44 protein-coding genes and 2 pseudogenes are annotated in these 57,127 nt (G+C 69.8%); 27 read left to right on the forward strand and 19 right to left on the reverse strand.

Annotated features, from left to right (window positions below; all coding sequences use genetic code 11):
* Positions 1-488: 488 nt before the first annotated feature.
* The 3 genes from ACWDZ7_RS36035 to ACWDZ7_RS36045 all read left to right on the forward strand — a co-directional run bounded on the left by ACWDZ7_RS36035 (position 489) and on the right by ACWDZ7_RS36045 (position 3,723).
* Positions 489-1,337, forward strand: coding sequence for a GNAT family N-acetyltransferase (locus tag ACWDZ7_RS36035; RefSeq protein ID WP_451802968.1), 849 nt, complete (start codon positions 489-491; stop codon positions 1,335-1,337).
* A 72-nt stretch (positions 1,338-1,409) separates the two neighbouring features.
* Positions 1,410-1,952, forward strand: coding sequence for a GNAT family N-acetyltransferase (locus ACWDZ7_RS36040; RefSeq protein ID WP_451802969.1), 543 nt, complete (start codon positions 1,410-1,412; stop codon positions 1,950-1,952).
* A 76-nt stretch (positions 1,953-2,028) separates the two neighbouring features.
* A complete protein-coding gene (locus tag ACWDZ7_RS36045; RefSeq protein ID WP_451802970.1) occupies positions 2,029-3,723 on the forward strand; it encodes a proline--tRNA ligase in 1,695 nt (564 codons plus the stop codon).
* Between the two features lie 83 nt (positions 3,724-3,806).
* Here the strand turns inward: ACWDZ7_RS36045 and ACWDZ7_RS36050 are convergent, their stop codons facing one another.
* The 3 genes from ACWDZ7_RS36050 to ACWDZ7_RS36060 are packed head-to-tail and all read right to left on the reverse strand — an operon-like array spanning position 3,807 to position 5,733.
* A complete protein-coding gene (locus ACWDZ7_RS36050) occupies positions 3,807-4,706 on the reverse strand; it encodes an aminoglycoside phosphotransferase family protein (protein ID WP_451802971.1) in 900 nt (299 codons plus the stop codon).
* A 35-nt stretch (positions 4,707-4,741) separates the two neighbouring features.
* On the reverse strand, positions 4,742-5,212 hold the full coding sequence (locus ACWDZ7_RS36055) for a ferritin-like domain-containing protein (RefSeq protein ID WP_451802972.1): 471 nt from the start codon (positions 5,210-5,212) through the stop codon (positions 4,742-4,744).
* Positions 5,209-5,733, reverse strand: coding sequence for a hypothetical protein (locus ACWDZ7_RS36060; RefSeq protein WP_451802973.1), 525 nt, complete (start codon positions 5,731-5,733; stop codon positions 5,209-5,211). The genes ACWDZ7_RS36055 and ACWDZ7_RS36060 overlap by 4 nt, the downstream gene beginning before the upstream one ends.
* A gap of 228 nt (positions 5,734-5,961) precedes the next feature.
* Here ACWDZ7_RS36060 and rimP point away from each other — a divergent pair, with 228 nt between their 5' ends.
* The 9 genes and pseudogenes from rimP (at position 5,962) to ACWDZ7_RS36105 (ending at position 17,218) form a co-directional block, all read left to right on the forward strand.
* Positions 5,962-6,480 carry a ribosome maturation factor RimP gene (gene rimP / locus ACWDZ7_RS36065; protein ID WP_451802974.1) on the forward strand — a complete coding sequence of 173 codons (519 nt, stop codon included), beginning with the start codon at positions 5,962-5,964 and terminating at the stop codon, positions 6,478-6,480.
* A gap of 2 nt (positions 6,481-6,482) precedes the next feature.
* Positions 6,483-7,472, forward strand: coding sequence for a transcription termination factor NusA (gene nusA, locus ACWDZ7_RS36070; RefSeq protein WP_451518674.1), 990 nt, complete (start codon positions 6,483-6,485; stop codon positions 7,470-7,472).
* 110 nt (positions 7,473-7,582) lie between these two features.
* Positions 7,583-7,873, forward strand: a complete 291-nt coding sequence (locus tag ACWDZ7_RS36075) for a YlxR family protein (protein ID WP_451518675.1) — start codon at positions 7,583-7,585, stop codon at positions 7,871-7,873.
* A gap of 146 nt (positions 7,874-8,019) precedes the next feature.
* Positions 8,020-11,187, forward strand: a complete 3,168-nt coding sequence (infB, locus tag ACWDZ7_RS36080; RefSeq protein ID WP_451802975.1) for a translation initiation factor IF-2 — start codon at positions 8,020-8,022, stop codon at positions 11,185-11,187.
* Positions 11,188-11,360: 173 nt separating this feature from the next.
* Positions 11,361-11,654 (forward strand): DUF503 domain-containing protein, encoded by a 294-nt coding sequence (locus tag ACWDZ7_RS36085; protein ID WP_451518677.1) that lies wholly within the window; start codon positions 11,361-11,363, stop codon positions 11,652-11,654.
* Between the two features lie 67 nt (positions 11,655-11,721).
* The gene (rbfA, locus tag ACWDZ7_RS36090) at positions 11,722-12,189 is read left to right on the forward strand and encodes a 30S ribosome-binding factor RbfA (protein ID WP_451802976.1); all 468 of its coding nucleotides are present in this window, start codon (positions 11,722-11,724) and stop codon (positions 12,187-12,189) included.
* Positions 12,186-13,094, forward strand: coding sequence for a tRNA pseudouridine(55) synthase TruB (gene truB, locus ACWDZ7_RS36095; RefSeq protein WP_451802977.1), 909 nt, complete (start codon positions 12,186-12,188; stop codon positions 13,092-13,094). The genes rbfA and truB overlap by 4 nt, the downstream gene beginning before the upstream one ends.
* 260 nt (positions 13,095-13,354) lie before the next feature.
* Positions 13,355-15,853: pseudogene (locus tag ACWDZ7_RS36100) on the forward strand (trypsin-like peptidase domain-containing protein); the annotation flags it as partial.
* A gap of 411 nt (positions 15,854-16,264) precedes the next feature.
* Positions 16,265-17,218 carry a bifunctional riboflavin kinase/FAD synthetase gene (locus ACWDZ7_RS36105; RefSeq protein ID WP_451802978.1) on the forward strand — a complete coding sequence of 318 codons (954 nt, stop codon included), beginning with the start codon at positions 16,265-16,267 and terminating at the stop codon, positions 17,216-17,218.
* 99 nt (positions 17,219-17,317) lie between these two features.
* On the opposite strand, the gene ACWDZ7_RS36110 is transcribed toward ACWDZ7_RS36105, so the two are convergent.
* From ACWDZ7_RS36110 to eccE, 9 genes and pseudogenes are all read right to left on the reverse strand, one after another.
* Complete coding sequence (locus ACWDZ7_RS36110; RefSeq protein WP_451802979.1) at positions 17,318-18,319, reverse strand: ABC transporter ATP-binding protein; 1,002 nt, start codon at positions 18,317-18,319, stop codon at positions 17,318-17,320.
* A 29-nt stretch (positions 18,320-18,348) separates the two neighbouring features.
* Entirely contained in the window at positions 18,349-19,383 is a 1,035-nt protein-coding gene (locus ACWDZ7_RS36115) for an ABC transporter ATP-binding protein (RefSeq protein ID WP_451802980.1), read from the reverse strand.
* Positions 19,380-20,363, reverse strand: a complete 984-nt coding sequence (locus ACWDZ7_RS36120) for an ABC transporter permease (protein ID WP_451802981.1) — start codon at positions 20,361-20,363, stop codon at positions 19,380-19,382. Before ACWDZ7_RS36120 ends, ACWDZ7_RS36115 begins: the two co-directional genes overlap by 4 nt.
* Entirely contained in the window at positions 20,360-21,454 is a 1,095-nt protein-coding gene (locus ACWDZ7_RS36125) for an ABC transporter permease (RefSeq protein WP_451802982.1), read from the reverse strand. Before ACWDZ7_RS36125 ends, ACWDZ7_RS36120 begins: the two co-directional genes overlap by 4 nt.
* Before the next feature lie 3 nt (positions 21,455-21,457).
* On the reverse strand, positions 21,458-23,356 hold the full coding sequence (locus ACWDZ7_RS36130) for an ABC transporter substrate-binding protein (protein WP_451802983.1): 1,899 nt from the start codon (positions 23,354-23,356) through the stop codon (positions 21,458-21,460).
* A 318-nt stretch (positions 23,357-23,674) separates the two neighbouring features.
* Positions 23,675-26,419 (reverse strand): nucleotide-binding protein, encoded by a 2,745-nt coding sequence (locus tag ACWDZ7_RS36135; protein ID WP_451803001.1) that lies wholly within the window; start codon positions 26,417-26,419, stop codon positions 23,675-23,677.
* 642 nt (positions 26,420-27,061) lie between these two features.
* Positions 27,062-27,370: pseudogene (locus ACWDZ7_RS36140) on the reverse strand (hypothetical protein); the annotation flags it as partial.
* A gap of 77 nt (positions 27,371-27,447) precedes the next feature.
* On the reverse strand, positions 27,448-28,176 hold the full coding sequence (locus ACWDZ7_RS36145) for a hypothetical protein (protein WP_451802984.1): 729 nt from the start codon (positions 28,174-28,176) through the stop codon (positions 27,448-27,450).
* Positions 28,176-29,435, reverse strand: a complete 1,260-nt coding sequence (eccE, locus tag ACWDZ7_RS36150) for a type VII secretion protein EccE (RefSeq protein WP_451802985.1) — start codon at positions 29,433-29,435, stop codon at positions 28,176-28,178. Before eccE ends, ACWDZ7_RS36145 begins: the two co-directional genes overlap by 1 nt.
* A gap of 207 nt (positions 29,436-29,642) precedes the next feature.
* On the opposite strand from eccE, the gene eccB reads away from it, so the two are divergent.
* Together eccB and mycP are read left to right on the forward strand one after the other, a co-directional pair.
* A complete protein-coding gene (eccB, locus tag ACWDZ7_RS36155) occupies positions 29,643-31,169 on the forward strand; it encodes a type VII secretion protein EccB (RefSeq protein ID WP_451802986.1) in 1,527 nt (508 codons plus the stop codon).
* 12 nt (positions 31,170-31,181) lie between these two features.
* Complete coding sequence (gene mycP / locus ACWDZ7_RS36160) at positions 31,182-32,423, forward strand: type VII secretion-associated serine protease mycosin (protein ID WP_451802987.1); 1,242 nt, start codon at positions 31,182-31,184, stop codon at positions 32,421-32,423.
* Positions 32,424-32,449: 26 nt separating this feature from the next.
* Here the strand turns inward: mycP and ACWDZ7_RS36165 are convergent, their stop codons facing one another.
* Genes ACWDZ7_RS36165 through ACWDZ7_RS36175 form a run of 3 tightly spaced genes read right to left on the reverse strand, consistent with a single transcriptional unit; the run spans position 32,450 to position 35,255 of the window.
* Positions 32,450-32,920, reverse strand: coding sequence for a hypothetical protein (locus ACWDZ7_RS36165; protein ID WP_451802988.1), 471 nt, complete (start codon positions 32,918-32,920; stop codon positions 32,450-32,452).
* Between the two features lie 58 nt (positions 32,921-32,978).
* Positions 32,979-34,760, reverse strand: coding sequence for an alpha/beta hydrolase (locus ACWDZ7_RS36170; protein ID WP_451802989.1), 1,782 nt, complete (start codon positions 34,758-34,760; stop codon positions 32,979-32,981).
* A gap of 9 nt (positions 34,761-34,769) precedes the next feature.
* Positions 34,770-35,255, reverse strand: coding sequence for a hypothetical protein (locus ACWDZ7_RS36175; protein WP_451802990.1), 486 nt, complete (start codon positions 35,253-35,255; stop codon positions 34,770-34,772).
* A gap of 480 nt (positions 35,256-35,735) precedes the next feature.
* On the opposite strand from ACWDZ7_RS36175, the gene ACWDZ7_RS36180 reads away from it, so the two are divergent.
* The 4 genes from ACWDZ7_RS36180 to ACWDZ7_RS36195 all read left to right on the forward strand — a co-directional run bounded on the left by ACWDZ7_RS36180 (position 35,736) and on the right by ACWDZ7_RS36195 (position 39,799).
* Entirely contained in the window at positions 35,736-36,137 is a 402-nt protein-coding gene (locus tag ACWDZ7_RS36180) for a hypothetical protein (protein WP_451802991.1), read from the forward strand.
* Between the two features lie 1,579 nt (positions 36,138-37,716).
* On the forward strand, positions 37,717-39,015 hold the full coding sequence (locus ACWDZ7_RS36185; protein ID WP_451802992.1) for a S8 family serine peptidase: 1,299 nt from the start codon (positions 37,717-37,719) through the stop codon (positions 39,013-39,015).
* 57 nt (positions 39,016-39,072) lie between these two features.
* Entirely contained in the window at positions 39,073-39,411 is a 339-nt protein-coding gene (locus tag ACWDZ7_RS36190) for a WXG100 family type VII secretion target (RefSeq protein ID WP_451802993.1), read from the forward strand.
* A gap of 85 nt (positions 39,412-39,496) precedes the next feature.
* Positions 39,497-39,799: a WXG100 family type VII secretion target gene (locus tag ACWDZ7_RS36195; protein ID WP_451518697.1), complete on the forward strand. Its 303-nt coding sequence runs from the start codon at positions 39,497-39,499 to the stop codon at positions 39,797-39,799.
* 122 nt (positions 39,800-39,921) lie between these two features.
* Here the strand turns inward: ACWDZ7_RS36195 and ACWDZ7_RS36200 are convergent, their stop codons facing one another.
* Together ACWDZ7_RS36200 and eccCa are read right to left on the reverse strand one after the other, a co-directional pair.
* Positions 39,922-40,224: a DUF397 domain-containing protein gene (locus ACWDZ7_RS36200; RefSeq protein ID WP_451802994.1), complete on the reverse strand. Its 303-nt coding sequence runs from the start codon at positions 40,222-40,224 to the stop codon at positions 39,922-39,924.
* A gap of 122 nt (positions 40,225-40,346) precedes the next feature.
* Positions 40,347-44,327 (reverse strand): type VII secretion protein EccCa, encoded by a 3,981-nt coding sequence (gene eccCa, locus ACWDZ7_RS36205; protein ID WP_451802995.1) that lies wholly within the window; start codon positions 44,325-44,327, stop codon positions 40,347-40,349.
* Positions 44,328-44,726: 399 nt separating this feature from the next.
* Here eccCa and eccD point away from each other — a divergent pair, with 399 nt between their 5' ends.
* From eccD to ACWDZ7_RS36235, 6 genes are all read left to right on the forward strand, one after another.
* Positions 44,727-46,232 carry a type VII secretion integral membrane protein EccD gene (gene eccD / locus ACWDZ7_RS36210; protein ID WP_451803002.1) on the forward strand — a complete coding sequence of 502 codons (1,506 nt, stop codon included), beginning with the start codon at positions 44,727-44,729 and terminating at the stop codon, positions 46,230-46,232.
* A 246-nt stretch (positions 46,233-46,478) separates the two neighbouring features.
* Entirely contained in the window at positions 46,479-46,766 is a 288-nt protein-coding gene (rpsO, locus tag ACWDZ7_RS36215) for a 30S ribosomal protein S15 (RefSeq protein WP_007385095.1), read from the forward strand.
* Between the two features lie 382 nt (positions 46,767-47,148).
* Positions 47,149-49,377 (forward strand): polyribonucleotide nucleotidyltransferase, encoded by a 2,229-nt coding sequence (locus tag ACWDZ7_RS36220; RefSeq protein WP_451802996.1) that lies wholly within the window; start codon positions 47,149-47,151, stop codon positions 49,375-49,377.
* A complete protein-coding gene (locus tag ACWDZ7_RS36225; RefSeq protein ID WP_451802997.1) occupies positions 49,374-50,753 on the forward strand; it encodes a M16 family metallopeptidase in 1,380 nt (459 codons plus the stop codon). Before ACWDZ7_RS36220 ends, ACWDZ7_RS36225 begins: the two co-directional genes overlap by 4 nt.
* Positions 50,754-50,801: 48 nt before the next feature.
* Positions 50,802-51,554, forward strand: a complete 753-nt coding sequence (dapB, locus tag ACWDZ7_RS36230) for a 4-hydroxy-tetrahydrodipicolinate reductase (RefSeq protein ID WP_451802998.1) — start codon at positions 50,802-50,804, stop codon at positions 51,552-51,554.
* A 17-nt stretch (positions 51,555-51,571) separates the two neighbouring features.
* Entirely contained in the window at positions 51,572-52,024 is a 453-nt protein-coding gene (locus ACWDZ7_RS36235) for a tetratricopeptide repeat protein (RefSeq protein ID WP_055531432.1), read from the forward strand.
* A gap of 19 nt (positions 52,025-52,043) precedes the next feature.
* Here the strand turns inward: ACWDZ7_RS36235 and ACWDZ7_RS36240 are convergent, their stop codons facing one another.
* Positions 52,044-52,625, reverse strand: a complete 582-nt coding sequence (locus ACWDZ7_RS36240) for a PH domain-containing protein (RefSeq protein WP_451518703.1) — start codon at positions 52,623-52,625, stop codon at positions 52,044-52,046.
* Between the two features lie 99 nt (positions 52,626-52,724).
* Complete coding sequence (locus tag ACWDZ7_RS36245; protein WP_451802999.1) at positions 52,725-52,964, reverse strand: hypothetical protein; 240 nt, start codon at positions 52,962-52,964, stop codon at positions 52,725-52,727.
* A 190-nt stretch (positions 52,965-53,154) separates the two neighbouring features.
* Between ACWDZ7_RS36245 and thyX the strand changes: the two genes are divergently transcribed.
* The 3 genes from thyX to ACWDZ7_RS36260 all read left to right on the forward strand — a co-directional run bounded on the left by thyX (position 53,155) and on the right by ACWDZ7_RS36260 (position 56,818).
* Positions 53,155-53,895, forward strand: a complete 741-nt coding sequence (gene thyX, locus ACWDZ7_RS36250) for an FAD-dependent thymidylate synthase (protein ID WP_451518705.1) — start codon at positions 53,155-53,157, stop codon at positions 53,893-53,895.
* A gap of 189 nt (positions 53,896-54,084) precedes the next feature.
* Positions 54,085-54,984 (forward strand): 4-hydroxy-tetrahydrodipicolinate synthase, encoded by a 900-nt coding sequence (gene dapA / locus ACWDZ7_RS36255; RefSeq protein WP_451803000.1) that lies wholly within the window; start codon positions 54,085-54,087, stop codon positions 54,982-54,984.
* 148 nt (positions 54,985-55,132) lie between these two features.
* Positions 55,133-56,818, forward strand: coding sequence for a ribonuclease J (locus ACWDZ7_RS36260; protein ID WP_451518707.1), 1,686 nt, complete (start codon positions 55,133-55,135; stop codon positions 56,816-56,818).
* Positions 56,819-57,127: the final 309 nt, after the last annotated feature.

Here is a 57,127-nt window from a genome sequence, read left to right on the forward strand (position 1 = left end):
GCCGCCGAGGTGACGCGCGTCGCCCGCGAGGTCGGCACCGAGGGCCAGTTGGGCGGCCGCGCCCAGGCGCGCGCCCACCCGTCTCGCGCACCAATCCCGCACCGCACAAACCCGGCCCTTACGGCACAGCCCTGCACGCGGCAAACCTGCCCTGCCGCTTCGCGGCGGGCGTTTCCCACCCACCCACCCGTCTCGCCGCACCAATCCCGCACCGCACAAACCCCGGCCCCGCCCCTACGGCACAGCCCCACGCGGGGCAAACGGGCGGGTGGGTGGGAAACCCGCCGCGCAGCGGCGAAAAGCCCCCACCGGGGAAGAGCCGCCCCCGAGTCCTCAGGTGGGAGACCCGCCGCGAAGCGGCCCAACCCCACCGGAGGGAAAGCCGCCCACGCCCCCACCCGGGACGGACAAAGGCGCCCCCCGCACAAGGCGCCCCCGCCAGGTACAGTGCGGAGATCAGCAGACCGCGTATGGTGAGGCCCCCGCACGTGTTGACTCAGACCACCACCCGGGTCCTCGAACCGAGTGACCTGGACGCCGCGCTCGCCGTGCTCGGCCGCGAGCCGGTCGCGAACGCCTTCGTGACCGCCCGCGTCCAGGTGGCCGGCCTCGACCCCTGGCGCCTCGGCGGCGAGATGTGGGGCTGGTACGAGGACGGCATGCTGGAGTCCCTCTGCTACGCGGGCGCCAACCTCGTCCCGATCTGCGCGACCCCGCGAGCCATCCGCGGCTTCGCCGACCGCGCCCGCAGGGCCGGCCGCCGCTGCTCCTCCATCGTCGGCCCCGCGGCCTCCACCGCCCAGCTGTGGCGGCTCCTCGAACCGTCCTGGGGCCCCGCCCGCGAGGTCCGCGCCCAGCAGCCTCTGATGGTCACCGACCGGCTCCCGGACGACATCGCCCCCGACCCGTACGTCCGCCGCGTCCGCAAGGACGAGATGGACACGATCATGCCGGCGTGCGTGGCGATGTTCACGGAGGAGGTCGGGGTATCGCCGATGGCCGGCGACGGCGGGCTCCTCTACCAGGCCCGCGTCGCGGAACTCGTCGGCTCGGGCCGCTCCTTCGCCCGCCTCGACCGGAACGGCAAGGTCGTCTTCAAGGCGGAGATCGGCGCCGCCACGACCCAGGCCTGCCAGGTCCAGGGCGTCTGGGTGGCGCCCGAGTACCGGGGCCGCGGCCTCGCCGCACCCGGCATGGCGGCCGTCCTGCGCTACGCCCTCGCGGACGTCGCCCCCGTGGTCAGCCTGTACGTCAACGACTACAACACCGCCGCCAGAGCGGCGTACCGACGCGTCGGCTTCAGCGAAGTCGGCGCGTTCATGAGCGTCCTGTTCTGACGCGCGGGACCGGCCCCCGCCCGCACCGAGCGCCCTGTTCAGAAGCGCGGCGGCGCGAAGTAGGGTCGCCCCATGACTGACGACGTCGTGATCGGCCCCCTCGACCTCGCCGCGCGGGTGGACGAAGCGCTGGACGTCCAGGCCCACGCCTTCGGGCTGAGCGACGACGAGGTCGCCGTGCGGCGCCAGATCGTCCTGCGCCACCTCACGTACCCGGGCGCCCGCTCGTTCGGCGCGACCACCCCCGACGACCGGCTCGTCGGCTTCGTCTACGGCATGCCCAACGACCGCCGCCACTGGTGGTCGACGGTCGTCGAGCCGTACCTGCGCGGCCGGGACCTGGACGACTGGCTCGACGGCTCCTTCGTCATCACCGAACTGCACGTGCACCCCGGCCACCAGAACCGCGGCATCGGCCGCACGCTGATCACCACCATCACGGAGGGCGTCCCGGAGCCCCGCTCGATCCTCTCCGCGATCGACGTCGAGAGCCCGGCCCGCGGTCTGTACCGCTCCCTCGGCTACACGGACCTGGCGCGCCGCGTCCTGTTCCCCAGCGCCCCCAAGCCGTACGCCGTGATGGGCGCCCCGCTGCCCCTGCCGCGCCGGACCTGAGCCGGAACCGATTTCCGCCCGCGCCCAAGCCCCGGCTAACCTCCTGCACACCACCCTTATCCAGCAGGAGTTCACCATGGCCCAGGTCCAGCGCATGTCCCGATTGATGGTCAAGACACTGCGCGACGACCCCGCGGACGCCGAGACGCTCAACCACAAGCTGCTCGTCCGGGCCGGTTACGTCCGCCGTACCGCCGCCGGCATCTGGACCTGGCTGCCGCTCGGCAAGAAGGTCTACGAGAACATCGCCCGCGTCGTCCGCGAGGAGATGGACGCCATCGGCGGCCAGGAGGTGCTCCTCCCGGCGCTCCTGCCCAAGGAGCCCTACGAGGCGTCCGGCCGCTACGAGGAGTACGGCGACCTGCTCTTCCGCCTCAAGGACCGCAAGGGCGCCGACTACCTCCTCGGCCCGACGCACGAGGAGATCTTCACCCAGCTCGTCAAGGACCAGTGCTCGTCCTACAAGGACCTGCCGGTGATCCTCTACCAGATCCAGACCAAGTACCGCGACGAGGCCCGCCCGCGCGCCGGTGTGCTGCGCGGCCGCGAGTTCCAGATGAAGGACTCGTACTCCTTCGACACCACGGACGAGGGCCTCGCCGAGTCGTACCGTCTGCACCGCGGCGCCTACCAGCGGATCTTCGGGCGCCTCGGCCTCGACTACCGCATCGTGTCCGCCGTCGCGGGCGCCATGGGCGGCTCCAAGTCCGAGGAGTTCCTGGCCCCGGCCCCGGCCGGCGAGGACACCTTCGTGGACTGCCCGGCGTGCGACTACGCCGCCAACACCGAGGCCGTCACCTTCGCGCTCGCCCCGGTCGACGGCTCGGCGCACGGCCCCGCCGAGGAGCTGGACACCCCCGACACCCCGACCATCGAGACCCTCGCCGAGCACCTCGGCGTCCCGGCGTCGGCGACCCTGAAGAACCTCCTGGTCAAGGTCGACGGCGAGATCGTGGCCGTCGGCGTCCCCGGCGACCGCGAGGTCGACCTCGGCAAGCTCGGCGAGCACCTGGCGCCGGCGGAGGTCGAGCTCGTCACCGCCGAGGACTTCGTCGGCCGCCCCGACCTCGTACGCGGCTACGTCGGCCCGCAGGGCCTGGAGAAGGTCCGCTACATCGCCGACCCGCGCGTCGCCCCGGGCACGGCCTGGATCACGGGCGCCAACAAGCAGGACAAGCACGCCAAGAACGTCGTCTGCGGCCGTGACTTCGAGGTCGACCAGTACCTGGACGTCGTGGTGGTCCAGGAGGGCGACCCGTGCCCGTCCTGCGGCACCGGCCTCAAGCTGGACCGCGCCATCGAGATCGGCCACATCTTCCAGCTCGGCCGCAAGTACGCCGACACCTTCCAGCTCGACGTCCTCGGCAACCAGGGCAAGCCGGTCCGCGTGACCATGGGCTCGTACGGCATCGGCGTCTCCCGCGCGGTGGCGGCGCTCGCCGAGCAGACCGCCGACGACAAGGGCCTGTGCTGGCCCAAGGAGGTGGCCCCCGCCGACGTCCACGTGGTCGCCGCGGGCAAGGCGCTCCAGACCGAGCTGGCCCTCGACGTCGCCGAGCAGCTGGGCGCCGCGGGCGCGCGCGTCCTGGTGGACGACCGGGCCGGGGTCTCCCCGGGCGTGAAGTTCACCGACGCCGAGCTGATCGGCGTCCCGCAGATCCTCGTCGCGGGCCGCCGCTCCGCCGAGGGCATCGTGGAACTGAAGGACCGCCGCACGGGCGAGCGCGAGGAACTCACGGTGGCGGAGGCGGTCACCCGCCTGACGGCCTAGCTACAGCGCCCTGAAGGGGCGCGGGGAACTGCGCGACCAGCCACATACGGTCCGCGGCCTCCGCGCCCACCGGGACCAAGGGGTCACAGCCACCCCGCGAACTCCAAAAGCAACTCCGCATCCTGAGGACGCCCCACCCGCAGAGCCCGCACCCCCGACTCCACGGCCCGGAACAGCGTCCACCCCCGCAGCCTCTCCTGATCCACCTCAAGAGACTCCGCCAGCTTCTTCACACGCCGCCGCGTGATCGCCGGACCGGACGGCGAGGCGATCAGATCCTCGACCCGGTCACGCACGAGCCGCGCCAGATCGAAGGAGGGCTCACCGACCACCGGGTCGGGCCCCACCGCCAGCCACGGCATCCGCTCCCCGGCAAGGACCTTGCTCTGCCGGAAGGTGCCGTGCAGCAGCCGAGGTGCCACCTCCGCGGCAAGCAGTTCCTCCCGGACGGCCAGCGCCGCGTCGACCAGCGGCACGACCTCCGCCTCCGTGGCGGCGGAACCCCGCATCGCCTCGGCCTGCCGCCCCGTCCGCTCGGCGACCGTCTCGAAGCGGTGCCCGGCGGGCGGCTCCACCCACAGACGCCGCAGCGTCCCCGCGGCTTCGAGCAGCGCCTTGGCCTCGGGCAGCGACCGCACGGACACGTCACGGTGCAGCCGCTCAAGCAGCAGCGCCCCGTCCGAGCGCTCGGGGTCGAGCAGCCGGGCGGCGCCGAGTCCGCCCCAGTGCGCGAGGGCGGCCCGCTCGCTCTCCGGCCGGGACCGGGGCGGCACGAGCTTGAGCACGGCGGGCGTGCCGTCGGCCCGCCGCACCAGCACGACGAGGCCGCTGCGCCCACCGGGGACATGGACCCGCTCGACGGTCAACTCGCGCGGCGCGACGGCCCGTTCCACCGCCTCGGGCAGCTTCTCCAGCCAGTCGTCGCCGTCCTGCGCCGTCTCACCGAGTGCGGTGACGAGGCGTCGCGGCGGTTCGAAAGCCATGCGCGAGTCGATCCCTTCCTGGATGGGGCGATGGGTTACGCCTTGGGCGTCGCCGGCGCCGATGAGCCGGGCGTGGTGGACCGCTCGGCGAGCCCAGGGAAGGCTACGCTCCCGCCGCGCCACCGCGCCGCCCGGACCGCCGCCTCGCGCAGCGCTCGGGCGGCGCTGCCCCGCCGGCTCCCCGAAGAGGCGCGTACGAGATCGGAGTAGACCCCGGCGACCCGGTCCTCCAGCTCGGCGGCGAGCCGCGCGGCGGCGGCGGCGTCCGGCACCGGGAAGGGCAGCGCGTAGGCGGCGTCCGCGGGCTGCGGCTCGCCGCCCAGGTCGCGCACGGCGCGCTGCAGTTCGTCGCGCCGGGCGCGGTGCGCGTCGTACGCGGTGCGCGCCTCCGCCCTGCGCTTCTCGCCGGTCCGGCCGCCGACGACCCCGTAGCCGTACACGGCGGCGTGCTCGGCGCCCAGGGCGGCCTGCACGGCCTTCAGCTCGTCGTCCTTGGACTCGCTCACTTGTCGCCCTTCGTCAGCAGATACGCGTGGGCCGCCCCGGCGGCGGCCACCGACGCGAGCAGTCTGGCCTGCTCGGCGGGGGCGTCGACCAGGGCCGCGCCCCGCCGGTCGGCGAGCTCGCGCTCGGCGCCGGCCAGTTCGCGCACCGCCTTCCTGGGATCGGACGCCACGGAGGGTTCCGGAGCGGCCGCGCCGCCGGAGGCCGACGGGGAAGCGGACGCCGGAGCGCGGCCGCCCGCGAACGCCTCGGCGTGCTTCTCCACCTCCGCGCGCAGCGGCCGGAGCCGAGCGGCGAGCGACGGGTGGGCGGCGAGCACGGCGTCGTACCGCGCGAGCAGCTCCCTGCTGTCCTCGGCCGCCTCGGCGCGCAGCCGGCGTACGGCGGACGGCTCGGCGCCGGGGCCGGCGGCGTCGGAACAGCCCGTGAGCAGCGCCGCGGACGTGACGCCGGCGGCCCCTGCGAGCAGGCTCCTTCGGCGTGGTCCCGGGCGGGACCGTGGTGCGGTGGGATACGACGGCACGGCAGACGTCCTCGGAAGGAAGGCCAAAAGGCGCGAGCGAGAAGGAAGGAAGTGGGCGCGGGCCCTGTGATCACCGTACCTTCGGACGGTCTCCGTACGGGTGAGCGGCTCGGGACCGGGGCGGGCACGGCCCCTCAGGTGGGCGGCAACACCCCTCGGGACCGGATACCCTTTGACCTGACACGCGACGATCCCCACAACAGCACACGCGGCCGAGGAGTCACCCGGATGAGCACCACCCAGAGCGAGAGGCTGCGGCAACTACTGGAACCGCTCGTCAGCTCCCAGGACCTGGATCTCGAAGAGATCGAAGTGGCCTCGGTCGGACGCAAGCGAGTGCTGAGAGTCGTCATCGACTCCGAGGACGGCGTGGATCTGGACCAGATCGCGGAGGTGAGCCGCCTGCTCTCCGCGAAGCTCGACGAGACCGACGCGATGGGCGAGGGGGAGTACGACCTGGAGGTCGGTTCCCCCGGCGCCGAGCGCGCGCTGACCGAGCGCCGTCACTACCGGCGCGCCGTCGACCGCCTGGTGAAGTTCCAGCTCACCGGGGGCGACGAGCTGATCGCCCGCATCCTCACCATGGACGACGAGGGACTCGACCTCGAAGTGCCCGGTGTGAAGGGCCGCAAGCCCTCCGCCCGGCGGCTCGCCTTCGACGAGATCGACAAGGCGCGTGTGCAGGTCGAGTTCAGCCGCAAGGACAGCAAGGACAAGAAGGACATGAAGGAAGAGGAGGAGGCGTAGCCGTGGACATCGACATGAGTGCCCTGCGGGGTCTGGTACGGGAGAAGGAGATCTCCTTCGACCTCCTCGTCGAGGCGATCGAGTCGGCCCTCCTCATCGCCTACCACCGCACCGAAGGCAGCTTCCGCCGCGCACGGGTGAAGCTGGACCGCGAGAGCGGCCATGTGACGGTGTGGGCGACGGAGGACCCGGCGGACCTCGAAGAGGGCCAGGAGGCCAAGGAGTTCGACGACACCCCGTCCGACTTCGGCCGCATCGCCGCGACGACCGCCAAGCAGGTCATCCTGCAGCGCCTGCGCGACGCCCAGGACGACGCGACGCTCGGTGAGTACGCCGGGCGCGAGGGCGACATCGTCACCGGCGTGGTCCAGCAGGGCCGCGACCCGAAGAACGTCCTGGTCGACATCGGCAAGCTCGAAGCCATCCTGCCGGTGCAGGAGCAGGTGCCGGGCGAGGAGTACCCCCACGGGATGCGCCTGCGCTCGTACGTCGTACGCGTGGCGAAGGGCGTCCGCGGCCCGTCCGTGACGCTGTCGCGCACCCACCCGAGCCTGGTGAAGAAGCTCTTCGCGCTCGAGGTGCCCGAGATCGCCGACGGTTCCGTCGAGATCTCGGCCATCGCCCGCGAGGCCGGCCACCGCACCAAGATCGCCGTCCGCTCGACCCGCTCCGGGCTCAACGCCAAGGGCGCCTGCATCGGCCCGATGGGCAGCCGCGTGCGCAATGTCATGGCCGAGCTGAACGGCGAGAAGATCGACATCGTCGACTGGTCGGACGACCCGGCGGACATGGTCGCCCACGCGCTCTCCCCGGCCCGCGTCAGCAAGGTCGAGATCGTCGACCTCGGCGCGCGCTCGGCCCGGGTCACCGTGCCGGACTACCAGCTGTCCCTCGCCATCGGCAAGGAGGGGCAGAACGCCCGCCTGGCCGCGCGGCTCACGGGCTGGCGCATCGACATCAGGCCCGACACGGAGCAGCCCGCCGACCAGTAGCGGGGAATAAATCCGGGCGATCACCGCTTGGATCACGACAGTATGTGGCGAGTAGCCGTTCGATTTCTGCCCCAAAGGGGTGAGGTCGGTGCGGGGAGGTAGACTTAAGCGTGTCTGGCCGGACGCATGCCCGCGCATGCCCTGAGCGCACCTGTGTGGGGTGCCGGGAGCGAGCGGCCAAGAGCGAGCTGCTGCGCATCGTGGCGATCGAGGGCGACTGCGTCCCCGACCGAAGCGGTACGCTGCCCGGCAGGGGTGCGTATGTACACCCCGCCCTGGTCTGTCTGGACCTGGCGGTCCGCCGCCGGGCGTTTCCAAGGGCCTTCCGCGGCCCTGGACCGTTCGGCACAGAGGCGTTGCGCCGCGCTGTCGAGACAGTTGCCGAGCAGGCAACACCGTAAGACGTGGTCGCACGGAACCCCGTGCGGCCTTGGTATTCCGCGAGTTGGAAGTAGGTCGAGATTGCGATGAGCACTCGATGAGCACGCGATGAGTACGCCCATGAAGTAGCGACGGTCCGGCGTAACCCGGACCTAAAAGGAGCGAAGTGGCTAAGGTCCGGGTATACGAACTCGCCAAGGAGTTCGGGGTAGAGAGCAAGGCCGTCATGGCCAAGCTCCAAGAACTCGGTGAATTCGTACGTTCGGCGTCCTCGACGATCGAGGCGCCCGTGGTACGCAAACTGACTGACGCATTCCAGCAGGGTGGCAACGGCAAGTCCGCCGCCAAGCCCGGCGCGCCGCGCAAGCAGGCCGCCCCCAAGCCGCCGGCCCCCTCGGGCTCGGCGTCCCCCTCTCCCGCGCAGGCCGCCCGTCCGGGTCCGGCCGCGCCCAAGCCGCCGGCCCCCAAGCCCGCGGCCGAGAAGCCCGCGGCTTCTCCGGCGGCCCCGGGCCCGCGCCCGACGCCGGGTCCGAAGCCTCCGGCCCCCAAGCCGGCCCCGGCCTCCCCGGCGCCGACCACCCCGGAGTTCACCGCTCCGCCGGCGGCTCCGGCTGCTCCGGCCGCCCCCGCGGCCTCGCAGGCTCCGCAGGTCCCTCAGGCCCCGCGTCCGGCCACCCGTCCCGGTGCCCCGAAGCCCGGTGGCCGTCCGGCCCCCGCTCAGGGTGGCCAGGGCCAGGGTGGTCGCGGCGAGCGTGGTGACCGCCCCGAGCGTGGCGACCGTGGCGACCGTCAGGGTGCTCCGCGCCCCGGCGGCCAGGGCGCCCCGCGTCCCGGCGGTGCCCGTCCCTCGGGTCCGCGTCCGGGCAACAACCCCTTCACCTCTGGTGGCTCCACCGGCATGGCGCGCCCGCAGGCGCCCCGTCCGGGCGGTGCCCCGCGTCCCGGCGGCCAGGGCGGCCCCGGCGGCGCCCCGCGCCCCCAGGGTCAGGCTGGCCCCGGTGGCGCTCCCCGTCCGCAGGGTCAGGGCGGCGCCCGTCCGACCCCGGGCGGAATGCCTCGCCCGCAGGGCGGCGCTCCGCGTCCCGGCGGCGGTCCCGCCGGTAACCGTCCGAACCCGGGCATGATGCCGCAGCGTCCCGCTGCCGGCCCGCGTCCCGGTGGTGGCCCCGGCGGTGGCCGTGGTCCCGGCGGCGGCGGTGGTCGTCCCGGCGGTGCCGGTGGCGGTCGTCCCGGTGGCGGCGGCTTCGCCGGCCGTCCGGCCGGTCCCGGTGGCGGTGGCGGCGGTTTCGCCGGTCGTCCCGGTGGTCCCGGTGGCGGCGGCGGTGCAGGTCGTCCCGGTGGTGGCGGCGGCTTCGGCGGTCGTCCCGGCTTCGGCGGTCGTCCCGGTGGTCCCGGTGCCCGTGGTGGCACGCAGGGTGCGTTCGGCCGTCCCGGTGGGCCCGCCCGCCGTGGCCGCAAGTCGAAGCGGCAGAGGCGCCAGGAGTACGAGGCCATGCAGGCCCCGTCGGTGGGCGGCGTCATGCTGCCTCGCGGCAACGGACAGACCGTCCGCCTGTCGCGCGGTGCCTCGCTGACCGACTTCGCCGAGAAGATCAACGCCAACCCGGCGTCGCTCGTCGGCGTGATGATGAACCTCGGCGAGATGGTCACCGCCACGCAGTCCGTCTCCGACGAGACGCTGAAGCTCCTCGCGGACGAGATGAACTTCGTCCTGGAGATCGTCAGCCCGGAGGAGGAGGACCGCGAGCTGCTCGAGTCGTTCTCCATCGAGTTCGGTGAGGACGAGGGCGGCGAGGAGATGCTCGTCTCCCGTCCGCCGGTCGTGACCGTCATGGGTCACGTCGACCACGGTAAGACCCGACTTCTGGACGCGATCCGCAAGACGAACGTCGTCGCGGGCGAGGCCGGCGGTATTACGCAGCACATCGGTGCGTACCAGGTCGCCACCGAGGTCAACGGCGAAGAGCGCGCCATCACCTTCATCGACACCCCCGGTCACGAGGCGTTCACCGCCATGCGTGCCCGTGGTGCGAAGTCCACCGACATCGCGATCCTCGTGGTCGCGGCGAACGACGGTGTGATGCCGCAGACGATCGAGGCGCTGAACCACGCCAAGGCGGCCGACGTGCCGATCGTGGTCGCGGTCAACAAGATCGACGTCGAGGGTGCCGACCCGGTCAAGGTGCGCGGTCAGCTCACCGAGTTCGGTCTGGTGGCCGAGGAGTACGGCGGCGACACGATGTTCGTCGACATCTCCGCGCGCCAGGGCCTCAACATCGAGCAGCTGCTCGAGGCCGTGGTCCTGACCGCGGACGCCTCGCTCGACCTGCGGGCCAACCCGGAGCAGGACGCGCAGGGTATTGCCATCGAGGCCCACCTCGACAAGGGCCGCGGCGCCGTCGCGACCGTCCTCGTCCAGCGCGGTACCCTCCGCGTCGGCGACACGATGGTCGCCGGTGACGCGTACGGCCGAGTCCGCGCGATGCTCGACGACAAGGGCGAGAACGTGGAAGAGGCGACTCCGTCGACTCCGGTCCTCGTTCTCGGTCTCACCAACGTCCCGGGCGCGGGCGACAACTTCCTGGTCGTCGACGAGGACCGTACGGCCCGTCAGATCGCCGAGAAGCGTGCCGCCCGTGAGCGCAACGCCGCGTTCGCCAAGCGCACCCGCCGCGTCTCCCTCGAGGACCTCGACCAGGTGCTCAAGGCCGGCCTGGTCCAGGACCTCAACATCATCATCAAGGGCGACGCGTCCGGTGCGGTCGAGGCTCTCGAGTCCTCGCTGCTCCAGCTCGACGTCGGTGAAGAGGTCGACATCCGCGTCCTGCACCGCGGTGTGGGTGCGGTCACGGAGTCGGACATCGACCTGGCGATGGGCTCCGACGCCATCGTCATCGGCTACAACGTCCGTGCGGCCGGCCGTGCCGCGCAGATGGCGGAGCGCGAGGGCGTCGACGTCCGCTACTACTCGGTGATCTACCAGGCCATCGAGGAGATCGAGGCGGCCCTCAAGGGCATGCTCAAGCCGGAGTACGAGGAGGTCGAGCTCGGCACCGCGGAGATCCGCGAGGTCTTCCGCTCGTCCAAGCTCGGCAACATCGCGGGTGTGCTCATCCGTTCCGGCGAGGTCAAGCGCAACACCAAGGCCCGGCTCATCCGCGACGGCAAGGTCGTCGCGGAGGACCTCAACATCCAGGGTCTGCGCCGCTTCAAGGACGACGTCACCGAGATCCGCGAAGGCTTCGAGGGCGGTATCAACCTCGGAAACTTCAACGACATCAAGATCGACGACGTCATCGCGACGTACGAGATGCGCGAGAAGCCGCGCGGCTGATCGACTGCCTCACAGCGGTCTGATCGAGTCTGATCTGCGCGGTCAGTGTCGGGGCCGGTCGGCGGGGAAACAATCCCGTCGATCGGCCCCGGCCGTTCCGTGTACGGTTCTTGTGTCCCTGCCAAGTGGTTGGCGGGGCGCCGAACCCGTACCGGCGGGACATCCGGACACACATGTATGTGGGGACTCTGTCCTTCGATCTGCTCCTCGGCGACGTACATTCGCTGAAGGAGAAACGCTCTGTCGTCCGCCCGATCGTCGCCGAGCTCCAGCGTAAATACGCGGTGAGCGCGGCGGAGACGGGCGACCAGAACCTGCACCGGAGGGCCGAGATCGGCCTGGCGGTGGTATCGGGCGACTGGGGCCATCTCACGGACGTACTGGACCGGTGCGAGCGCCTTGTCGCCGCCAGGCCCGAAGTGGAGCTGCTGTCGGTCCGGCGGCGGCTGCACGGCGACGACGACTGAACAACAGGACGACTGAACAACAGCAGGACAAGCCCAGGGAATGCCCGGGGATAAGGGAGACGGAGCAGTGGCCGACAACGCGCGGGCGAAAAGGCTGGCGGACCTCATCCGAGAGGTGGTTGCTCAGAAGCTGCAGCGAGGGATCAAGGACCCGCGGCTCGGGACGCACGTGACCATCACGGACACCCGGGTGACCGGTGACCTCCGGGAGGCCACGGTCTTCTACACGGTCTACGGCGACGACGAGGACCGCGCGGCCGCGGCAGCGGGCCTGGAGAGCGCCAAGGGCGTGCTCCGGTCGGCGGTCGGCCAGGCCGCGGGCGTGAAGTTCACGCCCAGCCTGTCCTTCGTCGCGGACGCCCTGCCGGACAACGCGCGGGCCATCGAGGACCTGCTCGACAAGGCACGGATGTCGGACGAGAAGGTGCGGGAGGTCTCCGCCGGTGCCGAGTTCGCGGGCGGGCCCGACCCGTACCGCAAGCCCGAGGACGAGGACGAAGACGCAGACCGGACGGACGGCGACGCCCCCGCATGAGCAAGAGCAGCACCACAACGCCGGACGGCCTTGTCATCGTCGACAAGCCGTCCGGCTTCACTTCGCACGACGTGGTGGCCAAGATGCGCGGGATCGCCAAGACCCGTCGCGTCGGCCACGCGGGCACCCTCGACCCCATGGCCACGGGCGTCCTCGTGCTCGGCGTGGAGCGCGCCACCAAGCTCCTCGGTCATCTGGCGCTGACCGAGAAGGAGTATCTCGGCACCATCCGCCTCGGCCAGAACACGATCACCGATGACGCCGAGGGCGAGATCACCTCGTCCGCCGACGCCTCCAAGATCACCCGTGAGGCGATAGGCGAGGGCATCGCCAAGCTCTCCGGCGACATCATGCAGGTGCCGTCGAAGGTCAGCGCCATCAAGATCGACGGCAAGCGGTCGTACGCGCGCGCCCGCAAGGGCGAGGAGTTCGAGATCCCGGCCCGGCCGGTGACGATCTCCGCCTTCACGGTGTACGACGTCCGCGACGCCGTCGCCGAGGACGGCACGCCCGTCCTCGACCTGGTCGTCTCGGTCGTCTGCTCCTCGGGGACGTACATCCGGGCGATCGCCCGCGATCTCGGCGCCGATCTCGGTGTCGGCGGCCATCTGACCGCGCTGCGGCGCACCCGCGTCGGCCCCTACAAGCTGGACGCGGCCAAGACCCTCGACCAGCTCCAGGAGGAGCTGACCGTGATGCCGGTGGCCGAGGCCGCGGGCCGGGCCTTCCCGCGCTGGGACGTGGACGACAAGCGCGGCCGGCTGCTGCTCAACGGCGTCCGGATCGACATGCCCGAGGAGTACGCGGGTGTGGGCGCCGTCGCCGTCTTCGACCCGGAGGGCCGCTTCCTGGTCCTCGCGGAGGAGTCGCGGGGCAAGGCCAAGAGCCTGGCCGTCTTCGCCTGAGGCGAGGCCCGCCGTGGAGCGGACGTGAGGTCCGCCGTGGAGCGGCGGACTCCGGTACGCCGCTCCACGGTCCCCCCACCCAATCCCCCCTCAATCCCCCACTCAAGGTGTATCCATCGAGCCGCCCCGATTCACCCCTTCGGGCAGGCGCTCGGAGTGAACCGGGGGAGCGGAAGGGGGCGCGTTCGCACCGCGTCCTGTCCGGCTGATCATCGCCGACCTACGGTCGGTCGTGGGACGGGCGGCCAGGAGGTTCGAGCATGGCGGGACGGGGCCCACGGGCCGGGGGCGCCGGGGACGTCGCGGGCGCGGGGGAGCGGGGTGGCCGCGCGGTGCTCGACCGGGCTCTGGTGCGGATCTGCGACCCGGCGGGGCGTCTGCGGGGCACGGGGTTCGCCGCCGACGAGCAGGGCATGGTCGTCACCAGTCACGAGGCCGTCGACGGCCTGGCCGGGATCGTCCTGCACGGTCCGGACCAGCGCACCTGCGTGGTGTCCGCCGACGCCGTGGCGGCGCTGCCCGAGGCCGATCTCGCGCTCGTACGCACCGAGGGGCTGGGCCTGCGGCCCCTTCCTCTGACCGTGCGGGACTCCGTGTCGACCGGCGCCTATGTGCGGATCGCCGCGCTCGGCTGGCGCGAGGCCCGGGTCCTCGGCTCCTCCGCCGTGACGTACAGGGCGACGGACCGCGCCCATCCGATGGACACCGCCCTGGAGCTGGCGATCGGCACGGACGGCGCCGACGCGCTGCGGCCGGGCGGCGGGGCGGCGGGCGGACCGGTCCTGGACGCCTCGTCCGGCGCGGTCATCGCCGTCCTGGGCACGGCGCTGCTGCCCCAGGAACCCGGGCCCGGCCCGTCGGCCCCGTACCGCCCCCCTGGCTTCGCGGTTCCGCTGTGGGCGGCGGCCGCCGCAGCCGATCCGGGCGGGCCGCTCGCCGCGCTCGTCGCACGCAACGCCGCGACCGTGCCCGCGTACGGCCGTGACCTCAATCTGGCGGGCGCGCTGCATCTGACGGCGACGTCGACGGGCTCCGACGGACCGCGCGAGCCGCACATCGAACCGGTCGAACGTCCGGAGGTGACAAGGGAGTCCGACTCCTTCACCACCGGCTCGGCGTATGTGCTCGGCCTGGTCGGGGACCCCGGCACGGGGCGTACGACGGAACTGGCGGCGCTCGCCGCCCGGCGGGCCGAAGGCGCCGAGCCCGCGCCCTCGCTGTGGCTGCGCGGCGCCGATCTGCGGGGCACGGACGCGTCCGTGGCCGACGCGGTGGAGCGGGCGCTCGACCGGGCGGCCCGGATCGTGGCGGCGTCGGAGGGCATGGGCCTGGGCATGGGCCTTGGCCTGGGTCAGGGGCTCGGGGACGTCTCGGCGGGCCGAGTGGCACGGCTCGTACGGGACGCGGGGCGGCCGCTGCTGTTGCTGCTGGACAGCCCTGAGGAGATGCCGCCCGCGCTGGCGCACCGCCTCGCCCGGTGGAGCGGCGGCACGGCCGAGTGGCTGCGGGACACGGGCACGCGCCTGGTCATCGCCTGCCGGGCGGAGTACTGGGGGCAGGCCGGGGCGCACTTCGACGCGGGTTCGCTGCACGGGGCGCCAGGGGAGTCCGCGGAGTCCCGGGTGACTTCCGGCGCCGCCGGGTTCCCCGCTTGCGTACGCCTTGACGACCTGCCGGAACCGCGGGCGCGGCGGGCCCGCGCGCGGTACGGCATCCCGGACGGCGCGCTCGCCGCAGCCGACGCGCGGCATCCGCTGGCGCTGCGGCTCCTCTCCGAGGTACGGGCCGCCCGCCCCGACGCGCCGCCGCCGGGCACGCCCGAGCGGGAGGAGATCTTCGCCGCGTACCTGGACCTGCTGTGCCTGCGGGTCGCCGTGCGGCTGGCGGCGGCGAACGGTCTTCGGGGCACCGCGGTACGACGCCTCGCGGCGAAGGTGGCGGGCCAGGTCCACGAGGCGGCGCGGCGCTGCCTCGGCCCCGGGGAGGGCGAGCTGGACCGCGCCTCCTTCGAGACGGTCTTCCCGTGGGCGGCGCTTCCTGCTGTCCCCGGCTGCACGGGCTGGGCGTCGGCCGTGCTGGCGGAGGGGCTGCTGGTGCCGGCGGGCACGGGCTACCGCTTCGCGCACGAGGAGGTGGCCGACTGGCTCCAGGGCACGCACCTGGACGTGGACGGCGCGCTGACGACCCTGGTCCACCACCACAGGCCCCACGCCTCCCCTCTCCCGACACCACGCCACCGCATCGGCCCGGTGATCCAGGCTCTGCTGTTGCTGGGGCGGCAGCAGGGGGTGTCGGAACTGGGGGCGAGGTTGGGGGCGTTGGCGGAAGCGCTGGCGGAGCCGGGGGACGGGGCGGCTGTCGCCGACGGCGGTGCCGCATCTGCTGAAGGCGACGGTCCGGCACCTTCTGAAGGCGATGGCGCGGCATCTGCGGAAGGCGACGGTCCGGCACCTTCTGAAGGCGACGGCGCGGCATCTGCGGAAGGCGACGGTCCGGCACCTTCTGAAGGCGACGGCGCGGCATCTGCCGGAGGCGTTGGTGCGGCATCCGGCATAGACGGTCGTGCCGCATTCGCCGGAGGGGCGCCGCTATCCGCCGGCAGCGCCCCTGTGAAAGCCGGGCCCCAGCATGTCCTCACGTCCGCCTCTGCGGCAGCCGCGCCGCAGCACCCCGTCACCCCCGCCCCTCCGGCCCCCGGGTCAGCGGTCAGCACGGCGCGGGCCGGTGTGGATGCCGGGGAGGAGGACCGGCGATGGTGGGCCGTGGAGTTGTTGCGGGGGGTGTTGTTGCGTGTGCCCGACGCGGTGCCTTACCTTCCCGTGCTGGAAGCGCTCGCCGAGCGCGTGGAATTCGGGGTCGCCTTCTGGCTGGGGCTGCCGCTGCGGGACGCGGAACGGTTCACGCTGCTGCGGCGGCTCGTCGCGCGTGACGGGCCACCCGGCGCCCCGGGCCGCTGCCTCGACGCCGTCGCCGAGCGTCTCCCGGACGATCGTGGACCTCGCCGAGAGCGTACGGGTGCCGGCCCAGCACCGAGTGACCCCCGCCACCCCCTCCGAGGAGACACCGATGCGAGCCGGGACCCGTCGGCATGGCAGTCTTAGACCTGCGCAATCGGCAATGGGAACGTACAGACGTACGTGACGTACACGGGTTCGGCGAGGAGCAAAGAAGTGCAGCGCTGGCGTGGCTTGGAGGACATCCCCCAGGACTGGGGGCGCAGCGTCGTCACCATCGGTTCCTACGACGGCGTGCACCGCGGTCACCAACTCATCATCGGCCGCGCCGTGGAGCGCGCCCGGGAGCTCGGCGTGCCCGCCGTGGTCGTCACCTTCGACCCGCACCCCAGCGAGGTCGTGCGCCCCGGCAGCCACCCGCCGCTGCTCGCCCCGCACCACCGGCGCGCCGAGCTGATGGCCGACCTCGGCGTGGACGCACTGCTGATCCTGCCCTTCACCACCGAGTTCTCGAAGCTGTCGCCCGCCGACTTCGTGGTGAAGGTCCTCGTCGACAAGCTGCACGCGCGCGTGGTCGTCGAGGGCCCCAACTTCCGCTTCGGCCACAAGGCCGCGGGCAACGTCGACTTCCTGGCCGAGCTCGGCCGGACGTACGACTACGAAGTCGACGTCATCGACCTGTACGTCACCGGTGACGCCGGCGACGGCCGGCCCTTCTCCTCCACGCTGACCCGGCGCCTGGTCGCCGAGGGCGATGTGACGGGCGCCGCGGAGATCCTCGGCCGCCCGCACCGCGTCGAGGGTGTCGTCGTGCGCGGCGCCCAGCGCGGGCGCGAGCTGGGCTTCCCCACCGCCAACGTGGAGACGCTGCCGCACACCGCCATCCCCGCCGACGGCGTCTACGCCGGGTGGCTGCACGTCGAGGGCGAGGCGATGCCGGCGGCGATCTCCGTCGGGACGAACCCGCAGTTCGACGGGACCGAGCGGACCGTCGAGGCGTACGCGATCGACCGCGTCGGCCTCGACCTCTACGGGCTGCACGTGGCCGTGGACTTCCTCGCCTTCGTGCGGGGCCAGGCGAAGTTCGACTCCATCGAGGCGCTGCTGGTCGCCATCGCGGACGACGTGAAGAAGTCCCGCGAGCTGATCGAGGAGGCGCAAGCCGCCTAGGCGCCGTGGGCGGCGCGTGTTCTCTTCGCGGCCGCGCGTACGTCGTGGTTGCTCGCGCAGTTCCCCGCGCCCCTTCAGGCGGCGCCTAGCCGTTCCCCTTCAGGGGCGCGGGGCCCGCTCCCGGGCCCAATGGCACGCCACCTGCGTCTCACCGCCCCCCGAGAGCACCGCCAGGTCCTCCCCGCGGCAGCGGTCCGCCACCCCCGTCCGTCCGGCCTCGCCCGAGGCAAGCACCTGGCACCGCGCATGGAACCGGCAGCCCCCCGGGATACGGGACGGATCCGGCGGCTCACCCGTGAGGACCACCGGCTCACCGGGGGCCTCCGGGAGGACCGACAACAGCGCCTGGGTGTAGGGGTGTCGAGGTGCGGTCAGCACCTCCTCCACCGTGCCCGTCTCGACGATGCGGCCCAGGTACATCACCGCGACGCGGTCCGCGATGTTCCACGCGAGGCCCAGATCGTGCGTCACCACGAGCGCCGAGAGACCGAGTTCGTCCCGCAGGCGCAGCAGCAGGGCGAGGATCTCCCCGCGTACGGAGGCGTCGAGGGAGGCCACCGGCTCGTCGGCCACGATGAGTTCGGGTTCGAGGACCAGCGCGCCCGCGATGACGACGCGCTGGCGCTGGCCGCCCGACAGCTCGTGCGGGTAGCGCAGGAAGAAGCGCTCCGGTGGGCGGAGCCCGGCCCGCGCGAGGGCCCCGGCGACCGCGGCCCGCTCGTCACCGGCGTACCCGTGGATGCGCAGTCCCTCGGCCACGGCCTCGTACACCGTGTGCCGGGGGTTGAGGGACCCGCTGGGGTCCTGCAGGACGAGCTGGACGCGCTTGCGGTACGCCTTGAGGGCGCGCCCGGAGTAGTTCAGCGGCTTCCCCGCGAACGTCACCTTGCCGGAGGTCGGCTGCACCAGGCCCAGCAGCGAACGGGCCAGCGTCGTCTTGCCGCAGCCCGACTCGCCGACCAGGGCGACGATCTCGCCGCCCAGGATGTCGAGGTCGACGCCGTCCACCGCCCGCGCGGTCGGCGCGCCCCGGCGGCCGGGGAAGGCGATGTGCAGATCGGCGGCGGACAGCAGAGGGCCGCCGGGCTCGGGAATGGTCATGCGCGGCTCCTCTTGCCGGGGTGCTTCGGTCACGGCGTGCGCTCCGCCGCCGGTGCCACCGGCGCCGCCGTGGGCCGCACGGGAAGCGGGGCGCCCGCGTGGACGCACGCGGCACGGTGGTGCGTACCCGCGTCCCGCAGTGCCTGGTCGTCCGTCGCGCAGGAGTCCAGGGCCACGGGGCAGCGCGGATGGAACGTACAGCCCGTGGGGAGCGCCGAGGGGTCGGGCGGGTCGCCCGGCAGGCCGCGCGGCGCGAACCGGGACGCCGCGTCGCCGATCCGCGGGAAGGCCGCCGACAGAGCCTTGCCGTAGGGGTGCCGGGCGTTCTCGTAGACCTGCGTGGCCGGGCCCTCTTCGACGACGCGGCCCGCGTACATCACCGCGAGCCGGTCGCAGGTGTCGGAGAGCACCGCCAGGTCGTGGCTGATCATCATCAGGCCGAGGTCCTGCTCGGTCACCAGCTGTTCGATCAGGCGCAGGATCTGGGCCTGGATCATCACGTCGAGCGCGGTGGTCGGCTCGTCCGCGATGATCAGGCGGGGATCGCAGGCCAGCGCCATGGCGATCATGACGCGCTGGCGCTGACCGCCGGACAGCTCGTGCGGATACGCCTCCGCACGGGCGGCGGGCAGCCCCACGTGTTCGAGGAGTTCGCCGACTTTCCTCTCCGCGCCCGCCTGCGTCGCCTTCTTGTGGAGCAGGATCGGCTCGGCGATCTGGTCGCCGACGCGGTGCACGGCGTTCAGCGAGTGCATCGCGCCCTGGAAGACGATCGAGGCGCCCGCCCAGCGCACCGCCCGGACCCGGCCCCACTTCATGGCGAGGACGTCCTCACCGTCGAGCAGGATCTCGCCGGACACCTTCGTGCCCGCGGGAAGCAGCCGCAGCAGGGCCAGCGCGAGCGTCGACTTGCCGCAGCCCGACTCGCCGGCGACGCCGAGCTTGTGGCCCGCGTCGACGTGGAGGTTCACGCCACGGACGGCGGCGGCGCCGTTCGCGTATGTCACTTCGAGATCGCGTACGTCGAGGAGACGCCGGTCGTTCGTCTGGGTCAGGTCGGTCAACGGGAGGCCCCCAGCCTGGGGTTGAGCACGGATTCCACGGCGCGGCCGCACAGCGTGAACGCCAGTGCGACGATCGCGATGGCGAGGCCGGGCGGGGCGAGGTACCACCAGTGGCCCGCGCTGACCGCGCCCGCCTCGCGCGCGTCCTGGAGCAGGCCGCCCCACGAGACGCTCGTCGGGTCGCCGAGGCCGAGGAAGGCGAGCGTGGCCTCGGTGAGGATGGCGCCGGAGATGACGAGGGTGGTCTGCGCGAGCACGAGCGGCATGACGTTGGGCAGCACGTGCCGGGCCATGATGTGGCCGTGGCCGCCGCCGAGCGCCCGCGCCCGCTCGATGTACGGCCGTGACTCGACCGCCAGCGTCTGCGCGCGGACCAGGCGTGCCGTCGTGGGCCAGGTCGTCACGCCGATCGCCAGGATGATCGTCCAGATCGAGCCGGACAGCACCGCGGCGAGGGCGATGGCGAGCACCAGCGTCGGCATCACCAGGAACCAGTCGGTGACGCGCATGATGACGGTGGAGTACCAGCCCTTGAAGTGCCCGGCCGTGATGCCGACGAGCGTGCCGATGGCCACCGAGAGCACGGCGGCGAGCAGCCCGACGGTCAGCGACATGCGCGCGCCCCACACCAGCAGGCCCAGCAGGTCACGCCCGAACTGGTCGGTGCCCAGCGGGAACTCACCGCTCGGCGATTCCATCGGCTCGCCCGGCGCCTCGGTGACGCTCTGCGCGTCCGAGCCGACGAGCAGCGGCGCGAAGATCGCGGCGAGCCCGATCACTACGAGCGTGGCAAGCCCGAAGAGCCCGGTCCGGTGCGTGCGGTACTCCCGCCAGAAGCGCACCACGGAGTGCCGGCGGCGGGTCCGGGCGAGGGATCGCGCGCTCTTCCCGGTCGCGGCGGGCGCGGTAGAAGTGGTGGGGGTGGAGGGACCGGGGCTGGTGGGGTCGGTGGGACTCGTCGGTGCGGATTCGGTCGTCATCGGCCCACCCGGGGATCGAGCAGCGGATAGATCACGTCGGCCAGGGTGTTCATCAGGATCACCGCGGTGGAGAAGACGAAGAACAGCCCCTGTACCAGCGGCAGATCGGGCACGCTCAGCGCCGAGTAGAAGAGCCCGCCGAGCCCCGGCCAGGAGAAGACGGTCTCGACGAGGATCGCGCCCGCCACCACCGTGCCGAGATTGACGAACATCAGCGTGACGGTCGGCAGCATCGCGTTCGGCACGGCGTGCCGACGCCGCACGAGGTCGTCCCTGAGCCCCTTGGCGCGCGCGGTCGTCAGATAGTCGCTGCCCATCTCGTCGAGGAGGGAGGACCGCATCACCAGCAGCGTCTGCGCGTACCCGACGGCGACCAGCGTGATCACGGGCAGCACCATGTGGTGCGCGACATCGACGACGTACGCGAAGCCCGTCTCACCCCCCGACTCCAGCCCACCCGTCGGGAACATCCCGGGGATCGGCCCGATCCCCACCGCGAAGACGATGATCAGCAGCAGCCCGAGCCAGAACGACGGCACCGAGTACAGGGTCAGCGCGAGCCCGGTGTGGAAGCGGTCGCCCAGCTTGCCGTTGCGCCAGGCGGTGCGCGTGCCGAGCCAGATGCCGATGAGCGTGTAGAGGACGTACGCCGTTCCGGTGAGGAGCAGCGTGGCGGGCAGCGCCTCCGTGATCTTGTCCATCACAGGGGCGTGGAACTGGTACGACGTACCGAAGTCGCCGCTCAGGACCTTGCCGGTGTAGTCCCAGAACTGGGCCATGACCGGCTGGTCGAGGCCGAACTCCTTGCGCATCGCGGCGAGCTGCTCGGCGGAGACGCGCCTGCCGCCCGTCATCTGCTTGACGGGATCGCCGGGGATCAGCCGGAACAGGAAGAAGCTGGTGACGAGCACGGCGAACAGCGACACGATCGCGCCGCCGAGCTTGCCGGCCACATAGAGGAGGTAGGCACGGGCGTTGCGGGCCCGCGGCCCGCGGGCCGACGAGAGCCCGGCCGCAGCCGGCTCGCCGTCGGCCCCGGGACCCGGTGGACCCTCGGTGTCGAGCAGTGCGGGATTGCTGTCAGCGGTCATGCGTTACTCGCGGTCCTCTGCGGTCGAACGGCGGCGCAGGGCGAACAGGACTCCGCCGCCCACGAGCACCACCGCGGCAGCGGCGATACCGATGATGACACCGGTCGAGCTGCCGTCCTTGGAAGAACTCTTCCCCTCCGCGGGGACGGCCGACCACCAGCTCCAATATCCATCCTGGCCGTAGATGTTGCCGGCGGCCGTCGGCATGGTGGTGATGGACTTGATCTGGTCGGTGCGGTAGGCCTCGACGGCGTTCGGGTACGCGAGGACGTTCATGTACCCGGAGTCGTACAGCCACGACTGCATCCGCTCGACGATGTCGGCCCGCTTGTCCGGGTCGTACTCGGCGAGCTGCTCGGCGTACAGCTCGTCGTACTTCTTGTCGCAGATGAAGTTGTCCGTGGCGGCGCTCTCCTTGGCCTTCACCGGCAGCGCGGCGCAGGTGTGGATGCCGAGCACGAAGTCCGGGTCGGGGTTGACGGACCAGCCGTCGAAGGCGAGGTCGTACTCGCCCGCGTACCAGGGCACGGAGACGTCGTCGAGACAGTTGACCTTCAGCCCGATGCCGAGATCCCCCCACCACTCCTTCAGATACTTCCCGACCGCCTTGTCATTGGGGTCGGTCGCGTGGCACAGAATGCGCAGGTTCAGCGGCTTGCCGTCCTTGCCGACGCGCTGCCCGTCGCTGTTCTTCTTGTAGCCCGCTTCGTCGAGGAGCTTGGCGGCCCTCTCCGGGTCGTACTTCATCTCCTGGTCGGCGGAGGGCTTCCAGGCGTACTCGGAGAAGCGCGGCGGAATGTAACCGGCGCCCTCGACGGCGTTGCCCTGGAACACCTTGTCGACGATCGCCTCGCGGTCGACGGAGAGGAACAGCGCCTGACGGACCCTCTTGTCCAGCAGGGCGGGATGCCCGTCACCGAACCTCTTCCCGTCCTTCGTCTTCGCGCCGGGGTTGGTGGCGATGGCGAAGAAACGACGCCCGGGCCCCTCATTGACCTTGACGTTCTCCTCGTTCTCCAGGGACTTGGCCTGCGCCGGAGTGAGCGCGGGCTGCCCGGCGACGAACGACACCTCACCCTTGCGCAGGGCGGAGACGGCGGCGTCCTGATCCTTGTACGTCTTGAAGACCAGCTCGTCGAACTTGGCCGGACCGCGCCAGAAGTCCTTGTTGGCCTTGAGCCGGACGTACTGGTCGACCTTGTAGTCCGTCAGGATGAACGGCCCGTTGCCGACGACCGGGAAGTCCTTGTCGTTGTTGAACTTCGAGATGTCGTCGACCTTCTCCCACACATGCTTGGGAACGATCGGCACATCGAGAGCAGCCATCGTGGCCTGCGGCTTCTTCAACTCGATGACCAGCTTGGTGGGGCTGGGCGCGGTCACCTTCCTGAAGTTGGTGACGAAGTTGGAGTTCGCGGTGGCGGTGCCCTCCTTGGACATCACCTTGTTGAACGTCCACGCCGCGTCCTCGGCGGTGGCGGGCTTCCCGTCCGACCACTTGGAGTCGTCGCGAATGGTGTACGTCCACGTCAGCTTGTCGGCGGACGGCTTCCAGTCAGTGGCGAACCCGTCTATGGCCTTGTTGTCCTTGGCGTCGTAGTTCGTCAGGTACTCATACGTCAGCCGATGGATGCTGGTACTGAGCAGCCGCTGGGCGAGGAACGGACTGAGCGAGTCGACGCTCTGCGCCACGGCGACGGTGAGGACCTTCTTGCCTCCGTCGTCCTTGGCCTCGGCCTGCTGCGGGGCGGGGTCGAGGGGCGTGGCGAGACCGGCCGTAAGAGTGAGGGCGGCGGCGCCACCGGCGAGCGTGAGCTTCAGGCGGCTGTGGTTGTGGCTGTGGCCGCGGTTGTGGCTCTGGCTGGCATCTGCTGATCTGCCGTGCTGATCTTGTGTGTCCATGGCTCGGTGACCTCGCGTCATCGCTCGCACAGGGATGGCTGGTTACACGCTGGTGGATCAAGGAACGTCAGCTGGTTGATGTGTGTTTACCAGCGCCAGTCTGCACGCGTCAACGGCGGGTGAACCCCATGTGGCCTGCGGAAATAACGAGTTGACCGTGATTTCATCCGCATTGGTCAAGACCTCTGACGCGTGGCTGGTGAGGGGGTGGCGGCGGGGGGAGGGGGGCTTGACCTGCTGGTCTGCGCCGACCGTGTCGGCAGCACGCCAGTGGGCCCGCACCGAGAACGGTGCGGGCCCACTGGGGAGTCGCGGCGCCTACTGCTGCGGAGGCGGCGGCTGCTGGAAGGGTGCCCCCGGCTGGAACGGGGCGCCGGGCTGAACGGGTGGCGGAGTGTGTCCGTCCTGGCTCTGAGCCTGAGGCGGCTGGGCCTGAGCCTGAGCCTGAGGCGGCTGGGGCTGGGGCTGGTGGGGTTGTTTGGGCGGCTGGGCTTGCCAGCCGTGCGGGGCCTCCGGCTGCTGCGGGTAGGGCTGCTGCCCGGACTGGGGCTGGGATTGCGGCTGCTGCTGCGGCTGGGGCTGGGGCTGCTGAGGAGCGTACGGCTGAGGATGCTGCCCCCCGTACGGCTGAGGCTGCCCGCCCGCAGGTGCCTGTTGCGCGGGCGCCTGTTGCGCGGGCACCTGCTGTGTGGGCGCCTGTTGCATGGGTGCATGCTGCATCGGTGCCTGTTGCACGGGCGGCGCCTGCTGCTGGCCGGGCATCGGCGGAGCCATGTGCGGCGGCGGATTCCCGTCCGACGTCCACAGCCCCTGCTGCTGCTGAGCCCGCACGAAGTCCTCGGCCACCATCGCCGAGAGATTGAAGTACGCCTCCCGCACCTTCGGCCGCATCATGTCGAGATCGACCTCCGCGCCGGCGGCGAGATGCTCGTCGAAGGGAACGACGACAACCCCCCGGCACCGCGTCTCGAAGTGCGACACGATGTCATCGACCTTGATCATCTTCCCGGTCTCCCGTACACCGGAGATGACGGTGATGGACCGCGAGACAAGATCGGCGTACCCGTGCGCGGACAGCCAGTCCAACGTCGTGGACGCACTGCTCGCACCGTCCACCGACGGCGTCGAGATGATGATCAGCTGATCGGCGAGGTCGAGCACCCCACGCATGGCGCTGTAGAGCAGCCCCGTACCGGAGTCCGTCAGGATGATCGGGTACTGCTTGCCGAGCACATCGATGGCGCGCCGGTAGTCCTCGTCGTTGAACGTGGTCGACACGGCCGGATCGACGTCGTTGGCGATGATCTCGAGCCCGGACGACGCCTGCGAGGTGAAGCGCCGGATGTCCATGTACGAGTTGAGGTACGGGATCGCCTGGACGAGGTCACGGATGGTGGCCCCGGTCTCGCGCCGCACGCGCCGCCCGAGCGTACCGGCGTCGGGGTTGGCATCGATGGCGAGAATCTTGTCCTGCCGCTCGGTGGCCAGCGTCGACCCCAGCGCGGTGGTGGTGGTCGTCTTGCCCACGCCGCCCTTGAGGCTGATGACAGCGATCCGGTAGCACGACAGCACCGGCGTCCGGATCAGCTCCAACTTCCGCTGCCGCTCGGCCTCTTCCTTCTTCCCGCCGAGCTTGAACCGAGAGCCGCCGCCCGTGGGCCGGCTGCTCTTCGCCTTCGACTTGGTGTTGCGCAGCAGCCGGTCGGAGGAGAGCTCGACGGCGGCGGTGTACCCGAGCGGGGCACCGGGGTTGGTCCGCTCCCGCTGATCGTGCTGAACGGCCTGCGGCCAGGCGGCACCGGTACGAGGGTCGACGGGCGGTGCGGCCTGCGGCTGCGGCAGCGGCTGCTGGTTCTGAGCCTGGACGGGCGGCAGCGGCTGTGCCTGCGGAGCGGGCGGCTGCTGCGCCGGAACCGGCTGGTGCGCCTGCGGAGCGGGAGCTTGCGGGAACCCGTAACTTCCGCCCTGCGGAGCCGAATCGGGAGCGACATGACCGGGCGCACCCGGCTGCGGGAACCCATAACCGCCCTGCGGCGCTGGGGCAACGGGAGCCGTACCAGGAGCCGGACCAGGAGCAGGCGCGGGCGCGGGCGCTGGCACTGGCGCTGGCGCTTGAACGGGCGCGACAGGCGCCGACGGCGGAAACCCGTACGCCCCCTGAGGAGCCTGAACCGGCACATCGGCGACGGGAGCACTGGGCGACGCCGGCCACGCACCAGAAGCGGCCTGCGGCTGAACCGACGCCGGAGGCTGACCCTGAGACTGCTGCTGCACGGGCGCGGCAAAGGGAGCCGACGCGGGCGGCGCGGTGGGCGGGGCGTGCGTGGGTGCGGGCGCGGCGACGGATGCCGGCTGAACGGGCTGGGCGGGCGGCGGGGTCTGCGCCTGCACGGGCTCGGGCTGCGCGGTGGGCGGGGCCTGTGTGGGTGTGGGCGCGGCGACGGGCGCGGGCTGGACCGGCTGGGCGGGCGGCGGGGTCTGCGCCTGCACGGGCTCGGGCTGTACGTGCTGTACGGGCTGCGCGGTGGGCGGCGCCTGTGTGGGTGCGGGCGCGGCGACGGGCGCGGGCTGAACCGGCTGGGCGGTCGGCGGAGCCTGCGTAGGCGCGGGCCACTGCGGCGCCGAGACCGGAGCCGCGGGCTGGTAGGCGGGCGGCAACGGCGGAAGCCCGCTCTGCGGCACGGGCGGCGGCGGAGCCCAGGAGGAGGGCACGGAGTCCTGCACGTCAGCGCCACTATTGCCACTGCCACTGCCACTGCCATCGCCACTGCCATCGCCACCATCATCGGCGGCGGCCGCGACAACCACGGAATCCTGCGGCTCGGCCTCACCAACACCCGCACTGACGCCCGCGCGCTCCTCACCCCCGACTACGACGGACGCGGAACCAGCCACCACGTCGTCACGCGAGACGTCCCCCTCACCGGACGGGGCGGAGCCGACCTGCTCCGCCCCCGCGACATCACCCTCGGCAGCGGGCGCGCCCTCGGACTCAGCCGCGACTTCGGCGGAGGCGGCACGCTCCTCGATCTCCCGCTTGAGAGCACGGGCGGAGAACCGCATGGTGGCACCACTCTCAAGATCGCCACTCCCCAGGTTCCCCGAACCATCCTCACCGAATTCAACGTCGGTCGCAGAAGATCCCGCAGCGTCAGTCGCCCCGGCACCAGCGTCAGCGACCTCAGCGACCTCAGCCACCTCAGCGACCGACTCAGCCTCAACCACCGACTCAGCCTCAACCACCTCACCAGCAGAGTCGGCGTCAACCTCGTTCTTGGGCACGACCCCGGTCACATGGACGGAAGCGGCAGGCCCGGCAACGGCAGCGCTCCAGTCGGTGGCCCCACCACCGGACGCCACCGACGGCACGTCAGCGGCATCCCGTGCGTCCCGCTCCTCATCCGGAGCCGCAGGCTGAAACCCGCTCCCCACAGGAAGCTTAGGCATCACACTGGGAACACCGTTCGAGGACGTGCCGGACGACGGCTCATCAGGGGCGGGCGGAGCCAGGGGCGCGGGCGGCGCGGCGAAGGAAGGCATGGCAGGAGCTGGAGCGGACGCACTCGGAACAGGAGCCTCCGAGGCAGGCTCGGAGGGAGCCGAAGCGGAGACGGGCGGCGCGGACGGAGTCTCCCCCGCACTGCCCGAAGCGTTCTGCGTATACCAGGCAGGCGGCGCGTAGTCGATGGTGAACTCGCCCGTCGTCTCGGCAGCGGACTCCGCGTCGGACTGATCATCGACGGGTGAGTCCCAGCCCCCGCGGATCTCGTCCCGATCGCTGTTCACAATGCCTCCTGGTGTGGTCGAGCACCCTCGTGCCGTGGTGGGGGGCGACCGTTCCTGTCGTCCGATCCGCCTGGCTCTCCCCGTTGAGACGCACGCGACCCGCACGCGGGTTTCCGGCGTCACGCCCTGCCCCAGACTAATCACCAAAACCACCGGCACGGCAGGGCAGCCCACCCCACCTGTGCTGTCCATTGCGTCACGCTCCACAGAAGAGCGATCCACGTACATCAAAACGCGCCGGACAAACCCCCCGACAACGGATGGAAGGCACCCAACACGACGTCAACTCTCCCTCGGCCTCAGCCTCAGTCCATCCGCCGAGCGGCACCCAACAATCCGGTCTCGACATCGGTGGCCTGCGTCATCACGTACTGCCGGTTCCGATCGGCACACCACAACGTCACCCCATCGGCGAGCGTCGGCAACGAATCCACGTCCCCCCGAGGCAACCCCAGCGACCGCCCGATCTGCACCGCCTCGTCCGGCGAGACCCGCTGCACCCCCACAAGCCGGGCCTGCCGCATCAACCGAGGAGCAACGGGACTGAGATAGGGCAACACCGTCAGCACCGACTGCCAGGGCCCGGCCACAACCCGCCCCCGAGGCGGCCGCATCCCACAGTCCCGCACCACGAGCACAGGACTCCCGGCCGACGCCCCCAAAGGCGGCACCCGCCCCACCTCATGCACAGCCATCCCGCTCTGCCCCGCCCCAAGAGCCCGTACCAACTGCCCCCACGCCTCCGCCCGCCCGGTCTCGACCGCCACGCGGGCCCCGGTCGCGGCAGCCCGAAACGCGATGACCTGAGCCGTCCAGAGCCCTCCGATGAGCAGCACGTCGTAAGGCGTGGGCCGGTTGATCCCAAGGACCGCGGGCCCACCCCGCGCGTCCACACCGATGACGACCCCGTCGTCACCGATGGGCAGTGAAAGCGTGTCCACCTCATCGGGCGGGAGCGCATGCCGTCCGTGGCGCGGCCCCAGGAGCCCGAAGCCGCGGCGCAGCGCGGTGCCTCCGGGCAGCGGCCTGGCCATCAACGGGCACCGCCGAGCGGCAGTGTGGCCAGCATTCCAGGCAGTTGCTCGTGATCGAGCCGCATCAACGTGCTCCCGGCCTGACGGGAAGCGCGCTCGACAGCACCGCGAGCCGCCGCGAGCTCGGCCTCGCTGCGCCCGGTCACCCGCACATGTCCACGCAACGAGACTTCCTGCCGATCGGCGCGCCCCAGCGTCAGACTGAAGGTCGTGGCCAGCGTCGGAACAGCGGTGAGCAGCGCCACCAGCTGAGGCAGCGACGGTTCCCCGGAAACCCCGAGCCGGGGCCAGCGTCGCACCCAGTAGGTCGTATGCCGCCGATTGTCGCAGCGCCACGCGCGCGGGGACTCCTCCGTCCGCCGCTGGGGTTCCTCGGCCCGCCCGGCCTCCGCCGTCACCAGCGGATTGGCACAGGCCGACGTGGCGATGGCGGAGGTCAGTCCGTCCTCGCTCAGAACGGTCGCCCGGAAGCCGGCCCCGGTGAGGCGACTCGCCAATTGATCCACGGCACGCACCACACACTTCTGCGCCCCGACAAGGCCGCCACCACGTGCTGCCACTGCCTCGGGACACAGCTCGGGGTCGAGCTTCAGGGCGATCCAGGTGATCCGAACCGCGGGCGCCCCGGTCTGAGCCTGCAGGGGAGCGTAGTTGCTGACCGCCAGGGAGTCCTGCGGCAGGTGCAGCGCGGGCGCCGGTTGGGTGTGCAGCACGATCTGCGCCGACTCGAGCCGGATACCGTCCACGTCGAGCGCGTCCCGCACCAGCCCGACCGGTAGCGCCTGCCGTTCCCGCTCGGCCCGCAGCGGGGTCGAGTCCGACTCGATCTGCAGCACCGCGGTCACGAAGGTGCCGTCTCCCACCATCCCGAACTGCCGCCCGTCCTGGCCGCTGTACGTGTACGTGCGCAGTGCGGGGTCGCACTCCACAGCAAGGGCGAACCCAGGCTCTGTGCCCGGCGGTATCGGCGTACTGGCGGCGAGGCGTCTGCGTACCCTCAACGCCCGCATCGTGCCCAGCCATTCGGGCAGGGGGCGCCCGTGACGACGTACGGCAGCGAACGTCACCAGCACGGCTGCCACCGCGCCCGTGAGTACGACCGCCGGCGGGCCCAGGACCCAGGCGGTCAGCAGCAGGGCAGCGGCGACCTCGATCAGCACGAGTCGTTGCAGGCGAAACGAGCTGAACTGCCTTGAGCGGGCGCGGAGACGAAGCACGACGGCCGTCCCCGTGGCCCTGTTCCGCAGTGCGGAAGTCATCAGCCCAACCCTCCCCCGTAAGACACTCGTAAAGCCGCTCGTATCGGCGATCGGCCCGCGACGTCGGGCAGTTGAAGCTCAAAGAAGCCCGGACACCTCACCCACCACGCATGCGCGATTACACAACAGGCATAGTAGGGGTCCGGTCTGACAACGGAGGGTGGGGGCCACGCGCTCCCGGCGCCGCACGGGGAGAAGCAGGCATTTATGGCATCACGGCGGGATGAACTCAACGCCTACACCTTCGCGAAGCGTCGCACCCTGGCCGCCTTCATCCAACCATCTCCCTCGGGCTCGGAGGAGGGCGCACCACGGCCGATGCGCGCTGTACTGCCCGGCCTCATCGTCGGGGTGATCGTCCTGGCGGTCTTCGGTGCGTGGGGAATGTTCAAACCCGCGGCGAAGCCCGGCTGGGACAAGCCGAAAGAGCACGTCATCATCGCGAGCGACTCCACGACTCGGTACGTCGTCCTCAAGACCGATGGCGAGCGCCGGCTGCACCCGGTCCTCAACATGGCATCGGCGAAGCTCCTTCTCGACGACGGCAAGGGCGAAGTCATCAACGTCGACGAGTCCGTGCTCGACAAGGGCACGATCCCGCACGGCGCCACCATCGGCATCCCGTACGCCCCCGACCGGATGCCGTCGGCATCGGAGGCCGGCACCGCGAAGCGCTGGGCGGTGTGCGAGCGCCCGGTTCAGGGAGGCAGGGCCATCCAGAAGGCCGCGTTCGTGCTCGCCGCACGCGATAAGGGCAGGACCGACGGCGACGAACGTCTTCGTGGTGGCGAGCTGTTGTACGTCGTCGGCCCCGACAAGGTCCGCTACGTGGTCGACGCGCAGGGCACCGCCTACCGGGTCTCCCCGAAGGACGAGCTCCTGCCGCGCACCCTGGTGGGATCCGACCGCGTACCGCAGCGGGTCTCCAAGCAATGGCTCAAGACGCTGCATCCCGGCGACCCGATCACCTTCCCGACAGTGCCGGGCGCTCCCGGGGACAACGCCGGCGTACCGGACCTGCGGGACCCGGCGGCGAACAAGGTGGGCATGGTCCTCCGGGCGAACAACGGCGACAGAATGCAGCACTACGTAGTCCTGCCCGGACGCGTCGCACCGGTCTCCGACTTCACCGCGAAGCTGCTCCTGAGCAGCCGGAGCCTGGCCGACCTGGGACAAGCGGGCCACGCCCGTGACATCAGTGCCGGAGCCTTCACTCCCGACGCCGAGGAATTCGGCGCACAGTACACCTGGCCGTCCGAGAAGCCCTCGCCTGCCAACAGCGCCTCCGTCGCCCACGGCGGCCGCACCACCGTGTGCAACGTCCTGCGCCACGTCGACGCGGACAACGGCAGAACGAAGCTGAGCACCTGGGCAGGCACCGACTTCCCGGTCGGCCTTCCGACCGGCTATTCGAGCGCGTACGTCACCCCCGGATCGGGCCAGCTCTACCGGCAGTTCCTGGGATCGGAGACCAAAGCGGGCAGCGTGTTCCTGGTCACCGACACGGGCCTGCGGTACGCGATGCAGTCCAACAGCGACAGCGCGACGGACGACGAAGGCATCGGAACCTCCACCAAGCAGCGAAAGCGTGAGCAACAGGAGGCGCGGCAGGCCCAGACCCGCCTCGGATACGCCGACGCGGAGGTCGCCCCGATACCGGCCGCCTGGTCCACGCTCCTCCCGACGGGCCCGCGTCTGTCGACAGCGGCGGCGCGCCAGCCGCAAGGCTCTTAGGGGAAGTCGACGATGACCTACGCATCCACCCAGGCTCCCTGGGCGCGGCGAGCCGTGACAGCAGCCGTAGGGCTAGCCTTCACGGTGGCAGCAGCCGGTCCTGCCATTGCCGTGCCACAGGCCACGGATCAGTGTGAGTTCCCGTCCAAGAAGTACGCGGGCCGCCCTTGGGCTCTACAACGCGTCCTCCTGGACGAACTGTGGCGACAGTCCGCGGGCGAGGGCGTACGGGTGGCGGTGATCGACACGGGTGTGGACACGAAGAACCCTCAACTCGCCCGCGCGGTGGACGCTTCACGCGGACGCAATTATCTCCCGACGAAGGACGACAAGGGCAAGAAGATCGAGCGCGGCAAGGCGAACGGCACGACGGACAACGTCGGCCACGGCACGCGCGTAGCGGGCATCATCGCGGCACGCCCTGCCAAGGACACCGGATTCGTGGGCCTCGCCCCCAAAGCGACGATCATCCCCATCCAGCAGAACGACGCGGAGGGCCACGGCACCGCACAGAAGCTCGCGGAGGCGATCGACTACGCGGTCGACGCGGGCGCGGACATCATCAACATCTCCCAGGACACAGCCAACGCCGTCGAGCCGGCCCCCGCACTCGAACAGGCGGTGGACAGGGCGCTGGGGATGCAGCGGGTCGTCGTCGCCTCCGCCGGCAACGACGGCCTGGGCGGCAACGTCAAGAAGACCTACCCCGCCTCCTACGAGGGAGTACTGGCGGTCGCCGCCTCGGACCGCAACAACGAACGTGCCCCCTTCTCCCAGTCCGGCGAGTTCGTGGGCGTGGCGGCTCCCGGTGTGGACATGGTCTCCACAGTCCCAGGGGGCGGCCACTGCGCCGACAACGGGACCAGCTTCGCCGCCCCGTACGTGGCAGGCGTCGCGGCCCTCCTCAAGGCCAAGCATCCGAACTGGACCACCCGACAGATCACCGCCCAGATCAAGCAGACGGCGGAGCGCTCAGTGGCCGGCCACGACCGCCTGGTCGGCTGGGGCGTCGTGGACCCGGTCCGCGCCCTGACGGAAGACGACCACCCGATCGAGACACCTACGCCCGGAGAGGGCCTCACCCGAGCGAAAGCCCCAACTCCCGCGAAACTCCACCTGGGCGAGACATCGGAAGAGCGTACGGCGCGTATCGCCACGTACGTAGCAGTGGGGGCGGTGGTGCTGGTAGCGGGGCTTGGCGGGACAGGAGTGGCTGTGCGAGATGCGCGACGCAGACGCCGACGGACGCAGTAGCGTCGTTGCGAGGAGAGTTGCAGACGTCAGTACTGGTCGACTCTTTCGCCTTCTGGTACCTGGTAGCAGCCTGAGATCACTCTTACGGTCAACTTGGGCGGGTTGTCCTTAGCGTAGTGCGTGACGCGGACGCTGAATTTCCTCTTGTCATTGTCGGCAGTGAGGTTCAGATTTCTGTTCGGGCTGGTATCGCGCTCGTACTCGACGACCTTCCACCCATTCTTGGGCAGCTCTTCCCTGAGGCGTTTCATCACGTCGTCAAGCCCCTTGTCCGATTCTGGCGTGAAGCTCCAGGGATGACGCATCCGGAAGAACTTCTCGTGGTCCCTTTCCTCGCCGCACCGGGTCACGCCCGGGCCGGGCTCGGAAACTTTTCCCTGGAGGCCGATGATGTCAAGGATGTCGCTGGATACTCTTTTTGTTTCAGATCGCGCATCGTCGATACTCCGTGTACCGGACGAGGGAACGGAGTCAGTGGTTCCGCTTGAATCAGTCATGCTGCATCCCGTGAGTGAGGTGAAAGCGAGGGACAACAGAAGTGCTGCGGTTCGCGTCTCATTCTTCAAGGTCTACGTTCCCTGTCCGGCCTACCACGACTTGGGCTTGGTTCTCGAGACTGGTGGTACCACTATCCCAATAGTCGCTGTGTCCATGTGTGTCCGTGGCCATCTGATTCGCCCCAAAGAGCTCGTCGCTGGGGATGATCCATACCCCGCCGCCTACATTGAACTGACTTCCGCCGTGCCCGTAGCGGCCGATGTCCGGGACCACATCACCTTCCGCCTCCTGATTCCAGACGTGTCCCCGGGGGACGTCCATTTCCGAGGCCGAGCCCACCTGAACCCCAGGACTGCCCGCGAACACCACGTCGTCTGCGTTGAGGTCACCCTGTCGGGCTGCGGAGCCAACCAGCGTGGTGCCGTATGAGTGGCCGATGACGGTGCGATGGCCCTCCGAATCGGTGGTGCGCGAGGCGTCGAGCCCGTCCAAAAATTGATTGAAGACCGGTGCCCCGTCGTCCGCGTAGTGTTCGAAGGGGGCATCTTTTACGATGCTCTGCGGGGCGTCGTATCCGAGCCACGTCAGAGTGGAGACTGATTCTCCTTCGCCAACCGCATTGGCTTCTCTCCACAGATTCGTCATGCGATCGATGTCTCCTCCGACCTTCCCTAGGTTCGAGGTCGTGCCGGGAACATAGACGGCTGTGTGGTCAGCAGTATCCGGATTCCCTGTAGCGATGATCGCGCGGCCGTTCCCCTCCGCGCTGAAACCGAGCAGGTAGGCTTCGGGTAGTCCATCGACGCCTGCGGAGTCGAAGCGGTCCTGAATCTTCTGCATTCCGTTGAGCGAACTTTCAAGATGCTCCTTTCGCTCGCTGTACTTTCTGTGCCAGTCCATCCATTCATCGCTGTGTACCATGCCCACACGACCACCACCGTTGACCCACTTATTGATTGGCTCCGGCGGGATGGCCTTCAGCGCCACCTCGTACTGGCCTTGCTTCTCAGCCAGTACCATGCGGTTGGCCTCGTCACGGACATCCGCCGGCAGGCCGTCCAAGGCTCCTACCGACGCAGGCCGGACAGCGACGTAATCAGCCTGTTCCTCCGCAGTGAGGTTCTTCCACCACTTCGCGTTCTCCTGGGGGGTGCCGTCCTTGGGAGGCCCTCCAAGCGTCTCCAGATACTCTTTCGCTGCCTCTCGAACTCCATGCATGTCGGCCTGCGCGTCGGACCAGTCCCGGGCAGAAACCGAAAGATCATCATCAGCCTTGAGTGCCCGTAGCTTCGGAGCCCACTTCTCGTCGGCTTCCGTCGCCTCCTTGATGGCCGCGGCGATGCGGTCGGCGTACTCCTGGGCGCGGGCATAGTTCGGATTGGGATCGAAGTTGGCGGCCTGGCGGTTCAGGCCGGATGCGGTTTCGTCAGTCGTGCCGTTTGCTGTTCCGCCTTCGGGCTTTTCGCCGTTGGTCTTCTTACCAGCTGACGGATAAGTAACTGTGCCATCACGGTTTACGGTAAATTTCTCTGCCTGGGCAGCATCAACGGCTGAGTCAAGTTTCCTCTTTGCCGCAGCGATGTCATAGGCGAAGCCGCTGAGTGCCGTTCCGATCAAGCCGCACTCGACCTGGGTGTAGTGGAAATTCTCCGCCAGCTCGGACAATTGTTTGAGGGCTGCCCTGGCAGTCGCACCTTCGAGGGATTTCCGCATGCCAGCAGTGACTTGTTTGTCGATGTGGTCCTTGGCCGTACTGGCCATGTCGCTGGTCGTGCGATACCCGTCCGCTGCGTTCTCGAACTCGGATGGAGTGAGGGATCTGAGTGTCGTGTAATCCATTGTCGGAGGTCACTGTCCCTTGGCCTGGCCGCCCGTAGCCGGCGTGTCCCCGTACGCGACGGACAACTTCGAGATCCCGGCTTCCACTGCCTCGTCGGTCTTCTGCTGATGACGGCCCATCTGCTCCAACAATTTCTGAAGAGAGCCACATCTGCGGCTCACGTCCTTGACGTAGCGCTCCCAGGAATCGTGGACGCTCTGCTGAGCTGCCGCGCTAAGACACTGAGGGCCTTGGCCGAGCCCTTTCTGGCCGTCCTCCAGCTTCGCCAACGCCTTGCTGATGTTCTCTCGCAGCGAGCCGACCCCCTCCCCAGCTTTGCTCCACGCAGCCCTACTGGACTTGAGCCCGGTCGAGCCACCGCTGTCCCAGCCATCTGCACCGCTAGGGCTTGGGTCGGCGCTCCCCCGGTCAGTCGGAGCTTGGTTGAGCTGCAGCTGTGTGGGGTGGCGGTCTGCCGCATTGGCTTTGAGCTGCTCCCATTCATCCCACGCCATACGTGGTCTCCCTCCTTAGAGTGTTTCCTTTGGGTGCCAGTGCGTCACGGTTGCCGGCCCCGCTGGACGACCTGAACGCCCGTGAGAGTAGCGGTGGTTGCGTCTCAAGGGACTGAGTAGACGTACTCAGAAGGGTTGAGTAGCCAGTACGTCGCTGCGGAGGCGCGGTGGTGGCATTGTGCATACTGCGACAGGCCGTGAGGGGTCAGAGATGACGTGTGCGACTGGCATCGAACGCCGGGTCGCGGTTCGTCCAAGTCCCGAGGGGTGGCCGATTTGCAACTGCCGTCACGTGTAGCCCAGTTGGTTGGGACACAGGGAGTGACTAGAGTGACACAGATACACAAGTGATCACCAATCATCGCGGTCACGAGAAGGCCGGGCAGGGTAACGGGGAGGGAACGTCTCGTGCTTCCTACGGACGGGTACGAGGGCACTGCGCCGTCAGCAGGCGCTGATGTCAAGCGCGGCCTGGAAGCGTTGAAGACGTTCCGGCGGCGAATCAACACTGTCCTCACGGAGTTCGAGGGCTCGGCCGCCGGTCCGTCCAACGTCGGCACGCAGAAGGTCTCCCGGGCTTCCTTCAGTGGCACGGGCAGCGCATTCCCCGAGGCCGACGGCTTGCACTCGCAGTACGACCAGGTACATGAGCGGCTGACCTCGCTCTCCAAGATGCTCGGTGACCAGATCGAGGCGATGGGGATCGCCGTGCATGGCGCGGACGTCGGCTTCGACAACCTCGAAGACGATCTGCGGCAACGCTTTTGGGCTATCCAGACCAAGGTCGACCGGGAGCTGGGAGCGGCCGGGCGTGAGCGCGGCGGCAGGCCTGAGGAGCAGGGTGGCCACGGCAGCGACAAGTCTGACGCCGGGTGGTCGTAGTGGGCTTCGAAGGGCACCGTCTCAATGACATGATCGACCTGGTCGAGCAGGCCAAGCCGGGCGATCTGGAAAGTGCTGGCGAGGCGCTCCAGAAGGCGCGCGACGCGATCGCCGCAGCTGCCAGGGAACTGGGCGGGCATATCGACCGGGTCGACTGGGAGGGCGAGGCGGGGCAGGCTTTCCGTAAATGGGGCAAGAACCTCGTCAAGGACACCCACAAGCTCTCCGACTTCGCCGAAGCCGCGAGCGTGCAAATGGCTTCGGCCGGTGCGGGCTTGGCGTCCGTACGCGGCTCCATGCCGCCGCGCGACAGTCGTGCCGACCCGAAGGCCGTCGAGGATATCCCCTCTCCTAAGAGAGTTGAGGGGAACGAGGAGTACGGTGCCGCCGTCAAGGCGGAGCGGCATCGGCAAGAGGCGATCAACCAGATGAACCGGTTGGCGTCGTTCTATCTGGTGTCGCAGGAGGGCATGGCCAGGCAGGAGCCGCCTACGTTTTCGGCGATGCCGAAGGTGGGGGTGCCGAGGCCGGAGCGCAGCCCGATCTTGTTCGACGTCGGGGGAGGCGGTGCGTATACCACCACAGGCGCTGCCGGAACCCATTCGGCGTTCCAGCCCTTAGCTGACACCGCGTCGACCGGCCCTGCCGGCCCGGATGCCTCCTCGCCGTCTCACGAGGAGGCGCAAGGCGCCGTCGTGCCTCCCGTTCGTTCTGTCGGTACGGAGATAGACAGCGTCGGCACGTTGCCTCCCCAGACAGCTAACCCGGCTCCGGTCGCCCAGACTCCGCCTTCGGGCCCAATGCCGAATGACGCGACGCCTGTTCCTCCGTTGGGTCGAAGCCGTTTCAGTCCGGTGATCAGCGGACCCACCGCACGTACCTCTGGTCCTACGGGAGTCACGAAGAACCCGATGCCTTCGCAGGGACGAACAGGGTCGAGTGGCCCCCTGGGCCCCGGAGGGGGCCCAGGGCGTGGCCCACTAGGGCCGACTGGGCCGGGCGGTCCGACTGGCCAGGGGCGGAGCATCGGTGGCCCGGCAGGACCTGGGCAGCCACCGGTTGGGCGCGGTGTCACCGGTGGAACGCCACGGCCCCACGGAGTGCCGGGCCCAAACCCGGGCGGTCCGAATCCCACTGGCGCGGCGCGACCCCAAGGCGTGGTCGGAGGGCGTCCACAGCCGGGGCCCGTGTCCGGCTCGGCCGGTTTGAGGGCGCCACGAGGTCCCGTCATCGGTGCTCAGGGAACACGTACCTCTTCAGCAGAGAGCGTCAGCGTTGGCCAGCGAGGGGTAGTGGGGGCGAGTCCGCAAGGTGGTGGCAGAGGCCAGACGCCTCGTCGGACCCTTGGTAGCCCTACCGGCGTCGTTGGCACTCCGAAGGGGCGCACGGACGCGGACGCGGGGTGCAGAAACGGGTTCACCGCTGGTGGGACCGGTCTAGCACGCGCTTCCATGGGTAACCAGCGGCTCCCTGGCGAAGAAGGTGAGGAGGCCGCGCAGCGGCCTGACGGGTTGGCCGAGGACGAAGAGATGCATCCGCCCTATGGGGCGCGGCCCGTGCCGCCAGTAGTCAACTGATCGTGAGCGAGGGCATGCAGGGCATGAAAGCAGGGTTAGGCCGATACGGCAGGTGGTATGCGCCGTTCACGCGGAGGACACGGGGACGGGTCGCCACCGGTGGTTTGGTAGTTGGCGTACTGGCCCTCCTGTCTGTCGGGCTGGCTCCGGGCACGGTTGCTGCCGACGCCCAGCCGAAACAGTGGTACCTGGATGCGATGAGCTCCGATGACCTTTGGAAGGTGAGCACCGGTAAGGGGATCAAAGTTGCTGTCGTCGACTCCGGTGTTTCGATGACGCCCTCCCTCAAAGGCCGTGTGATGCCTGGAAAGGACGTAACGGGAAAGCGGGGCGGGTCGCTGGACGACTACGACAGTCATGGAACGACCATGGCGGAGCTGATCGTTGGTTCCGGCCGAAACGGAGGGCTCAAGGGGCTGGCGCCTGGAGCGGAAGTCATCTCTTTCCGAACTTCCCTTGGCGGTGAGCAGGAAAGCGACAGTGCTGAAGCCATTCGCGCTGCCGCCGACAGCGATGCGCACATCATCAACATGTCGTTCGGCAGCGACTTCATGTACCCGGAGGAGAAGGCGGCAGTGGAGTACGCCGCTTCAAAGGGGAAGCTGATGTTCGCGGGCGTGGGAAACGATGCGGAGAAGAAGAACTTCATCGGGTACCCCGCCGCGTATCCCCAGGTCGCGGGCGTATCCGCCGCTGATCGGTCCGGCAAGGTCGCCAAGTACTCGGAGTTCGGTGCCTATGTGGATCTTGCCGCGCCGGGCCGGGATATTCCCCACTGGTGTGACGCGACATTCCGCTCGTACTGCGACAACGGCGGCGGCGGCACCAGCTCCGCCACCGCCATCGCCTCCGCCTCCGCCGCCCTCGTCTGGTCCAAGCACCCCGACTGGACCGCCAACCAGGTCCTCCGCGTCCTCATCGACACCGCGGGCCGCGACTGGCCGAAGGACAAGCCCAGTGACTACCTCGGCTATGGGCTGATCCGGCCCGCCCGCAATGTCGTGAAGGGCGAGGGAAAGCCCGGCCCCGCGGACGTCGATCCGATCACGAACAAGAAGACCGCGGTTGCTGGAAGCGACGAGGACGGCACTGCTCCTTCTGCCTCCGCCTCCGCACCCGCCGCGTCCTCTTCACCGCCTCCACACAAGGGCACTTCAGGCGACGCACAAGCCACGGTGGCGAAATCCTCGGACGGCGGCGACTCCTCCCGGAGGTGGATCATCGGCGGCGGGCTCGCCGCCGTCGTCGTCGTGCTCTGCGGCGGTGGTTACGCCGCGGTGCGCGCTCGGCGCAGAGCCTGAACTCGGCATGAAACCAACCGATACATCCCAACGAAGGTAGACGAAGGGGGCCCGACCGTGGCTGACGGCCAGAAATTGAACAACCAGCAAGTAGCGCTTCTGAAGAAAGAGATCGTGGGCAAGTACGACTCGGTCCAGAAGCAGCTCAAGCGTCTCCAGGGAACGCTCGACACGATGGAGGCCAACTGGCGGGGCATCGGAGCGCACGCCTTCGACAAGAAGCAGACCGAGATCAACCAGCACATGCGAGCGATCGGCAACCTCCTGGTGGACTTCCTCGAAGGCATCAGCGGCAACGAGAAGCTCGTGGACGGCCTTGAGGACCAGGTCCAGTCGACGATGAACAGCATCGACGTCCAGTACGGCGGTAAGCACTCGGCCATCAGCAGCTACTGAGCGCACAGCATCCGGCGCACAGCATTCAGCGCGCAGCATTCAGCGCAGAGCACCCAACGCACCACACCTGAGAAACGGGGCAAGCATGGCAAACGTTCACCTGGACGAACTCGCCGTCAAGTACGGCGGCCTTGACGCCATCACCACCGAACTCGGCATCCAGGCCAAGCAGCTCGAAGCCGACCTCGCCGACATCAAGCGGGCCGTGGCCAAGGTGGCCGAGGGCTGGGAGGGCGAGGCCCACACGGCGTACACCGTCAAACAGAAGGAATGGGACCAGCACGTCGAGGCCATCCACCGGGCCCTCGTGGAGATCGGCCAGAAGGTCGGCCAAGCCGGCGGCGACTACCGCGGCGGTGACCTCAAGGGCGCCAGCTACTTCCAATGAGTCCGTGCGGGTGCGGGACGAAAATGCAGGAGTAGAAAGTAGGACGTAGGACGTAGGCGTAGGCGTAGGACGTGAAGGGTGGACGCGCGCGGGAGGCGTCCACCCTTCACGTCGCCCGTTCCTCACTCCGCGGGAAGCCCGCCATTGCGTGCGGAAGGCTCCAGATCGAACTCACCGTCCCGCGCCCCCAGCACAAAGGCCCGCCACTCCGCCTCCGTGTACCGCAGGACTGTCTCCGGCTCCAGCGACGACCGCATCGCCACCGCGCCCCCGGGCAGATCCGCGATCTCGACCCGCTCTTCGTGGTGCTCGGTGCCGGGAGCGCTGCGCCATTCGACGTCGGAGATGTCGAGCGCGTAGAGCTCCTCCTTCTCGCGTTCCTTGCGAGCCTTGTCCCGTGCCTCGGTGTCCGGTGCTTCGGTCATGCGGAGCGGTCCCTTCACAACGTACGAAAGTGCTGTGGAGCCACACTACTTGCGGTGCTCCGCCGCTGTTCAGGGGTCGAGAAAGGCCGACCCCCGGGGTGCGGCCCGGAGCGGGAGCACGCTCAGTACTCCCCGGCCACCAACCCCGTCTGCACCATCGGCTTCCCCCGCCTCCGCGACACGAAGATCCCCCGCCCGGTCGGCATCGGCCGCGGTCGTACGCCGCCCAGGAGATCGCCCTCGTCCGAGTCGCCGGCCAGGATCACTCCCTGGGCGCCCAGCTCCTTCATACGCTGCATGAACGGCTCGTACGACGCCCGCCCCGCCCCCGCCGTCGAGCGGGCGACGATGAAGCGCACGCCCACGTCGCGGGCGAACGCAAGGAGTTCGGTGAGGCCGCTCAGTGGGTTGCCGCTGGACGTGGCGACCAGATCGTAGTCGTCGATGATCACGTACACCGTCGGGCCCTGCCACCAACTGCGCTCGCGGAGCTGGCGCGCGGTGACGTCCGCTGTCGGGGTGCGCCGCTGGATCAGGTCGGCCAGGGCCGCCATGTGGTGGTCCATGGCGTTGGACATGGGGATGTACTCGGCGAGGTGGGAGGCGGGGGCGGCGTCGAGGAGGGAGCGGCGGTTGTCGACCACGAAGAGCTTGCAGGCGTCACCGCTGTAGCGTTCCGTCAGTCGTCTGATGAGCAGCCGCAGCAGGTTCGACTTGCCGGATTCGCTCTCGCCGAAGACGAGGAAGAACGGGTCCTGCTCGAAGTCCACGAAGACCGGTTCGAGGTTGTTCTCGTCGAGGGCGAAGGAAACGCCCCGGTCCGGGAAGGCATGGCCGGGAGGCAGCTGTTCGGCCGGGAGTTCCCGCGGCAGCAAACGGACCTCCGGGGCGCCAGGCGCCGTCCAGTGGCGGGCGACCTCGGCGGCGAGCGCGGCTGTGGCGTCGGACAGCTCCGTGTCGGACGACAGACCGTCGATGCGCGGGACGGCAGCCATGAAGTGCTGCTTCCGAGGCGTCTGCCCCCGGCCCGGCACCCCGGCGGGGACATTCGCGGCGACCTTGCGGTCGAACTCGGAGTCCATGGTGTCGCCGAGCCGCAGTTCGAGGCGGTTCATGAGGTGGTCCTTGAGGTTCGCGCGGACCTCCATGGACCGTGACGCGGTGAGGACCAGGTGGATGCCGTATCCGAGGCCGCGGGCCGCGATGTCCAGAACGGCCGGTTCCAGTCCCTCGTACTCCGAACGGAAGTTGCCCCATCCGTCGATGATCAGGAAGACGTCGCCCCACGGCTGGTCCGTCACCGAGATCTCGCCGCGGGCCCGGCGCGCGCGGAAGTCGGTGATCGACGCGATGCCCGTCGTACGGAAGTACTCCTCGCGGCGGGTCAGGACGCCGTACACCTCGGCGACCGTGCGCCGCACACGCTCCGGGTCCAGGCGCGAGGCGATCCCACCGACGTGTGGGAGGCCGGCGACCGCCGCCATTCCGCCGCCTCCGAAGTCCAGCCCGTACAACTGCACCTCGTACGGCGTATGCGTAAGAGCGAAGGAGGCGATCAGAGAGCGCACCAGCGTCGACTTGCCCGACTGCGGCCCACCCACGACCTGCATATGTCCCGCCGCCCCCGAAAAGTCGCACCACAGCGGCTCACGTCGCTGCTCGTACGGCTTGTCGACCAGGCCCAGTGGTACGACGAGGCGTCCCGCCCCTTCGTAGCCGGGCTGGGTGAGCCCGCGCCCCTCGACGGGTGTGAGCCCCGCGAGCAGCGTGTCGAGGGACGGAGGGCTCTCCAGCGGAGGCAGCCACACCTGGTGAGCCGCGGGGCCCTGCGCCTCCAAGCGGCGCACGATGACGTCGAGGACGGTGTCGGCGAGCGCGTCGTCCGTGTCCCCGTCAGGGCCCGCAGCGGGACGGGGCTCCGGCACCGTCACGGCCCTGTACCGCACCGGCACCTCGGCCGCTGTGAACAGCACCGGGCGGCGGTCCACGGGGCGCGGCCCGCTGAGGGTGGTGGCCTGCGCCGAAGCCGAGCGGTACACCCCGGAGACGTACGCCGCCTTGAAGCGGACCATCTCGTCCGTGCCGAAAGTGAGGTAACCGGAGCCGGGAACGTTCGGCAGATGGTAGGCATCCGGCACCCCGAGCGCCGCGCGCGACTCGGCGGCCGAGAAGGTGCGCAGTCCGACGCGGTACGAGAGATAGGTCTCCAGCCCTCGCAGCCGACCCTCCTCCAGGCGCTGCGAGGCCAGCAGCAGGTGCACACCGAGCGATCGGCCGATGCGGCCGATCTGCACGAACATGTCGATGAAATCCGGTTTCGCGGTGAGCAGCTCGCTGAACTCGTCGATCACCAGAACCAAGGAAGGGATGGACTGGAGCGGGGCACCGGCCGCGCGCGCCTTCTCGTAGTCGTGGATGTTCGCGTAGTTGCCCGCGTCCCGCAGTAGTTCCTGGCGGCGGTTGAGTTCGCCGCGGATGGAATCGCCCATGCGGTCCACCAGCGTCAGGTCGTCCGCCAGGTTGGTGATCACCGCGGCGACGTGCGGCATCTGCGCCATGCCGGCGAAGGTGGCACCGCCCTTGAAGTCGGCCAGGACGAAGTTGAGGGTCTCGGAGGAGTGCGTCACGGCCAGGCCGAGCACCAGGGTGCGCAGCAGCTCCGACTTTCCGGAGCCGGTGGCCCCGACGCACAGGCCGTGCGGGCCCATGCCCTCCTGTGCCGCCTCCTTGAGGTCGAGCATCACGGGGCGGCCGTCCTCACCGACACCGATCGGGACACGCAGCCGCTCCGCCTGGGTGCGCGGACGCCACGTCCGGGTGGTGTCCACCGAATCGGCGTCGCCCAGGCCGAGCAGGTCCGTGAACTCCAGGTTGGCGAGCAGGGGCTCGTCGTCGTCCCCGCCCGAGGCCATGCGGAGCGGCGCCAGCTGCCTCGCCAGCGCTTCCGCGGCTTCGTGGGAGAGGAGGTCGGGCGTGCCCTCGTACACCAGGCCGTGACGCGATTCGATGCGCAGTGTCGTGGGGCGCACCGTGAGGGAGAGATCTCCACGACCCGTGGTCAGCTCACCCGGTACGACTTCGACCACCGTCACGCCTTGCAGTCCCTCGGGAGAGGCGAGCGCCGACGTGGGGGCCAGCGACAGGCCATCCAGTACGACGACGACGTGCGGCTCGTCGGGGAGATGGGCGCCGTCGGGGTGGAAGCGCGGGCGTCCTTGCAGGCGGGCGGTGAGCATTGCCTCCAGTTCCAGCGGGTCGCCGGTGACCAGGCGGCGGCTGCCGGCCCCGTCCGCGGCTCCGGGTGCCTGGCAGTGCGGCAGCCACTTGGTCCACTCCCAGTCAGCGGCGGACTCCGCTCCGGCCGCGACCGCGATCACCAGGTCCTGGGGCGAGTGCAGAGAGGCGAGAGAGGCGGTCAGCGCGCGAGCCGCGCCTCTTACCGAAGTCGGCTCCCCGCTGACCGTCAAGTGGTAGAAGGCGCGTAGCGAGACCGCCATCGGCAGGTTCTCGAGCGTGCCGTGCGTCGAGAGGAAGCGCTGCATGGCGCCCGCGGTGAGGGGCTCCAGCTCGTCGACCGGGGCGGTCTCCGGGGGGACGAGGGGAGTGGCGAGGCCTTGAGGGCCCAGGCCGACACGCACTTGGCCGAAGTCCTCGTCCCCGACGCGGCGTTCCCACACCCGGCTGCCTTCGGCGACCAGCGCCCACAACTGCTCGGGTGCCGGGTGGAGGTAGTACTGCGCGTCGCGCTGCGCCCTCGCGGTGTAGAGCGCCGAACGGCGCGTCTGCTTCAAGTACCACAGATAGTCACGGCGGATGTCCGCCAGCTGGCCCTGGCTGCCGCGGCGATGGCGGATCAGCATCGCGATCGACATGGCCACCGTCGAGGCGACCATCACCATGCCCATGACCTTCATGAACGGATGCGAATTGGGCATGAAGAAGAAGACCACGGAGCCTCCCATGCCGAGCATGGGAAGCAGTTGCATCATCGCGCCTTCCTGCTGCTCCCTCGGCAGTTCGGGCGGAGGCTGCAACACCACCGCCTCCGTGGGTACCGCGGACGGCAGAGCCCGAGGTGGGCGCTTGACGACGATGTGGCTCACTACGCACCAATTCCCTTGCCGGGCCGAGGCGTTCCGTTCGCCACCCCGTGACAGGCGAACGCGCACCGCCGCGTGATCCTACTGACATCCACGGTGCCGGGCAGAGGATAGGGTGCCGAATGCGCGCGGTGGCACACGCGAATCAAGCCGAGGTGCGTACTGCTCAACCGGCCGAGGGAGCAGGGCGTTTCACGGTACGGGGAGAGGGCCGGGCTCAAGATCCGGCCACGTGAACCGATTCGCTCCGTGCCCCGCTCCTCGATGCGGCACAGTCGGCGAGGGCGGCACGCCCGCGCGGAAGGCGGCACGCCCGCGCGGAAGGCGTCACGCCCCGCGCGACCGACGCGGATCTCCAGGCCGCGAGCGCGGCACCAGCACGAGGGGGAGCAGCAGGTGAGCATGACGGCCCCGGCGACGGCCGCCGGAACCGGACGACCCGGTCACGGGTCCCCTTCGGGGAGCGGCGCGGGACTCGGCTTCTGCCGCGTCACCATCGTCGCCCCCGACAGCCGGATCGACGTGGCACTGCCCGACGACGTCCCCGTGGCCGACCTCTACCCGGAGGTCCTGCGGCTCTCCCGGCAGACGCCCGCCGAGGGCGCACCGGTCGGCTACCACCTCGTACGCCGTGACGGCGCGGTGCTGGACAGCGCGCGCTCCTTCGCCGCGCAGCGCATCCTCGACGGTGAGCTGCTGACGTTGCGCCCCTTCTCGGAGTCCCTGCCGCCGGCTGTCTTCGATGACGTGTCCGAAGCGGTCGCGGCCGCGGTGACCCGCGACCGCATGCTGTGGAGCGGCGAGCTGACGCGTGCCGCCGGCCTTACCGGCGCCACCGCACTCTCCGCCCTCCTGGCCTTCGTGGCGTGGACCGCCGCCCCTCGCCACGACATGCACGGCCTCCCCGGGATCCTCGCCGCCGTCGCGGGGCTCCTGCTCCTCACGCTCTCCGCAGTGCGGGCGCGGATCTACGACGACCGTGCCGCCGCTCTCGCCCTCGGCCTCGGCGCGCTGCCGAACCTCGCCGTGGCGGGCTCCGGGCTGCTGCCACTGACCGAGCACCAGGGCATCGGCCGGCTTCAGTTCCTGCTCGCCTGCACCGCCGTGCTCCTCGCCTCGACGATCCTCACCCTCATCTCACCGAGCGGCGACGGCCCCTTCGTCGCCTGCCTCTTCGCCTCGGCGGTGGGTCTGCTCGTGACGTTCCTCGCGACCCTTCGGCAGCTGACACCGGTCGAGACGGCGGCCCTGTGCGCCCCACTGGCCGTGGGAGCCCTCGCTTTCCTGCCCGGCCTGTCCATGCGGTTCGCCCGCCTGCCCATCGGCTTCGAGCCACCCCACGGCAGCCGCGCCTCGTACGAGCTGGAGCCCGCTCCGCAGGAGCCCGTCGACGCCGAGCGCATCACCGCCCAGGCCCGCCGGGGTCATGAGCTCCTCGTCGGCCTTGTGGGCGGCTGTGCCCTGGTGACCGTCGGCTCCGCAGCCGTCCTCGGCTTCTCCGACGACGCGTGGGCGCAGCTCCTGGCCCTCGCCACGGGCATCGCGATGCTGATGCGGGCCCAGCTCTTCCGTTACACGGCGCAGGTCGCCGCGGCCCTGGCCGCCGGCCTCGCGGCTCTGGTCCTGCTCGGTGCGGGCCTGTGCCTCGATCCGCCGCGGGGACTCATGCGCGACGCCCTGGCGGGTGACTCGGCCGCGCTCGACCTGCGTACGATCTGGCTTGTCGCCGCGATCGCCGTGGGGGCGGCGCTGGTCACCGGGATCGGACTGATCGCCCCGCGCGCGGGCGTGACCCCTTTCTGGGGCCGCTTCCTGGAGATCGCCGAGGCCTTCGTCCTGTTGACGCTGGTGCCGCTCACGCTCGCAGTCTTCGACGTGTACGCGGCGGCCAGGGCCATGACCAGCTGAGAGCCCCGGTCTCCGGCCCCGGCAGCCGTCCACCGGCCGACTGGTACCCTGTCTAACGACCGCCTGTCTGCGCATCCCCGAATCCCCAGGGACCCGGACCCCAGGCCCCGCAAGGGCCCGGACCCGACCCGCCAAGGACCCGGACCCGCGCCCAGCGGCCCATCCCCGCCTCCCGAGTCACGGAAGCCCCCTGAGATGTAGACCAGGGACACTCGGAGGCACTCGAAGACATCACGAGGAGTACGCGTGTCGCTCGACGCCGCTACGAAGAAGCAGATCATGACCGAGTTCGGCCAGAAGGAGGGCGACACCGGCTCCCCCGAGGTTCAGGTGGCGATGCTCTCTCGTCGTATCTCGGACCTGACCGAGCACCTCAAGACCCACAAGCACGACCACCACTCCCGTCGTGGTCTGCTGATCCTGGTCGGCCAGCGTCGCCGTCTGCTGCAGTACCTGGCCAAGAAGGACATCCAGCGCTTCCGTGCCCTGGTTGACCGCCTCGGCATCCGCCGCGGTGCGGCGGGCGCCAAGTAAGACGCCGTGAAGGGAGCGGTTCCCACTCGAAGCACTCGAAGGGGGCCGCTCCCTTTGCTGTACGTGCGCGGTGTCACCGTCGCTTTGTAGTCTGGTGACACACGCACGTCCCGCGGGTACGGAAAGAGACCCCGGGACACCGAGCACGACCCCACGAGGGAGAGGCGCACCTCGCCGCCGCCGGTCCTCGGTAGTGGCCCCCGGGAGACATCCCCGGGTGCTTCGATCGAAGACCGGCCCGCACACACGGCGCGCTTCTCCACACCGTCCCGTCCACAGGACACACGGGACACCGTCCCGGTCCACAGGACACATGGGACACCGCCCCCGGGCCACACGGGCCCCCGGGCGAGAAGACGAAACGTAGACACGTAGGAGAACAGTGGAGAACGAGACCCACTACGCCGAGGCCGTCATCGACAACGGCACGTTCGGCACCCGCACCATCCGCTTCGAGACGGGCCGTCTGGCCCGTCAGGCCGCCGGCTCCGCCGTGGCCTACCTGGACGACGACACGATGGTCCTCTCGGCCACCACCGCGTCCAAGAAGCCCAAGGACCAGCTCGACTTCTTCCCCCTGACGGTGGACGTCGAGGAGCGGCAGTACGCGGCCGGCAAGATCCCCGGCTCCTTCTTCCGCCGTGAGGGCCGCCCCTCCGAGGACGCGATCCTCACCTGCCGCCTGATCGACCGCCCGCTGCGTCCTTCTTTCAAGAAGGGCCTGCGCAACGAGATCCAGGTCGTCGAGACGATCATGGCTCTCAACCCCGACCACCTGTACGACGTGGTCGCGATCAACGCCGCCTCCTGCTCCACGCAGCTGGCCGGCCTGCCCTTCTCGGGCCCGATCGGCGGCACGCGCGTGGCGCTCATCAAGGGCCAGTGGGTCGCCTTCCCGACGCACACCGAGCTCGAGGACGCTGTCTTCGACATGGTCGTCGCCGGCCGCGTCCTTGACGACGGCGACGTCGCGATCATGATGGTCGAGGCCGAGGCCACCGAGAAGACCATCGAGCTCGTCAAGGGCGGCGCCGAGGCGCCGACCGAGGAGGTCGTGGCCGCCGGTCTCGAGGCCGCGAAGCCCTTCATCAAGGCGCTGTGCAAGGCCCAGTCCGACCTCGCCGCCAAGGCCGCCAAGCCCACCGGCGAGTTCCCGGTCTTCCTCGACTACGAGGACGACGTCCTGGAGGCCCTGACCGCCGCGGTCAGGACCGAGCTGGCCCAGGCGCTCACCATCGCCGGGAAGCAGGAGCGCGAGAGCGAGCTGGACCGCGTCAAGGCGCTGGCCGGCGAGAAGCTGCTCCCGCAGTTCGAGGGCCGCGAGAAGGAGATCTCCGCCGCGTACCGCTCGCTGACCAAGACCCTGGTCCGTGAGCGCGTCATCAAGGAGAAGAAGCGGATCGACGGTCGCGGTGTGACCGACATCCGTACGCTCGCCGCCGAGGTCGAGGCCATCCCGCGCGTCCACGGCTCGGCGCTGTTCGAGCGTGGCGAGACCCAGATCCTGGGTGTCACGACGCTGAACATGCTCCGTATGGAGCAGCAGCTCGACACGCTGTCCCCGGTGACGCGCAAGCGCTACATGCACAACTACAACTTCCCGCCGTACTCCACCGGCGAGACGGGCCGTGTCGGCTCCCCGAAGCGCCGCGAGATCGGCCACGGCGCCCTCGCCGAGCGCGCGCTCGTGCCGGTTCTGCCGACGCGCGAGGAGTTCCCCTACGCGATCCGTCAGGTGTCCGAGGCCCTCAGCTCCAACGGCTCGACGTCCATGGGCTCCGTCTGCGCCTCCACCATGTCGCTGCTGAACGCCGGTGTGCCGCTGAAGGCCGCCGTCGCCGGTATCGCCATGGGTCTGATCTCCCAGGAGATCGACGGCGAGACGCACTACGTCACCCTCACCGACATCCTCGGTGCGGAGGACGCCTTCGGCGACATGGACTTCAAGGTCGCCGGTACGAAGCAGTTCGTGACCGCGCTCCAGCTCGACACCAAGCTCGACGGCATCCCCGCCTCGGTCCTGGCCGCCGCGCTGAAGCAGGCCCGTGACGCGCGTCTGCACATCCTCGACGTGATGAACGAGGCCATCGACGTTCCGGACGAGATGTCCCCGAACGCGCCGCGCATCATCACCGTCAAGATCCCGGTGGACAAGATCGGTGAGGTCATCGGCCCGAAGGGCAAGATGATCAACCAGATCCAGGAGGACACCGGCGCCGACATCACGATCGAGGACGACGGCACCATCTACATCGGTGCCCAGCAGGGCTCGCAGGCCGAGGCCGCCCGCGCCACGATCAACGGCATCGCCAACCCGACCATGCCGGAGGTCGGCGAGCGCTACCTGGGCACCGTCGTGAAGACGACGACCTTCGGCGCGTTCGTCTCCCTCATGCCGGGCAAGGACGGTCTGCTGCACATCTCGCAGATCCGCAAGCTCGCCGGCGGCAAGCGTGTGGAGAACGTCGAGGACGTCGTCGGCGTGGGCCAGAAGGTCCAGGTCGAGATCGCCGAGATCGACTCCCGCGGCAAGCTCTCCCTCATCCCCGTAGTCGAGGGCGAAGAGGGCGACGAGCAGGCCGCCGACCAGAAGGACGACACCGACAAGTGACGTCGCGTAGCACCACGACGACGGCCCGCACCTCCTCGGAGGCGCGGGCCGTCGCCCGTACCCAAACCCTCATCAAGGGCGAGCACGGCATCGGCACGGTCCGCAGGACAACCCTCCCCGGAGGCCTGCGCGTCGTCACGGAGACCCTGCCCTCCGTACGCTCGGCGACCTTCGGCATCTGGGCGAACGTAGGCTCGCGCGACGAGACCCCGTCGCTGAACGGCGCCACGCATTACCTGGAGCACCTCCTCTTCAAGGGCACCAAGAAGCGCAGCGCCCTGGACATCTCGTCCGCGATCGACGCGGTCGGCGGCGAGATGAACGCCTTCACGGCGAAGGAGTACACGTGCTACTACGCGCGCGTGCTCGACACAGACCTGCCGCTCGCCATCGACGTCGTCTGCGACATGCTGACCGGCTCCCTGATCCTCCAGGAGGACGTCGACGCCGAGCGCGGCGTCATCCTCGAAGAGATCGCGATGACCGAGGACGACCCGGGCGACTGCGTGCACGACCTGTTCGCGCACACGATGCTCGGCGACACCCCCCTCGGCCGCCCGGTCCTCGGCACCGAGGAGACGATCAACGCCCTCACCGCCGACCGCATCCGCCGCTTCTACAAGAAGCACTACGACCCCACGCACCTGGTGGTCGCCGCCGCGGGCAACGTCGACCACAACAAGGTCGTACGTCAGGTCCGCGCCGCCTTCGAGAAGGCCGGCGCCCTGAAGCGCACCGACGCCACCCCGTTGCTCCCGCGCCAGGGCTCCCGAGCCCTGCGCACCTCGGGCCGCGTGGAGGTCATCAACCGCAAGACCGAGCAGGCCCACGTCATCCTCGGCATGCCGGGCCTGGCCCGCACCGACGAGCGCCGCTGGGCCCTCGGCGTCCTGAACACCGCGCTCGGCGGCGGCATGTCATCGCGCCTCTTCCAGGAGGTGCGCGAGAAGCGCGGCCTGGCCTACAGCGTGTACTCGTACACGTCGGGCTTCGCCGACACCGGCCTCTTCGGCGTGTACGCGGGCTGCCGCCCGAGCCAGGTGCACGACGTCCTGAAGATCTGCCGCGACGAGCTCGACCAGGTCGCGGAGCACGGTCTGTCGGACGAGGAGATCGGCCGCGCGATCGGCCAGCTCGCGGGCTCCACCGTCCTCGGCCTGGAGGACACCGGCGCCCTCATGAACCGCATCGGCAAGAGCGAGCTCTGCTGGGGCGAGCACATGTCGGTCGACGAGATGCTGGCCAGGATCTCGGCGGTCACCCCCGACGAGGTGCGTGAGGTGGCCCGCGACGTCCTCGGCCACCGCCCGTCCCTCGCGGCCATCGGCCCGCTCAAGGACAAGCAGGCGGCGCGTCTCCACGAAGCGGTCGCCTAGCCCGGTCGGCCCGGTAAGGGCCCTACCCCTTTTTAAGGAATGAAGGACATGAGCAAGCTGCGCGTGGCGGTCATCGGCGCCAAGGGCCGCATCGGCTCCGAGGCCGTGAAGGCCGTCGAGGCCGCCGACGACATGGAACTGGTCGCCGCCCTCGGCCGCGGGGACGGACTGGGCACGCTGGTGGACACTGGCGCCCAGGTAGCGGTCGAACTGACCAATCCCGACTCGGTGATGGGCAACCTCGACTTCTGCGTCGGGAACGGCATCCACGCCGTGGTCGGCACGACGGGCTGGACCGACGAGCGTCTCGCGCGGCTGCGCACGTCGCTGGCGGCGTCCCCGGAGACGGGCGTTCTCATCGCCCCGAACTTCTCCATCGGCGCGGTCCTGACGATGAAGTTCGCGCAGATCGCGGCGCCCTACTTCGAGTCCGTCGAGGTCGTCGAGCTGCACCACCCGAACAAGGCCGACGCCCCCAGCGGCACCGCCACGCGCACCGCCCAGCTCATCGCCGAGGCCCGCAGGCGGGCGGGCGGCGCCGCCCAGCCCGACGCCACGACGACGGCGCTGGACGGCGCCCGCGGCGCGGACGTCGACGGCGTGCCGGTGCACTCCGTACGGCTGCGCGGCCTCCTCGCCCACCAGGAGGTCCTGCTGGGCGGCGAGGGCGAGACCCTGACCGTCCGCCACGACTCGCTGCACCACAGCAGCTTCATGCCGGGCATCCTGCTCGGCGTACGCCGCGTGGTGAGCACTCCGGGTCTGACCTTCGGCCTGGAACACTTCCTGGACCTCGGCTGACCCGGGAAGCGAACCTCATGCGAGCAAAGATCACCTACGCCGTCACGGCTGCCGTCCTGGTCGTCTACTTCGTCCTGGTCGGCAGCCGCGGCGTGCTCCTGATACAGCACGGCACCGCGCTCACCGTCACCTTCGGCGTCGCGGTGCTGATCCTGCCGTTCATCGGCATCTGGTTCCTCTGGAAGAACACCCAGTTCGTCCAGCGCGCCAACCGCCTCGCCGCCGAACTGGAGGCCGAAGGCGGCCTGCCCGTCGACGAGTTGAAGCGCACCCCCGGCGGTCGCATCGACCGCGACTCGGCCGACGAGGTCTTCGCCCGCCGCAAGGCCGAGACCGAGGACGCACCGGACGACTGGCGCTGCTGGTTCCGCCTCGCCGTCGCCTACCACGACGCGCGGGACACCCCACGCGCGCGGAAGGCCATGCAACGAGCGATCGCCCTGCACGCGGGCAAGCCGGTGAACGTCTGACCGGCCGGCGAACGGCTGACTAGGCGGTGGGCCGGTATTCGGCGGTGGGCCGATACTCGTCGGCCCACACCTCGATGGAGTCGGCAGCCTGGTTGAACGCCTCGTGCCGCGCCAGGAAGTCGGCGTTCCGGTCGGTCATCAACAGCTGCTGCCGCCCGTCGTTCCCCTGATCACGGCGTACGAGGATGAGGGCCTGCCCCTGCACGGTGCGGGGCAGCCCCAGCCACCGCACGGGCTGCTGTGCCGTCCGCACGCTCGCGATCTGCGCCCACGGCACGGTCCGCGTCTTCAGGAAGCCGACCCTGCGCAGCCCGCGCGCGCTCACCCAGGTGCCCACGCGCAGCAGCCGCAGGGAGCCGACGATGATGAGCACGGCGAGCCCCGCACAGAGCGCGGCACCCGCGAGCGAGTCCGTGAAGGCGATGATCACCGCGGCGAAGAGGACGTACGACGCGAGCAGCAGGAAAAGCGCGGCGGCGCCCACCCGCCAGGGACCGGGGCGGTAGGGCCGGCGCCACTGATCGCGGTCGTCGAAGGGCAGCGCGGCGTCGTCCGCCGCGTCGTCGAAAGCGCGGTCCGCGGTCAGGAAAGGCAGGGGCACGGGCTGATCCTCACTCGATCCACGCATGGGCTGTGCCCGGTGAGGTTATCGAGCCGTGCCCCCTGCTACCACCCTTGGGGGGCCATGGGGGTTGCCTCGTCAGCGCCCGTCCGAGGCCTCGGACTGCTGAGTCTGCGCGGGTGACTGGTCGGCCGACATCGCGGGCATCCCGAAGAGCAGGGATCCCACGAGACCGGCCACCACGGTCAGGCCGATGAGCGTGCGGCCCATGATCTGACCGGCTGACGCGCGCTCACGGGGAGGGGGAGTGACGTTGCTGCGGAACTTGTCGGCTTCGGCGATGAAGGCGAACGGGACGGGCTCTCGCCGACGGAACATGGGGCGCGCTTCTCCTCACGGGTCTCGAACTTTCTCTCTTGCCTGGACAGACGCTCGAACCGCCCAAAAGGTGCCCTGTTTCGGCAAATTAGTCGAAGAATGTCGTGGCGGGTCACCGAACGGCCGATTGTCAGTGCCTGGCCATAGAGTGGTCGCCGCCCGAGTGATGCACATGGAAGGACCCCCGCCTGTGAGCGAGACCCCCACCGAAGACCTCAAGCCCAGCTTCCGCAGCGAGGTCACCGTCGAGTTGGTGAAGCATGCCGCCACCGACTCCGACGTCCTGTGGGCCGCCCGTGTCTCCACGGCGGGCGAGCAGTCCCTGGAGGAGCTCCAGAAGGATCCGGAGCGCTCCAAGGGCCTGATCAACTACCTGATGCGGGACCGCCACGGCAGCCCCTTCGAGCACAACTCGATGACGTTCTTCATCAGTGCCCCCATCTTCGTCTTCCGCGAGTTCATGCGGCACCGCGTCGGCTGGTCGTACAACGAGGAGTCGGGCCGCTACAGGGAGCTCCAGCCGACGTTCTACGTCCCCGACGAGTCCCGCAAGCTCGTCCAGGAAGGCCGCCCCGGCAAGTACGTCTTCGTCGAGGGCACCCAGGCCCAGCAGGAGCTGACGGGCCGCGTCATGGAGGACTCCTACCGCCAGGCGTACGAGGCGTATCAGGAGATGCTCGCCGCCGGTGTCGCCCGCGAGGTGGCCCGCGCGGTGCTCCCCGTCGGGCTCTACTCCTCGATGTACGCGACGTGCAACGCCCGTTCGCTGATGCACTTCCTTGGCCTCCGCACGCAGCACGAGCTGGCCAAGGTCCCGTCCTTCCCGCAGCGGGAGATCGAGATGGTCGGCGAGAAGATGGAGCAGCACTGGGCCGGGCTGATGCCCCTCACCCATGCGGCCTTCAACAAGAACGGACGTGTGGCGCCGTGAGGCACTGATGTACGGATGCACAGGTGAAGTGTCCGTATTGCGGCACTTCGTGAAGTTCATCTAGCCTGATCAAACGGACCCGGCACTGCTTGAACCCCCGAGCAGGCAGTGCCGGGCTCCTCACCGGACAGGCCCGCTCACGTCCCCCGAGGGGGGACCCCACGCTGAGCAGCGAGTAGCGTGTTACCCATGGCTCCGACCTCCACTCCGCAGACCCCCTTCGGGAGGGTCCTCACCGCCATGGTCACGCCCTTCAAGGCGGACGGCGCACTTGACCTCGACGGCGCGCAGCAGCTCGCCGCCCACCTGGTGGACGCAGGCAATGACGGCCTGATCATCAACGGCACCACCGGTGAGTCCCCGACCGTCAGTGACGCGGAGAAAAACGACCTCGTACGAGCCGTACTGGACGCCGTCGGAGACCGCGCCCATGTCGTCGCCGGCGTCGGCACGAACGACACGCGGCACAGCATCGAACTGGCCCACGCCGCCGAGCGGGCCGGCGCCCATGGCCTCCTCACCGTCACGCCGTACTACAACAAGCCCCCGCAGGAGGGCCTGTTCCGACACTTCACGGCGATCGCCGACAGCACCGGGCTGCCGGTCATGCTCTACGACATCCCCGGCCGCAGCGGCGTACCGATCAACACCGAAACGATCGTCCGCCTCGCCGAGCACCCCCGGATCGTCGCCAACAAGGACGCCAAGGGCGACCTCGGCCGCGCCAGCTGGGCCATCGCCCGCTCGGACCTGGCCTGGTACTCCGGCGACGACATGCTGAACCTCCCGCTCCTGTCGGTCGGCGCGTGCGGCTTCGTCTCCGTCGTCGGTCACGTCGTCACCCCGGAACTGCGCGCGATGCTCGAAGCGCACCTCAGCGGTGACGTCCAGAAGGCCACGGAGATCCACCAGAAGCTGCTCCCGGTCTTCACGGGCATGTTCCGTACGCAGGGTGTGATCACGACCAAGGCGGCGCTCGCCCTGCAGGGCCGCCCCGCCGGTCCGCTCCGCCTGCCGATGGTGGAGCTGACGCCCGAGGAGACGGCACAGCTCAAGGTCGACCTCGCCGCCGGCGGGGTACAGCTGTAACCACAGACTTCACAACTGAATACGCGAAACTCGCGGGCGCCATGAGCAGGACGAGCCGCCCGCACCCCACACAACAACTGCTAATGCACGAACGTCATACGCGCCACGTGCCCCGGAGGTACGTGGCGCGCGTGGTGAGGAGAGTCTTTTGAGTCATCCGCATCCTGAACTCGGCGCCCCGCCGAAGCTCCCGAAGGGCGGCCTGCGGGTCACCCCGCTCGGCGGCCTCGGCGAGATCGGCCGCAACATGACCGTCTTCGAGTACAACGGTCGTCTGCTGATCGTCGACTGCGGAGTGCTCTTCCCCGAGGAGGAGCAGCCCGGAATCGACCTGATCCTGCCGGACTTCACGTCCATCAGGGATCGCCTCGACGACATCGAGGGCATCGTCCTCACGCACGGTCACGAGGACCACATCGGCGGCGTCCCCTACCTCCTGCGGGAGAAGCCGGACATCCCGCTGATCGGCTCCAAGCTGACCCTCGCGCTGATCGAGGCGAAGCTCCAGGAGCACCGCATCCGTCCGTACACGCTCGAGGTCGTCGAGGGCGACCGCGAGCACCTGGGCCCGTTCGACTGTGAATTCATCGCGGTCAACCACTCCATCCCCGACGCCCTGGCCGTCGCCATCCGCACCCCCGCGGGCATGGTCGTCGCCACAGGCGACTTCAAGATGGACCAGCTGCCGATGGACGGCCGCCTGACCGACCTGCACGCGTTCGCACGGCTGAGCGAGGAGGGCATCGACCTTCTCCTCTCCGACTCCACGAACGCCGAGGTCCCGGGTTTTGTGCCGCCCGAGCGTGACATCTCCGGCGTGATCCGGGGCGTCTTCGCCGGCGCCCAGAAGCGCATCATCGTGGCCAGCTTCGCCAGCCACGTGCACCGCATCCAGCAGATCCTGGACGCCGCACACGAGTACGGCCGCAGGGTCGCCTTCGTGGGCCGCTCGATGGTCAGGAACATGGGCATCGCCCGTGACCTCGGCTACCTCCGCGTCCCGCCGGGCCTCGTCGTCGACGTCAAGACACTCGACGACCTGCCCGACAGCCAGATCGTGCTGGTCTGCACGGGCTCCCAGGGCGAGCCCATGGCCGCGCTCTCCCGCATGGCCAACCGCGACCACCAGATCCGCATCGTCCAGGGCGACACGGTGATCCTGGCGTCCTCCCTCATCCCGGGCAACGAGAACGCGGTCTACCGCGTGATCAACGGCCTGACCCGCTGGGGAGCCAACGTCGTCCACAAGGGCAACGCGAAGGTGCACGTCTCCGGCCACGCGTCGGCCGGCGAGCTGCTGTACTTCTACAACATCTGCAAGCCCAAGAACCTGATGCCGGTCCATGGCGAATGGCGTCACCTGCGCGCCAACGCCGAGCTCGGCGCCCTCACCGGCGTCCCGCACGACCGCATCGTGATCGCCGAGGACGGCGTCGTCGTCGACCTCGTCGAGGGCAAGGCAAAGATCGTCGGCAAGGTCCAGGCCGGATATGTGTACGTCGACGGCCTCTCGGTCGGCGATGTCGGCGAGCCCGCGCTGAAGGACCGCAAGATCCTCGGGGACGAGGGCATCATCTCGGTCTTCGTGGTGGTGGACTCCAGCACCGGCAAGATCACCGGGGGCCCGCACATCCAGGCCCGCGGCTCGGGTATCGACGACGGGGTCTTCACCTCCGTCATCCCGAAGGTCCAGGAAGTCCTGGAGAAGTCGGCCCAGGACGGCGTCGTCGAGCCCCACCAGCTGCAGCAGCTCATCCGCCGCACGCTGGGCAAGTGGGTGTCGGACAACTACCGCCGACGCCCGATGATCCTGCCTGTGGTCGTCGAGGTCTGACCCTTCTGACCGCGCGTTCTTCGGAGCGGGGCGCCTCGATTTGCATCGGGGCGCCCCGCTCCGTTAGGTTTACGGCTCCGCCCAACCGGGAAGCACCGCGCACTCACGTGCAAGGGACCTACCCGAACGGGGCGGGAAATCCGACTCAGAATCTCTGATAAAGTCGGAACCGCCGGAAAGGGAAACGCGAAAGCCGAAAGGCCGGAGCGGGAATCGGAAAGGCACCGAGGAAGTCGGACACGAAAGAGTCTGATAGAGTCGGAAACGCAAGAACGAAGAACAAAAAGAAACACCGAAGGGAAGCGCCCG

It is taken from the genome of Streptomyces sp. NPDC003032, assembly GCF_053591415.1.

Excerpts from the sequence above, each read along its gene's own strand:
- ACWDZ7_RS36110 (WP_451802979.1), bottom strand. The coding sequence starts at position 18,319 with ATGACCATTCCCGAGCCCGGCGGCCCTCTGCTGTCCGCCGCCGATCTG.
- ACWDZ7_RS36125 (WP_451802982.1), bottom strand. The coding sequence starts at position 21,454 with ATGACCGCTGACAGCAATCCCGCACTGCTCGACACCGAGGGTCCACCG.
- truB (WP_451802977.1), top strand. The coding sequence starts at position 12,186 with ATGAGCAAGAGCAGCACCACAACGCCGGACGGCCTTGTCATCGTCGAC.
- ACWDZ7_RS36195 (WP_451518697.1), top strand. The coding sequence starts at position 39,497 with ATGGCAAACGTTCACCTGGACGAACTCGCCGTCAAGTACGGCGGCCTT.
- ACWDZ7_RS36040 (WP_451802969.1), top strand. The coding sequence starts at position 1,410 with ATGACTGACGACGTCGTGATCGGCCCCCTCGACCTCGCCGCGCGGGTG.
- ACWDZ7_RS36235 (WP_055531432.1), top strand. The coding sequence starts at position 51,572 with ATGCGAGCAAAGATCACCTACGCCGTCACGGCTGCCGTCCTGGTCGTC.
- ACWDZ7_RS36085 (WP_451518677.1), top strand. The coding sequence starts at position 11,361 with ATGTATGTGGGGACTCTGTCCTTCGATCTGCTCCTCGGCGACGTACAT.
- ACWDZ7_RS36165 (WP_451802988.1), bottom strand. The coding sequence starts at position 32,920 with ATGACTGATTCAAGCGGAACCACTGACTCCGTTCCCTCGTCCGGTACA.
- ACWDZ7_RS36050 (WP_451802971.1), bottom strand. The coding sequence starts at position 4,706 with ATGGCTTTCGAACCGCCGCGACGCCTCGTCACCGCACTCGGTGAGACG.
- ACWDZ7_RS36130 (WP_451802983.1), bottom strand. The coding sequence starts at position 23,356 with ATGGACACACAAGATCAGCACGGCAGATCAGCAGATGCCAGCCAGAGC.
- ACWDZ7_RS36120 (WP_451802981.1), bottom strand. The coding sequence starts at position 20,363 with ATGACGACCGAATCCGCACCGACGAGTCCCACCGACCCCACCAGCCCC.
- rimP (WP_451802974.1), top strand. The coding sequence starts at position 5,962 with ATGAGCACCACCCAGAGCGAGAGGCTGCGGCAACTACTGGAACCGCTC.
- ACWDZ7_RS36170 (WP_451802989.1), bottom strand. The coding sequence starts at position 34,760 with ATGGATTACACGACACTCAGATCCCTCACTCCATCCGAGTTCGAGAAC.
- ACWDZ7_RS36245 (WP_451802999.1), bottom strand. The coding sequence starts at position 52,964 with ATGTTCCGTCGGCGAGAGCCCGTCCCGTTCGCCTTCATCGCCGAAGCC.
- ACWDZ7_RS36200 (WP_451802994.1), bottom strand. The coding sequence starts at position 40,224 with ATGACCGAAGCACCGGACACCGAGGCACGGGACAAGGCTCGCAAGGAA.
- dapA (WP_451803000.1), top strand. The coding sequence starts at position 54,085 with ATGGCTCCGACCTCCACTCCGCAGACCCCCTTCGGGAGGGTCCTCACC.
- eccB (WP_451802986.1), top strand. The coding sequence starts at position 29,643 with ATGGCATCACGGCGGGATGAACTCAACGCCTACACCTTCGCGAAGCGT.
- ACWDZ7_RS36045 (WP_451802970.1), top strand. The coding sequence starts at position 2,029 with ATGGCCCAGGTCCAGCGCATGTCCCGATTGATGGTCAAGACACTGCGC.
- eccE (WP_451802985.1), bottom strand. The coding sequence starts at position 29,435 with ATGACTTCCGCACTGCGGAACAGGGCCACGGGGACGGCCGTCGTGCTT.
- eccD (WP_451803002.1), top strand. The coding sequence starts at position 44,727 with ATGACGGCCCCGGCGACGGCCGCCGGAACCGGACGACCCGGTCACGGG.
- ACWDZ7_RS36145 (WP_451802984.1), bottom strand. The coding sequence starts at position 28,176 with ATGGCCAGGCCGCTGCCCGGAGGCACCGCGCTGCGCCGCGGCTTCGGG.
- ACWDZ7_RS36175 (WP_451802990.1), bottom strand. The coding sequence starts at position 35,255 with ATGGCGTGGGATGAATGGGAGCAGCTCAAAGCCAATGCGGCAGACCGC.
- dapB (WP_451802998.1), top strand. The coding sequence starts at position 50,802 with ATGAGCAAGCTGCGCGTGGCGGTCATCGGCGCCAAGGGCCGCATCGGC.
- ACWDZ7_RS36135 (WP_451803001.1), bottom strand. The coding sequence starts at position 26,419 with ATGCGGTTCTCCGCCCGTGCTCTCAAGCGGGAGATCGAGGAGCGTGCC.
- mycP (WP_451802987.1), top strand. The coding sequence starts at position 31,182 with ATGACCTACGCATCCACCCAGGCTCCCTGGGCGCGGCGAGCCGTGACA.